At 61.9% G+C, this 55,706-nt stretch carries 49 protein-coding genes, 1 tRNA gene, 2 rRNA genes, 8 pseudogenes and 1 other annotated feature (1 of these 61 cut by a window edge); of the genes and pseudogenes, 33 read left to right on the top strand and 27 right to left on the bottom strand.

Annotated features, from left to right (window positions below; translation table 11 throughout):
• The first annotated feature begins 22 nt into the window (after window positions 1-22).
• The 4 genes from U0025_RS08305 to U0025_RS08320 all read left to right on the top strand — a co-directional run bounded on the left by U0025_RS08305 (window position 23) and on the right by U0025_RS08320 (window position 3,590).
• Window positions 23-2,815: ribosomal RNA gene (locus U0025_RS08305) — 23S ribosomal RNA — on the top strand.
• Window positions 2,816-2,984: 169 nt separating this feature from the next.
• Window positions 2,985-3,099 (top strand): 5S ribosomal RNA (gene rrf, locus U0025_RS08310).
• Window positions 3,100-3,209: 110 nt separating this feature from the next.
• Window positions 3,210-3,286: transfer RNA gene (locus U0025_RS08315), tRNA-Met, on the top strand.
• 64 nt (window positions 3,287-3,350) lie between these two features.
• The gene (locus U0025_RS08320) at window positions 3,351-3,590 is read left to right on the top strand and encodes a hypothetical protein (RefSeq protein WP_037491491.1); all 240 of its coding nucleotides are present in this window, start codon (window positions 3,351-3,353) and stop codon (window positions 3,588-3,590) included.
• A 294-nt stretch (window positions 3,591-3,884) separates the two neighbouring features.
• Here the strand turns inward: U0025_RS08320 and U0025_RS08325 are convergent.
• A pseudogene (locus U0025_RS08325) lies at window positions 3,885-4,937 on the bottom strand (recombinase family protein); the annotation flags it as partial.
• Window positions 4,938-5,192: 255 nt separating this feature from the next.
• Between U0025_RS08325 and U0025_RS08330 the strand changes: the two are divergent.
• A complete protein-coding gene (locus U0025_RS08330; RefSeq protein WP_004212606.1) occupies window positions 5,193-5,456 on the top strand; it encodes a DksA/TraR family C4-type zinc finger protein in 264 nt (87 codons plus the stop codon).
• Window positions 5,457-5,527: 71 nt separating this feature from the next.
• Here the strand turns inward: U0025_RS08330 and U0025_RS08335 are convergent.
• Window positions 5,528-5,764, bottom strand: a pseudogene (locus U0025_RS08335) (exodeoxyribonuclease III); the annotation flags it as partial.
• A gap of 54 nt (window positions 5,765-5,818) precedes the next feature.
• On the opposite strand from U0025_RS08335, the gene U0025_RS08340 reads away from it, so the two are divergent.
• Window positions 5,819-7,047 (top strand): IS3 family transposase gene (locus U0025_RS08340; protein WP_086012831.1). Its coding sequence is split into 2 segments (ribosomal slippage): window positions 5,819-6,107 and window positions 6,107-7,047, totalling 1,230 coding nucleotides; the frame shifts between segments, so codons are not numbered across the junction.
• Window positions 6,100-6,216, top strand: a sequence feature (AL1L pseudoknot). Its footprint overlaps the gene before it by 117 nt.
• 39 nt (window positions 7,048-7,086) lie before the next feature.
• On the opposite strand, the pseudogene U0025_RS08345 reads toward U0025_RS08340, so the two are convergent.
• The 3 genes and pseudogenes from U0025_RS08345 to U0025_RS08355 form a co-directional block, all read right to left on the bottom strand.
• A pseudogene (locus tag U0025_RS08345) lies at window positions 7,087-7,680 on the bottom strand (exodeoxyribonuclease III); the annotation flags it as partial.
• A complete protein-coding gene (gene ligD / locus U0025_RS08350) occupies window positions 7,677-10,196 on the bottom strand; it encodes a DNA ligase D (RefSeq protein ID WP_004212614.1) in 2,520 nt (839 codons plus the stop codon). The pseudogene U0025_RS08345 and the gene ligD, both read right to left, overlap by 4 nt.
• A 20-nt stretch (window positions 10,197-10,216) precedes the next feature.
• Window positions 10,217-11,158 carry a GNAT family N-acetyltransferase gene (locus U0025_RS08355; RefSeq protein ID WP_004212616.1) on the bottom strand — a complete coding sequence of 314 codons (942 nt, stop codon included), beginning with the start codon at window positions 11,156-11,158 and terminating at the stop codon, window positions 10,217-10,219.
• Between the two features lie 70 nt (window positions 11,159-11,228).
• On the opposite strand from U0025_RS08355, the gene U0025_RS08360 reads away from it, so the two are divergent.
• Window positions 11,229-11,519 (top strand): KTSC domain-containing protein, encoded by a 291-nt coding sequence (locus U0025_RS08360; protein ID WP_199909653.1) that lies wholly within the window; start codon window positions 11,229-11,231, stop codon window positions 11,517-11,519.
• 4 nt (window positions 11,520-11,523) lie between these two features.
• On the opposite strand, the gene U0025_RS08365 is transcribed toward U0025_RS08360, so the two are convergent.
• Together U0025_RS08365 and ku are read right to left on the bottom strand one after the other, a co-directional pair.
• Complete coding sequence (locus tag U0025_RS08365; protein ID WP_004212618.1) at window positions 11,524-11,781, bottom strand: hypothetical protein; 258 nt, start codon at window positions 11,779-11,781, stop codon at window positions 11,524-11,526.
• Window positions 11,782-11,784: 3 nt separating this feature from the next.
• Window positions 11,785-12,687, bottom strand: coding sequence for a non-homologous end joining protein Ku (ku, locus tag U0025_RS08370; protein ID WP_004212620.1), 903 nt, complete (start codon window positions 12,685-12,687; stop codon window positions 11,785-11,787).
• A gap of 462 nt (window positions 12,688-13,149) precedes the next feature.
• On the opposite strand from ku, the gene U0025_RS08375 reads away from it, so the two are divergent.
• The 3 genes from U0025_RS08375 to U0025_RS08385 all read left to right on the top strand — a co-directional run bounded on the left by U0025_RS08375 (window position 13,150) and on the right by U0025_RS08385 (window position 17,010).
• Complete coding sequence (locus tag U0025_RS08375; protein WP_004212621.1) at window positions 13,150-14,373, top strand: HEPN domain-containing protein; 1,224 nt, start codon at window positions 13,150-13,152, stop codon at window positions 14,371-14,373.
• Between the two features lie 265 nt (window positions 14,374-14,638).
• Window positions 14,639-15,640, top strand: a complete 1,002-nt coding sequence (locus U0025_RS08380; RefSeq protein ID WP_004212623.1) for an FUSC family protein — start codon at window positions 14,639-14,641, stop codon at window positions 15,638-15,640.
• A 938-nt stretch (window positions 15,641-16,578) separates the two neighbouring features.
• Window positions 16,579-17,010 (top strand): hypothetical protein, encoded by a 432-nt coding sequence (locus U0025_RS08385; protein ID WP_234415533.1) that lies wholly within the window; start codon window positions 16,579-16,581, stop codon window positions 17,008-17,010.
• A 547-nt stretch (window positions 17,011-17,557) separates the two neighbouring features.
• Here the strand turns inward: U0025_RS08385 and U0025_RS08390 are convergent.
• The 3 genes and pseudogenes from U0025_RS08390 to U0025_RS08400 all read right to left on the bottom strand — a co-directional run.
• Window positions 17,558-17,845: a hypothetical protein gene (locus U0025_RS08390; RefSeq protein ID WP_004212625.1), complete on the bottom strand. Its 288-nt coding sequence runs from the start codon at window positions 17,843-17,845 to the stop codon at window positions 17,558-17,560.
• Window positions 17,846-18,023: 178 nt separating this feature from the next.
• Entirely contained in the window at window positions 18,024-18,836 is an 813-nt protein-coding gene (locus tag U0025_RS08395; protein ID WP_004212626.1) for an IS5 family transposase, read from the bottom strand.
• Between the two features lie 124 nt (window positions 18,837-18,960).
• Window positions 18,961-19,080 (bottom strand): annotated as a pseudogene (locus U0025_RS08400) (DUF6766 family protein); the annotation flags it as partial.
• A 172-nt stretch (window positions 19,081-19,252) separates the two neighbouring features.
• Between U0025_RS08400 and U0025_RS08405 the strand changes: the two are divergent.
• A complete protein-coding gene (locus U0025_RS08405) occupies window positions 19,253-19,624 on the top strand; it encodes a PRC-barrel domain-containing protein (RefSeq protein ID WP_004212627.1) in 372 nt (123 codons plus the stop codon).
• Between the two features lie 45 nt (window positions 19,625-19,669).
• Here U0025_RS08405 and U0025_RS08410 read toward each other — a convergent pair whose 3' ends face one another.
• Together U0025_RS08410 and U0025_RS08415 are read right to left on the bottom strand one after the other, a co-directional pair.
• Entirely contained in the window at window positions 19,670-19,936 is a 267-nt protein-coding gene (locus U0025_RS08410; protein ID WP_004212628.1) for a DUF2171 domain-containing protein, read from the bottom strand.
• 112 nt (window positions 19,937-20,048) lie between these two features.
• Window positions 20,049-20,901 (bottom strand): annotated as a pseudogene (locus tag U0025_RS08415) (SDR family oxidoreductase).
• Window positions 20,902-21,007: 106 nt separating this feature from the next.
• On the opposite strand from U0025_RS08415, the gene U0025_RS08420 reads away from it, so the two are divergent.
• The 4 genes from U0025_RS08420 to U0025_RS08435 all read left to right on the top strand — a co-directional run bounded on the left by U0025_RS08420 (window position 21,008) and on the right by U0025_RS08435 (window position 23,533).
• Window positions 21,008-21,616, top strand: coding sequence for a flavodoxin family protein (locus tag U0025_RS08420; protein WP_004212632.1), 609 nt, complete (start codon window positions 21,008-21,010; stop codon window positions 21,614-21,616).
• A gap of 385 nt (window positions 21,617-22,001) precedes the next feature.
• Window positions 22,002-22,298 (top strand): hypothetical protein, encoded by a 297-nt coding sequence (locus tag U0025_RS08425; protein ID WP_004212633.1) that lies wholly within the window; start codon window positions 22,002-22,004, stop codon window positions 22,296-22,298.
• A gap of 106 nt (window positions 22,299-22,404) precedes the next feature.
• On the top strand, window positions 22,405-23,013 hold the full coding sequence (locus U0025_RS08430) for a DedA family protein (protein ID WP_004212634.1): 609 nt from the start codon (window positions 22,405-22,407) through the stop codon (window positions 23,011-23,013).
• Window positions 23,006-23,533, top strand: a complete 528-nt coding sequence (locus tag U0025_RS08435; RefSeq protein ID WP_037491505.1) for an MgtC/SapB family protein — start codon at window positions 23,006-23,008, stop codon at window positions 23,531-23,533. The genes U0025_RS08430 and U0025_RS08435 overlap by 8 nt, the downstream gene beginning before the upstream one ends.
• A 328-nt stretch (window positions 23,534-23,861) precedes the next feature.
• On the opposite strand, the gene U0025_RS08440 is transcribed toward U0025_RS08435, so the two are convergent.
• Window positions 23,862-25,064 carry a mechanosensitive ion channel family protein gene (locus tag U0025_RS08440; RefSeq protein ID WP_004212638.1) on the bottom strand — a complete coding sequence of 401 codons (1,203 nt, stop codon included), beginning with the start codon at window positions 25,062-25,064 and terminating at the stop codon, window positions 23,862-23,864.
• Window positions 25,065-25,653: 589 nt separating this feature from the next.
• Here U0025_RS08440 and U0025_RS08445 point away from each other — a divergent pair.
• The 3 genes from U0025_RS08445 to U0025_RS08455 are packed head-to-tail and all read left to right on the top strand — an operon-like array spanning window position 25,654 to window position 29,098.
• A complete protein-coding gene (locus U0025_RS08445) occupies window positions 25,654-27,531 on the top strand; it encodes a sensor histidine kinase (RefSeq protein ID WP_169331143.1) in 1,878 nt (625 codons plus the stop codon).
• Window positions 27,528-27,953, top strand: a complete 426-nt coding sequence (locus U0025_RS08450) for a response regulator (protein WP_004212641.1) — start codon at window positions 27,528-27,530, stop codon at window positions 27,951-27,953. Before U0025_RS08445 ends, U0025_RS08450 begins: the two co-directional genes overlap by 4 nt.
• 2 nt (window positions 27,954-27,955) lie before the next feature.
• Window positions 27,956-29,098, top strand: coding sequence for a hybrid sensor histidine kinase/response regulator (locus U0025_RS08455; RefSeq protein WP_004212643.1), 1,143 nt, complete (start codon window positions 27,956-27,958; stop codon window positions 29,096-29,098).
• A gap of 16 nt (window positions 29,099-29,114) precedes the next feature.
• On the opposite strand, the gene U0025_RS08460 is transcribed toward U0025_RS08455, so the two are convergent.
• Together U0025_RS08460 and U0025_RS08465 are read right to left on the bottom strand one after the other, a co-directional pair.
• Window positions 29,115-29,501 (bottom strand): response regulator, encoded by a 387-nt coding sequence (locus tag U0025_RS08460; protein WP_004212645.1) that lies wholly within the window; start codon window positions 29,499-29,501, stop codon window positions 29,115-29,117.
• A 479-nt stretch (window positions 29,502-29,980) separates the two neighbouring features.
• Window positions 29,981-30,991: pseudogene (locus U0025_RS08465) on the bottom strand (IS3 family transposase); the annotation flags it as partial.
• A 72-nt stretch (window positions 30,992-31,063) separates the two neighbouring features.
• Between U0025_RS08465 and U0025_RS08470 the strand changes: the two are divergent.
• A complete protein-coding gene (locus tag U0025_RS08470) occupies window positions 31,064-32,095 on the top strand; it encodes an IS110 family RNA-guided transposase (RefSeq protein ID WP_004207353.1) in 1,032 nt (343 codons plus the stop codon).
• Window positions 32,096-32,335: 240 nt separating this feature from the next.
• On the opposite strand, the pseudogene U0025_RS08475 reads toward U0025_RS08470, so the two are convergent.
• The 5 genes and pseudogenes from U0025_RS08475 to U0025_RS08495 form a co-directional block, all read right to left on the bottom strand.
• Window positions 32,336-32,701, bottom strand: a pseudogene (locus U0025_RS08475) (transposase); the annotation flags it as partial.
• Window positions 32,702-32,791: 90 nt separating this feature from the next.
• Entirely contained in the window at window positions 32,792-35,575 is a 2,784-nt protein-coding gene (locus tag U0025_RS08480; RefSeq protein WP_257011064.1) for a Tn3 family transposase, read from the bottom strand.
• Window positions 35,576-35,748: 173 nt separating this feature from the next.
• Window positions 35,749-36,561 (bottom strand): annotated as a pseudogene (locus U0025_RS08485) (TolC family protein); the annotation flags it as partial.
• A complete protein-coding gene (locus U0025_RS08490) occupies window positions 36,459-36,716 on the bottom strand; it encodes a hypothetical protein (RefSeq protein ID WP_004212651.1) in 258 nt (85 codons plus the stop codon). The pseudogene U0025_RS08485 and the gene U0025_RS08490, both read right to left, overlap by 103 nt.
• A 77-nt stretch (window positions 36,717-36,793) precedes the next feature.
• Window positions 36,794-37,156 (bottom strand): hypothetical protein, encoded by a 363-nt coding sequence (locus tag U0025_RS08495; RefSeq protein ID WP_007406428.1) that lies wholly within the window; start codon window positions 37,154-37,156, stop codon window positions 36,794-36,796.
• A 261-nt stretch (window positions 37,157-37,417) separates the two neighbouring features.
• Here U0025_RS08495 and U0025_RS08500 point away from each other — a divergent pair, with 261 nt between their 5' ends.
• The 9 genes from U0025_RS08500 to U0025_RS08540 all read left to right on the top strand — a co-directional run bounded on the left by U0025_RS08500 (window position 37,418) and on the right by U0025_RS08540 (window position 43,247).
• Window positions 37,418-37,756 (top strand): hypothetical protein, encoded by a 339-nt coding sequence (locus U0025_RS08500; RefSeq protein ID WP_007406371.1) that lies wholly within the window; start codon window positions 37,418-37,420, stop codon window positions 37,754-37,756.
• A 140-nt stretch (window positions 37,757-37,896) separates the two neighbouring features.
• A complete protein-coding gene (locus tag U0025_RS08505; protein WP_004212654.1) occupies window positions 37,897-38,376 on the top strand; it encodes a heavy metal-responsive transcriptional regulator in 480 nt (159 codons plus the stop codon).
• The gene (locus U0025_RS08510) at window positions 38,373-38,594 is read left to right on the top strand and encodes a hypothetical protein (protein WP_039335409.1); all 222 of its coding nucleotides are present in this window, start codon (window positions 38,373-38,375) and stop codon (window positions 38,592-38,594) included. The genes U0025_RS08505 and U0025_RS08510 overlap by 4 nt, the downstream gene beginning before the upstream one ends.
• A 60-nt stretch (window positions 38,595-38,654) precedes the next feature.
• On the top strand, window positions 38,655-38,975 hold the full coding sequence (locus U0025_RS08515; protein ID WP_009824017.1) for a hypothetical protein: 321 nt from the start codon (window positions 38,655-38,657) through the stop codon (window positions 38,973-38,975).
• A 23-nt stretch (window positions 38,976-38,998) separates the two neighbouring features.
• Complete coding sequence (locus tag U0025_RS08520; RefSeq protein ID WP_004212660.1) at window positions 38,999-40,915, top strand: 2Fe-2S iron-sulfur cluster-binding protein; 1,917 nt, start codon at window positions 38,999-39,001, stop codon at window positions 40,913-40,915.
• Complete coding sequence (locus tag U0025_RS08525) at window positions 40,915-41,643, top strand: hypothetical protein (RefSeq protein WP_323156761.1); 729 nt, start codon at window positions 40,915-40,917, stop codon at window positions 41,641-41,643. The genes U0025_RS08520 and U0025_RS08525 overlap by 1 nt, the downstream gene beginning before the upstream one ends.
• Window positions 41,640-42,362 (top strand): hypothetical protein, encoded by a 723-nt coding sequence (locus U0025_RS08530; RefSeq protein WP_004212662.1) that lies wholly within the window; start codon window positions 41,640-41,642, stop codon window positions 42,360-42,362. Before U0025_RS08525 ends, U0025_RS08530 begins: the two co-directional genes overlap by 4 nt.
• Window positions 42,349-42,792, top strand: coding sequence for a DUF1622 domain-containing protein (locus tag U0025_RS08535; RefSeq protein ID WP_004212663.1), 444 nt, complete (start codon window positions 42,349-42,351; stop codon window positions 42,790-42,792). The genes U0025_RS08530 and U0025_RS08535 overlap by 14 nt, the downstream gene beginning before the upstream one ends.
• Window positions 42,793-42,806: 14 nt before the next feature.
• The gene (locus U0025_RS08540; protein ID WP_323156772.1) at window positions 42,807-43,247 is read left to right on the top strand and encodes a four-helix bundle copper-binding protein; all 441 of its coding nucleotides are present in this window, start codon (window positions 42,807-42,809) and stop codon (window positions 43,245-43,247) included.
• A 146-nt stretch (window positions 43,248-43,393) separates the two neighbouring features.
• Here the strand turns inward: U0025_RS08540 and U0025_RS08545 are convergent, their stop codons facing one another.
• Window positions 43,394-44,140 (bottom strand): HAD-IIB family hydrolase, encoded by a 747-nt coding sequence (locus U0025_RS08545; protein WP_323156762.1) that lies wholly within the window; start codon window positions 44,138-44,140, stop codon window positions 43,394-43,396.
• A complete protein-coding gene (locus U0025_RS26100; protein ID WP_009824012.1) occupies window positions 44,137-44,259 on the bottom strand; it encodes an HAD hydrolase family protein in 123 nt (40 codons plus the stop codon). The genes U0025_RS08545 and U0025_RS26100 overlap by 4 nt, the downstream gene beginning before the upstream one ends.
• Before the next feature lie 253 nt (window positions 44,260-44,512).
• On the opposite strand from U0025_RS26100, the gene istA reads away from it, so the two are divergent.
• Together istA and istB are read left to right on the top strand one after the other, a co-directional pair.
• Complete coding sequence (gene istA / locus U0025_RS08550; protein ID WP_323156763.1) at window positions 44,513-46,042, top strand: IS21 family transposase; 1,530 nt, start codon at window positions 44,513-44,515, stop codon at window positions 46,040-46,042.
• 11 nt (window positions 46,043-46,053) lie between these two features.
• Entirely contained in the window at window positions 46,054-46,794 is a 741-nt protein-coding gene (gene istB, locus U0025_RS08555; protein WP_063142329.1) for an IS21-like element helper ATPase IstB, read from the top strand.
• Here the strand turns inward: istB and U0025_RS08560 are convergent.
• From U0025_RS08560 to U0025_RS08580, 5 genes are all read right to left on the bottom strand, one after another.
• A complete protein-coding gene (locus tag U0025_RS08560; RefSeq protein WP_323156764.1) occupies window positions 46,783-47,406 on the bottom strand; it encodes a hypothetical protein in 624 nt (207 codons plus the stop codon). The genes istB and U0025_RS08560 overlap by 12 nt on opposite strands.
• Window positions 47,407-47,408: 2 nt before the next feature.
• Window positions 47,409-48,419 (bottom strand): universal stress protein, encoded by a 1,011-nt coding sequence (locus U0025_RS08565; protein WP_323156765.1) that lies wholly within the window; start codon window positions 48,417-48,419, stop codon window positions 47,409-47,411.
• A 1,131-nt stretch (window positions 48,420-49,550) separates the two neighbouring features.
• Window positions 49,551-50,747 carry an IS256 family transposase gene (locus U0025_RS08570; RefSeq protein ID WP_004207098.1) on the bottom strand — a complete coding sequence of 399 codons (1,197 nt, stop codon included), beginning with the start codon at window positions 50,745-50,747 and terminating at the stop codon, window positions 49,551-49,553.
• 199 nt (window positions 50,748-50,946) lie between these two features.
• On the bottom strand, window positions 50,947-52,413 hold the full coding sequence (locus U0025_RS08575; RefSeq protein WP_323156766.1) for a multicopper oxidase family protein: 1,467 nt from the start codon (window positions 52,411-52,413) through the stop codon (window positions 50,947-50,949).
• Window positions 52,414-53,034: 621 nt separating this feature from the next.
• Window positions 53,035-53,256, bottom strand: coding sequence for a hypothetical protein (locus U0025_RS08580; protein ID WP_037479748.1), 222 nt, complete (start codon window positions 53,254-53,256; stop codon window positions 53,035-53,037).
• Window positions 53,257-53,654: 398 nt separating this feature from the next.
• Between U0025_RS08580 and U0025_RS08585 the strand changes: the two genes are divergently transcribed.
• The 3 genes from U0025_RS08585 to U0025_RS08595 form a co-directional block, all read left to right on the top strand.
• Complete coding sequence (locus tag U0025_RS08585; protein ID WP_323156767.1) at window positions 53,655-54,071, top strand: hypothetical protein; 417 nt, start codon at window positions 53,655-53,657, stop codon at window positions 54,069-54,071.
• Between the two features lie 151 nt (window positions 54,072-54,222).
• Entirely contained in the window at window positions 54,223-54,552 is a 330-nt protein-coding gene (locus tag U0025_RS08590) for a hypothetical protein (protein WP_323156768.1), read from the top strand.
• A 252-nt stretch (window positions 54,553-54,804) separates the two neighbouring features.
• A protein-coding gene (locus U0025_RS08595; RefSeq protein ID WP_004212675.1) for an aldehyde dehydrogenase family protein crosses the window boundary here: on the top strand, window positions 54,805-55,706 show its 5' portion. 619 nt of this gene lie beyond the right edge of the window; 902 of the gene's 1,521 nt are visible here — the first part of the coding sequence; its start codon is at window positions 54,805-54,807; its stop codon lies beyond the right edge, outside the window.

A 55,706-nucleotide genomic window follows, 5' to 3' on the forward strand; every position in this document is an offset into this window, starting at 1 on the left:
GTCGTTGGTGGTGTGGACTCTCAAGCGTGAGGTAAGGGCATCTGGTGAATGCCTTGGCATGTACAGGCGATGAAGGACGTGGCACGCTGCGATAAGCGTGGGGGAGCCGTGAGCAGGCTTTGATCCCGCGATTTCCGAATGGGACAACCCACCTTCACCATTTAATTCCGTTCTTGGTTTTCCAGGCGCGTAGTTAAATGGGAGAGGTATCACTAAGCTGAATAAAATAGGCTTTGGTGAAGCGAACCCGGAGAACTGAAACATCTCAGTACCCGGAGGAAAAGACATCAACCGAGATTCCGTTAGTAGTGGCGAGCGAACGCGGACCAGGCCAGTGCCTGATGTTTAATTAGCAGAACGATCTGGAAAGTTCGGCCATAGCGGGTGACAGCCCCGTATGCGAAAATGAAACATCAGGACTTGAGTAGGGCGGAGCACGTGAAACTCTGTCTGAACATGGGGGGACCACCCTCCAAGCCTAAATACTCGTACATGACCGATAGTGAACCAGTACCGTGAGGGAAAGGTGAAAAGCACCCCGATGAGGGGAGTGAAACAGTACCTGAAACCGGATGCCTACAAGCAGTGGGAGGGTCCTTGAGACCTGACCGCGTACCTCTTGCATAATGGGTCTGTGACTTAGTGTATCAAGCAAGCTTAAGCCGTTAGGTGTAGGCGCAGCGAAAGCGAGTCTGAATAGGGCGCCATAGTTTGATGCATTAGACCCGAAACCCGGCGATCTATGCATGACCAGGTTGAAGGTGCGGTAACACGCACTGGAGGACCGAACCGTTCAATGTTGAAAAATTGTCGGATGAGTTGTGCTTAGGGGTGAAAGGCCAATCAAGCCGGGAAATAGCTGGTTCTCCGCGAAATCTATTGAGGTAGAGCGTCGAATATTTGCCGTTGGGGGTAGAGCACTGGATGGATGCGGGGGTCGCGAGATCTACCAATTCTAACCAAACTCCGAATACCAACGAGTCTAGTTCGGCAGACAGACGGCGGGTGCTAAGGTCCGTCGTCAAAAGGGAAACAGCCCTAACCTACAGCTAAGGTCCCCAAGTCATCACTAAGTGGGAAAGCATGTGGGATTTCCAAAACAACCAGGAGGTTGGCTTAGAAGCAGCCATCCTTTAAAGAAAGCGTAACAGCTCACTGGTCTAAATAAGAGATCCTGCGGCGAAGATGTAACGGGGCTAAAGTGATGCACCGAAGCTTAGGGTTCAGTCTTATGACTGAGCGGTAGCGGAGCGTTCCGTAGGCCGTTGAAGCGGAAGGGTAACCGACCGTGGAGGTATCGGAAGTGCGAATGCAGACATGAGTAGCGATTAAGAGGGTGAGATGCCCTCTCGCCGAAATTCCAAGGGTTCCTGCTTAAAGCTAATCTGAGCAGGGTAAGCCGGCCCCTAAGACGAGCCCGAAGGGGGTAGTCGATGGGAACCACGTTAATATTCGTGGGCCTGGTGGTGTGTGACGGATGCCGTAAATTGTTCGGGCTTATTGGATTGCTCCGGGCAGTGAAGGGGTCCCAGGAAATAGCCCCACCGTATAGACCGTACCCTAAACCGACACAGGTGGAATGGTAGAGTATACCAAGGCGTTTGAGAGAAGTATCCTGAAGGAACTCGGCAAATTGCCTCCGTACCTTCGGAAGAAGGAGGCCCCATCTCAAGGCAACTTTTGATGGGGGGCACAGGCCAGGGGGTAGCGACTGTTTAGCAAAAACACAGGGCTCTGCTAAGTCGGCTTCAAGACGACGTATAGGGCCTGACGCCTGCCCGGTGCCTGAAGGTTAAGAGGAGGAGTGCAAGCTCTGAATTGAAGCCCAGGTAAACGGCGGCCGTAACTATAACGGTCCTAAGGTAGCGAAATTCCTTGTCGGGTAAGTTCCGACCTGCACGAATGGCGTAACGACTTCCCCACTGTCTCCAGGATATGCTCAGCGAAATTGAATTCTCCGTGAAGATGCGGAGTACCCGCGGTTAGACGGAAAGACCCCGTGCACCTTTACTGCAGCTTCAGAGTGGCATTAGGAAAGAACTGTGTAGCATAGGTGGGAGGCTTTGAAGCATTGACGCCAGTTGATGTGGAGCCATAGGTGAAATACCACCCTGTTGTTTTCTGATGTCTAACCTCGCACCGTTATCCGGTGCAGGGACCCTCTGTGGCGGGTAGTTTGACTGGGGCGGTCGCCTCCTAAAGAGTAACGGAGGCGCGCGATGGTGGGCTCAGGACGGTTGGAAACCGTCTGTTAGAGTGCAATGGCATAAGCCCGCCTGACTGCGAGACTGACAAGTCGAGCAGAGACGAAAGTCGGTCATAGTGATCCGGTGGTCCCTCGTGGAAGGGCCATCGCTCAACGGATAAAAGGTACGCCGGGGATAACAGGCTGATGATTCCCAAGAGCTCATATCGACGGAATCGTTTGGCACCTCGATGTCGGCTCATCACATCCTGGGGCTGGAGCAGGTCCCAAGGGTTTGGCTGTTCGCCAATTAAAGTGGTACGTGAGCTGGGTTCAGAACGTCGCGAGACAGTTTGGTCCCTATCTGCCGTGGGCGTCGAAATTTGAGAGGAGTTGACCCTAGTACGAGAGGACCGGGTTGAACATACCTCTGGTGTACCTGTCGTCACGCCAGTGGCGCAGCAGGGTAGCTATGTATGGACGGGATAACCGCTGAAAGCATCTAAGCGGGAAGCCTCCCTCAAGATAAGATTTCATCGAGCCGTCGTAGACCACGACGTTGATAGGCTGGATGTGGAAGTGCGGTAACGCATGGAGCTAACCAGTCCTAATTGCTCTGTTCGCGCTTAAGAGTCCCACCATCAACGACAGTTCTGGGAACTGTCCACGATGTGGTCGTTAAGCCAGCCCAGATATACGAACATACAAACTCCAAAGCTCTTGTTGTTCACTTTCCCAAGTGAAAGTGAATTGTGCACGGTATCGATTAAAAACCCGCAGTTATGCGCCTGCTTCATTGCTTGGTGACCATAGCGTCTGTGACCCACCCGATCCCATCCCGAACTCGGCCGTGAAACCAGTCTGCGCCGATGGTACTATTGCTCAAGCACTGGAAGAGTAGGGCGTCGCCAGGCATTGAAGCACGCGCATAGCAACGGATCAAAAACCCATCACAATGTTACAAAACAGGGCGGCCGACAAAGCCGCCCTTTTTGCGTGTCAGGGCACCCAAATCGCCCAGTGTCGCGGGATGGAGCAGCCCGGTAGCTCGTCAGGCTCATAACCTGAAGGTCGTAGGTTCAAATCCTACTCCCGCAACCACCGATACCGACATACCGGACACCTCCGACGCACCAGCGCCGGGGGCGGTATCGTTTTTGGCGGATTGCTGCCGCTCCAGCCAATCCAGGATGGTACCGAATTCACCATGCAGCATAGCGTTGACTTCGCCGCGCCTGGTGCCCGGCGTCAGGACGACGCGCTCGATGAGCCCGCGCAGGGCGTCGGCGGCCTCTTCGCGCTCTTCGGGACAGACCAGGGCGTCTGCCAGGCGCTCGACCTTGCCGCGATAAATCTCGGCGATGTTGGGATGGATATCCGGAACATCAGCCGGCGCGGCAGCTAGACGGGCGCGGATGGTGTCCTCCTGTGCTTCCAGATCGAGAAGGCGGTCGACGAGGGTGCGTGTTCCCTTGCCTTCTTCCACTATGTCCAGAACGCCCTTGATCGCTTTCAAAACCTTCTCGAGTTCAGCGCGATCTGCCGTGTCGGTTGCCCGGCGCTCGCGGTTCAGACGATTGGTCTCCTCTACGCAGGTGCGAATGGCCTTGGCGGCCACTTCGGGGCTCATCATCCGATCGCGGAGGCCATCGAGAACCCGCGCCTCCAGTTTCTCACGAGAGATGCTATGCCCGTTCGAACAGCTTCTCGTGTCGATATGGTTCGAACACGCAAACCGCCCCTGCCCGCGAAGGGTATAAGACCCGCCGCAGCATCCGCAGTAAACGAGGCCGGAGAGAAGGCTCCTCGGCCGACGGGTTCGGTTCAGTTTGTTGTGTGCCGCGCGCGTCGCTTCGATCACGCCGGCATACTGGACCGCTATATCTTCCTGTCTTGCCTTGGCTGCCTGCCACAGTTCCTCATCGACGATCCGTAGATCGGGGACGTCGGTGACGATCCATTCCGATTGCGGATTGATCCGTGACACGCGCTTGCCGGTCTGAGGATTCTTGAGATAGCGAAGCCGGTTCCAGACCAGCTTCCCGATATAGAGCTCGTTGTTAAGCAGACCGGTCCCACGCTTTGCGTGCCCCCGGATCGTCGTCGACGTCCAAAGTGTGCCGGTCGGCGCGGGTATGCCTGCTTCATTCAAGCGTCGCGCAATCGCCTGAGGGCTGAGTCCGTTGGCGAACTGCCGGAAGACCTGACGCACCACCTCGGCTTCGACGGCATTGATGCTGCGCTCGCCATGGACTGCCTCGCCTTCGCTGGAGAAGCGGCGAACAACGTCATAGCCGTAGCACAGGCCACCACCAGACTTGCCTTTCTCGACGCGTCCGCGCAGGCCACGATGGGTCTTCTTCGCAAGGTCCTTGAGGAACAGGGCATTCATGGTGCCCTTAAGGCCGACATGTAGCTCGGACACCTCGCCTTCAGCCAGCGTGACGATCTTCACGCCAGCGAATTGCAGGTGCTTGTAGAGCGTTGCAACGTCGGCTTGATCGCGGGATACGCGATCCAACGCCTCCGCGAGCAGAACATCGAACCGGCCCATCTGTGCGTCCTGAACGAGGGCCTGAATGCCGGGGCGCAGGATAACGCTGGCGCCGGAGATCGCAGCGTCCTTGTAGCTGCCTATAACATGCCAGCCTTCACGCTTCGCCTGCTCCCGGCATATTAGGAACTGATCCTCGATCGAGGCAGCACTCTGCTTGTCGTCGGAATAGCGGGCATAAAGGGCGACGCGGGTCATATCGTTCTCCTCGCGGAGAAATTAACATGATGCTCGTTACCTGCCAAATTGGGCGGCCCGCATTTAGGCAGTGGAGCATTCCTGCAGCTCACGAGGACAAGATAGCCTAGGCTTCAGAATGATCCATGGCGACGTTCCTCATTGGCGGACAAAGATTTCATAGGCGGGTACCGCTCGCATTCGAGTGCATCTTTGTAATCGCTTATGTCGCTCCCTATCTAGGGGGGTCGCAATTACTTGATCGAGGAATCCGACATGGCGAACGGATGGGCGCGCGATGGCGCCGTACAGGATCAGATCGATGATACGGTGACCGATGCTGTCTTGCGAGCCCGAGGCATGATGCCGACGGGCGAAGGTAGCGACGAATGCGACGATTGCGGCGAGGACATTCCGCAGGCTCGCCGCGCCGCCTTGCCGGGTACGCGGACCTGCGTTGCGTGCCAGGCGAAGCGGGATGCGAATATGCGCGCTGTCGGGATCAACCGGCGCGGGAGCAAGGACAGCCAGCTACGATAGACCTGTCGGTACGGTTCAAACCCGTCATTCAGCGCACTCGGGGAAAATCGTTCAGGGAAAAGCCTCTAATATCACGACATCGCATCGTTCTTCCTTGCCGATGCGGACTTCCGGCGGCGTACCGGCTTGCCGGCAATTTCGATCCAGACCGGTGCGTGGTCGCTGGTCTTTTCCCAGCCGCGCACGTGGCGGTCCACCTGCGCGTCGGTGAGCCGGTCGGTGAGCACCGGACTGAGCAGCAGATGATCGATCCGGAGACCGGCGTTGCGGGCGTAGGCGTTCCGAAAATAGTCCCAGAATGTGTAGATCTGAACCGCGCCGGGTTTGCCGGAGGTTCCAACTCCTGAGAAGGTGGAGCCTGTATGAGCAAGACGACGAACAAGTTTGCGCCGGAAGTCCGCGAGCGGGCCGTGCGGATGGTGGTCGATCACGAGCGCGATTATCCCTCCCGCTGGGCGGCGGTGGTGTCGATCGCGGAGAAGATCGGCTGCGTTCCGCAGACGCTGCATGAGTGGGTGAAGAAGGCGGAGGTCAACAGCGGCAAGCGGGCCGGTGTTCCGACCGAGGTTGCCGACAAGATGAAGGCGCTGGAGCGCGAGGTCCGCGAGCTGCGCCAGGCCAACGAGATTCTACGCAAGGCGTCAGCATATTTTGCTCAGGCGGAGCTCGACCGCCCGTTCCGGCGATGATCGCGTTTATCGACGATCACCGCGATGCCTATGGGGTCGAGCCGATCTGCCGCGTCCTGCCGATCGCCCCATCCACCTATCACGAGCGCGTCGCGCAGCGACAGGATCCAACACGCCTGTCGGCGCGAGCACGGCAGGATGCGGTCCTCAAGCCGGAGGTCGCGCGCGTGTTCGCCCAGAACTTTGCGGTCTACGGTGTGCGCAAGGTCTGGCGACAGATGATGCGGGAAGGCTTTCCGATCGCACGCTGTACGGTCGCTCGGCTGATGCGTGAGATGGGCTTGGCAGGTGTGATCCGGGGCAAGCCGGTGCGCACGACCATCAGCGACAAGGCGGCACCGTGCCCGCTCGATCACGTCAACCGCAGGTTCTACGCGCCAGCGCCAAACATGCTGTGGGTGTCGGACTTCACCTACGTCGCGACCTGGGCGGGGTTCGTCTACGTCGCCTTCGTCATCGATACCTATGCTCGGCGGATCGTTGGCTGGCGAGCCAGCCGGACGGCCCATGCCAGCTTCGTCCTCGATGCACTGGAACAGGCGCTTCACGATCGTCGGCCGCCCCACCGGGGCGGCCTCATCCATCATAGCGACCGCGGGTCACAATACGTGTCCATCAAGTACACCGAGCGCCTCGCCGAAGCCGGGATCGAGCCCTCGGTCGGCAGCGTCGGCGACAGCTATGACAATGCTTTGGCCGAGACGATCAACGGCCTTTACAAAGCCGAGGTGATCCACCGGCGCGGACCGTGGCGCAGCTTCGAAGCGGTTGAGTACGCCACGCTGGAATGGGTCGACTGGTTCAACCATCGCCGATTGCTGGAGCCCATCGGCAACATCCCGCCTGCCGAAGCCGAAGATCAATATTATGCTGCCGCAGACAACATCGATATGGCAGCGTGACTCACAACCCAACGCCTCCGGCAGACCCGGCGCGGTTCACAGCGCCTCGCCCGGGTGGAGGATGCGCAATGCGTCGGCCCAGCCCTGGTCGAGCAGCCGGAAATAAGCCGCGCGCACCTCGGGCGCGAACAGCGCGTCGTCGAGCCAGCGCTCGGGTTTGTAGACGTCCAGTTCGGTCGGCATGACGTTGAAATCCCCGGCGAGCATCACCGGCAGGCCGGTTTCAAGCAGCCCCGCAGCATGCGCGATCAGGCGCTCGAACCAACGGAGCTTATAGTCGAACTTGGGGCCGGGTCTGGGATTGCCGTTGGGTAGATAGAGGCCGCCGATCAGGATTCCGTTGACCGCCGCCTCGATATAGCGGATGTGACTGTCATCGGGATCGCCGGGCAAACCCCGGCGGGTTTCGTGAATCTCGCCGACACGGCTGAGGATGGCGACGCCGTTCCAGCTCTTTTGCCCGTGCCAGATCGCATCATAGCCAAGATCGCGGATCGCTCGCAGCGGGAATTTCTCCTGCGGCGCCTTCAATTCCTGCAGGACGACGATGTCGGGCTGGCGTTCGGCCAGCCAACGCAGCAGCACCGGCAAGCGGCCATTGACCCCATTCACATTGTAGGTCGCGATGATCACAGGTCGGGAAGGATCTGATCGGCGCGCCCCCAATGGGCAAGGTTCTTCGACGCCGCGCGCTTCACCATCTCCGCTCCATCGCCGATATGCCAGTGCGATGGCTTGTCGAGATCGCGCAGTTCCTCCCAGGTCAGCGGAACCGCGATCGGCGCATATTCGCGTGTCCGCGCGCTATAGGGCATGACTGCGGTCGCGCCGCGCTGATTGCGCAGATAGTCGATGAAGATTCTGCCCGTGCGCTTCGCCTTGGCCAACGCGGCGGTGAAGCGGCCCGGCTCGGCCTGGGCGAGCGCCAAAGCAAAGCGATGTGCGAAGTCCTTTACTACCGGCCATTCGGCCGAGGGCGTGAGCGGCGCGATGACATGGACGCCCTTGCCCCCGGTGACCATCGGGAAGGTCGTCAGACCCATCTGAGCGAGCACGTCCTGCACATGGAACGCCGCCGAGACGACATCCTGGAAATCCAGTCCCTCGTCGGGATCGAGATCGAAAACCAGGCGATCAGCCTTCTCGACATCCTCGATCCGCGCGCCCCAGCCATGAAACTCGATCGTGCCCATCTGGACGCAGGTGAGCAGGCCGGCGGGCGTATCGACGAACAGATAGGGTTCGTCATGGCCGTCCTTCTCGCGGATGCCGACTTGTTTGACGTCGTCGCCAAAGCTGCCGGCGTCATGTTTCTGGAAGAAGCATTTCTTCGATCGACCCTGCGGACAGCGTACGAGGCTGATCGGCCTGCTGCCGGCCCAAGGCAGCATGATCGGCGCGACGATCTCATAATAATCGGCGAGCTGGCCTTTGGTGAGCTTGCCTTCCGGAAAGATCACCCGCTCGCGATTGCTGATCTTGACGCTGCTGCGGGCCGGGGTGGTCGCGATGGCAACCGGTGTCTCGGTCTCCAGCACGACGGCTTCGGGCTTCTTGTCCTCGCGAAGCCCAAGATAGCTCGGATGACGCAGCACGCCTTCGTCGGTGAACTCGACAAAGGCGATCTCGGCCACAAGCCTGGGTTCGATCCAATGCGCGCCGCGAACAGCGGCGCGGGGCGCGTCGACGGTCGGGCCTTTGCGCGCGAGCGGCGCCATGATTTCCATGAGCCGCTCGATCTCATCGGCGGTAAAGCCGGTCCCGGCCTTGCCGGCATAGCGCAGCTTCCCATTCTCGTTGACGCCGAGCAGCAGCGAGCGGAACCCGCGCTGCTTATCCGAGGGCGTCCAGCCGACAATGACGAACTCCTGCCGGCGGATACACTTGGTCTTGAGCCAAGTGCCCGAGCGCGAGCCGCTGTATCGCGCGTCGGCGCGCTTCGAGATCACCCCTTCGAGGCCGGCGCCGCAGAAGCTGGCTAGCAGCTTCTCGCCATTGCCGACGATGTGATCGGAATAGCGGATGCGCCCTTTGGCTTCGCCGATCAGCGCCGCCAGCTTCTCCTTTCGCTCGATCAGCGGCGACCGGGTCAGATCCTCGCCGTCCAGTTCAAGCAGGTCGAAGGCGAAATAGTCGATCGCGTCAGGATCGCTTTTGAGCGCCGCCTGCAGGGCCTGAAAGCTGGTACGGCCGTCGGGAAGGGTCACCACCGCCTCGCCATCGATCAGCGCGCTGCCGACGTTCAGCTTCAACGCGTCGGTGATCAGCCCGGCGAACCGATCGGACCAGTCGAGACCCGAGCGCGTATAGGCGCGCCCTTCGCCGCCACCGATCGCGAGGAGCGTTCGATAGCCGTCATATTTGAGTTCGTGCAGCCAGCGATCGCCCGGTGGGACATGATCGACGAGCGCGGCCAGCTGCACCGGCTGAAACGGCGGCAATAGGCCAGATTTCTTGCGGCGGGCGGGCGCGGCGGCGGGCGTTCTGGAATTGCCGGCCGCCGCAGGTGACGCTTTGGCGCCCGCCTTGCGCTTGCGCACAGCCTTGCCCGCTGCAATCTCCTCCATCGTGCGCCCCGTATCGACGCTGGTAAGATGGGTGCCGATCAGATCGTCTGAGCCGCCGGCGAATTCATCCTGCACCTTTCGCAAAATCCAGTTCTCGCCCTTTTCCTTGCCGCGCGGCTTCAGACGAAAGAGGATCCACTCACCCTGCATCCGCCGGCCGTGAAGAATGAAGTGGAGGTGACCTTCGGGCAGCGTCTGGCGAGGATCCTTGCCGGGGATCGATTCCCAGGTGCCATTGTCCCACAGCATCACCGTGCCGCCGCCATATTCGCCTTTGGGGATCGTGCCTTCGAACCGGGCATAGTCGAGCGGGTGGTCCTCGGTGCGGACCGCGAGGCGCTTGTCGTCGGGATTGCTGCTCGGCCCGCGCGTGACCGCCCAGCTCACCAGCGTGCCGTCCAGTTCGAGGCGGAAATCATAGTGGAGGCGCGACGCCGCATGCTTCTGGACGACAAAGCCGTTGCCGGTGGTCGGCTCGGTTGCGCCCGACGGTTCGGCCGTGCGGTCAAAGTCGCGCTTCTCGCGATATTTTGCGAGGCGCTCGTCGGCCGAAGTGATGTTCGCTCTCGAGGCTTGTGCCATATCGATTTCCGATCAGCCTGTTAATTCGTGCGGTGGCGAACTCGTTCCCCACTCGCCCCTTCGCCGATCGTGCGGACGAAGCGATAGCTTGCCTGTTCGAACTTCAGCGAGCGGAAGAAATTATGGCTGTTGTCGATCGTGATGTCGCTCATCGCCTCGATTTGACGGCAGCCGGCCTTGGCCAGCGCGGTCTCGGCGGCCGCCAGCATCGCCGTTCCGATGCCTCGACGACGGTGGCTCTTGTCGACTATGAGCACTGTCACGCGCCCGATCGGGCCGCGATGGATAGTCCCTACAACCGCCCATCCGCAGCAGCCGACGATATCGCCCAGCTCGGCGACTACCATTCCGGCCTTCGCCTTTCGGCCGGCTGCGAGATTGTCGGCGACCTGCGTGCTATCGAGCGATACACCGCTGAGCAGGGCGAAAAGCGCCGCCAGGGAACCGGCATCGTTCGCGGTGACAGCGCGAATACGCAGCTCCGGTTCGGGTGCGGGCATAGGCTCGGGATCGGGCTGGGGCGCTGGCTCAGCTTTTGGGACGAGCCGGAGTGAAGGCTTTGAACGCGCCTTCTTGGAAGGTTTCCGTGCCGGACCTGGCTCTTCTCGTCTATGCGGCGCCGAACGATCTCGTAACACCGGTTTTGCCCGGCGGCGGATGGGTTCCTCGTCCTCCTCGGGCTTGGGCGGGCGGGGTTTCTCTCTGGGGGCAGGTCGATCGGGAGTCGCGTCGGCCGACTGCTTCCATGTGCTTTGCTCGCTGCTTCGCAGATAGTCCTGGATGTCGTCGGCGCTCGCGGTCAGGCCATCGTCGCCGATACCGAGCAGCGCCTTGCCACCCGCATCGGTCAGGCCATATTTCCCGAAGTCGCCGGTGCCGGGCTTGCGTCGCCGCGACTTGACCAGCCTCAGCCCCCGGTGCTGCGCCATCTCGCGGAGCTCGTCGTCGCTGACCTCTGCCATCTTACGACGAGCCTGCGATGCCAGTATTTGTCAGTGCGGCAGGGGCGCCTCGGCGTCTTATGGGTTCCAGATGGCGCGACGCCCGGAACGGCACCCGGTGATGCGCGGTTCTCCAGATATGCGCGCGCATCCCTTCTCCCAATCCTCGATGATCAGCCGCATCGGCTTCGACGACGATGCCGGTATCCTGTCGATCTCGTTTCGCGATACTGGCACATATCTCTATTACGACGTGCCGGCCGAGACCTTCGAGGCCTTCTGCCATGCGGCTTCTGCCGGAAGCTTCTTCAATGAGCTGATCAAGGACCGTTTTCGCTACGCACGCGATCCCGAACGACGGCGCTTCGGGCCGAACGCCTGATCGCTCAGGCTTCGCCAAGGGCACGGTAAACCGACATCAGATGCCGAGAAGCGATGGCCCGCGCGCGCGGCGACCTGATCGTCTCCTCATTGGTCTCATGAAGCATGGTGAGCATGTCGAGCACTTCCTGGCGGGGCGTGCCCGTTTCTCGCAAGTGCGTGCCGATCAACGTCAACAGATTGGCCCACAGCGTGATGGCGCCTTCGGCAAATGCTGCATCGTCGTCGACGGTCGCCGCTACCGGGTCGGATCTGTCCGCCACGGATCAGGCCCGCTTGCGCGCAGCCGGTTTCGTGGCTGGCTTGGCCGCAGCCTTCTTGGCGGCCGGTTTCGCGGCAGCCTTGCTGGTCTTCTTTGCCGTCGCCTTGGACGAGCCGCCACCCGATGAGCCGAGCGAGTTCTTGAGGGCGGCCATCAGGTCGACGACGTTGGAACCACGCGAATCGCTGCCCTTGTCATCGCTCTCGATGTTAAGCGTCTTGCCCTTCTTCTTGCGCTCGATCAGCTCCTTGAGCGCGTCGGCATAGCGATCGTGAAACTCCCTCGCATCGAACTTGCCGGTCTTCTTGTCGATCAAGGTGGTGGCGAGGTCGAGCAATTCCTCGTCCGGATCGGTATCACCGATCTCGCGGAAATAGCTCGTCGCCTTGTTTACCTCGTCGGCGTATCGCAGTGTCTCCATCACCATGCCGCGCCCGCAAGCCTTTATGCTGACGACATATTCCCGTCCGCGCATCGCAAGCTGGCCGAGGCCGATCTTGCGGGTGCGGCGGAGTGCCTCGCGCAGGACGATGAAAGCCTCCTCGGCGAGATCGTCGGCCGGCACGACATAATAGGGCTTCTCGAAATAGATCGCGTCGATGTCATGGCTATCGACGAACTGGGTCAACTCGAGCGTTTTCTTGCTCTCCAGTTTGACCCCCTCGATCTCGTCGTCGTCGAGCAGGACATACTCGCCCTTGGCATATTCGAAGCCCTTGACGATCTCATCGACGTCGACAGGGCCGATCCCCGGCACGATCTTTTCATACTTGATCCGTTGGCCCGATGGCTCATGGATCTGGTTGAACGCGATCGTGGCGCCGCTCCTCGTCGCCGAATAGATTTCAACGGGAATGGAGACCAGCGCCAGTCGGATCTGACCTTTCCAATAGGGACGTGCAGCCATCGATCCTCTCCTTCGCAGATTCTCCTAATCCCTAATGCCTTCGGCTCGTTCCCGCGCAATCTGCATCGCCGCGTAATCTACGTCGCCGCACCAGGCAAAGGTGTCGATGACCGGTGCATGGGGCTGTCGCTAGCCCGCGATCAGCGGCTCGCTGGTCGGGATAAGGAACGGCATCAGCAAACTTTGCTTCCCTATGGTTGAGTGCTAGAAGGCGAGGGCGCTGCGAAAAGGGCAGGGCCGGGACTGCTAATCCCGCAAATGGCCAAGGAAGCTCGGGAAACTCTGTTTTCCGGGATGCCGCCGTGCATGTCCAAACCTTCGGGTGAAAGACGGCGGCGCATGTCATTTGCGTGTTAGCAGTCCCGGCGGCTCCCGCGTCCAGTGCGCGGGAGTTCGGGATCGTCACCGCATCCGCCTCGGCACTTCCGCCTCATCCGCCATGGATGCGGGATGGAGATTCCCATGCACGAAAGCCGTGGAGACGATGCACCTTCCCTATCGGGCCGTACGGGCGATCACGTCACTGTCGAGGAATTCGAAAAGCTGCGACAGCGCGTTCCGCCGCGCGTCATGCATCTATGTCCCCACGACCGAATAGCGATCGAGCGCACGACGCGGATATTATGTGCCTGTCTCGATGACGGGCAGGAACGTGCGTTCGGGTACGGCTCGCTCTACTGGCTCATGCTCGTGGGCGACAACGCCGATCCGCAAAAGATCGACAAGCACCAACTTGAACTCTCCAAATTCGAACTCTGGGCATTCGTCGATCCCGAGTTCAATAAGGGAAGGGCACGCCATCTGGATGAGGCCCGACATATCATTAAAGCGGAAGTGGATCACCTGGCGACGATCACGTTGTCCATCTTCACCATCGATGAGCCCAAACGGTTCCGCGTTGAAGACAACCACTTCCTGACGGATCGCTATGACACGGGCATCGTTCTCTACGACCGCGCAATGGATGGACCGCGGGAGCCAAAGGCGCAGGCGCGTTTTGACAGGATTACGGCCGCTGCCATGAGGCTGCCCGAACCGCAGCATTCTGCCTTCGCCTGGTACCGGCGCCATGGGCTGGGCACGGTCAAGGGACTGGCGAAGTGCACACGCAGCTCAGCTAAAGAAGAGATGCACCTCGCTCAGGCCTTTGGGAAATTGCTCGGGTGCATCGGGGACGATGCCCTCCCGCATTCGCTTCGTCCCGGAGCGCGCAATCACCCATCCCGCAACCTCAACCTCTATCACCGCCCCCAGGACTTCGACCGGATTCTGGCGGTGTCTCATTACCGTCACGCCCTGTATTTCCTGGAGACAGCGGAGGAGACCCTGCCGAAATACGGGCTTGATGTCCTCGTCCGCCATGCCGCCTATTCTACCGAGTTTGGGCTCAAGGCGATCCTTTTGAAGGCAGGCTACCACGACCACTTGATCCGCCGGCAAATCGGCCTCGATCTCGAGCATGCCTTGCTGGACGCCTTGAGGAACGGGTTGCCCGAGCCCTCGCCAGATCTGATGCGGTTGATTGGCCCGCTCTCTCGCTATCACAGCCAGGGCAGAACCCCGGAGCTGGCGCGGGCCGTAGGGGCGGCGGTGCCGCCTGACGAGATTGTGGGGACGGTCTGCGCGTTGATCCGGTCCGTGGGGTTGGTGACAGGCTATGAAGGGTTACCCGCCGATACCGGTTGAGGAAGCGTTCTGCGAAAGGAAAGTCCCGGAGTGGACCGCGCGCCGCACTGCATTGAAATGCACCGCCCAAGGTCCCGAATTACCGAGGATGTGAAGGGCTCCTCGACGGGAGAACCCTGCTGGCAGCTTCGTGGCATGTCGCAAGCCGTAGCCGGCAGTGATGAAACGGCAATGCATGTCGCACATGCCGCTCTCGTCCGCATGCGCATGTGGCAAGCGCGAGATCATCACGATAGGAGTGTCCTGCAGGAGGGCGCCCCGATTGATGCCTCAGTTCAAAGATATATTTCGATTCAACACGCATAGTGCTTTGTTGGCGATGCCAGGGTTCGCCCTGTTGCTTGTGGGCGGTGTGAGTGCCGGCGCCGCGATGCCGGCCTCCATCGCAGCGGGTGCGGCGTTCTCGGTCGGCTTCGGGGCGACCAAGCGAGTGTTTCATAATCGATGGGCCGCGATGACGCTGGCTGGAATCGGCATGACACTTGTCGCCTTTATCGGCACGATCCTTGGCAACGATCCATATGTGACACTGGCGGCGACAGCCCTAATGGGAGGCCTTTGCGGTGCGTTGATCAGCCGCGACATCGATTTGTGGTGGGTCTGGCTCCAGATCATCATTGCCTTTCTGCTGGCGCTGCACTTCCCCGGAAGCGTGCTCGATGGTCTGCGCCGGGCTGTGTTGGTGGCGGGTGGGTCTGCGATCCAGATCGCAGCGGTCGGATTGATGGTGGGAGTGATCGGCGAGGGAAAAGAAATTCCGGCAGCGCGCAGCGATCGGGCGACCCGACAGGAAATGCTGCTCCACGCGCTTCGAGCGGCGCTGTGTATCACCATCGCAAAAGTCGCCGCGGACAAGGCAGGTGTCGAGCATGGCTACTGGGCTGCCCTGACCGCTATGGTCGTTCTCAAGCCGGGGCTACGCGATACCGGTGTACGTGGCATCGAGCGAATTGGCGGCACGGTCGCCGGCATTGTTCTTGCGACGATAGTGCTGCATCTGCTGGCTGCGGTACCGCTTCCGCTGGCGGGTGCTGCTGTGTTGTCCGCTGGTTGTGCGTTCGGGTTCCAGAAAGCGCGTTACGCGGTTCTGAGCGCGGCCATCACCATGAGCGTCATATTGATGATCGCGCTGGCGGGCGGAGAGATCAAAGGCGCGGAAACCGACCGATTGCTCGCAACGCTGATCGGTGGCGCTGTCGCCCTGGCCGGGGCAATGATCGCACCGCGCCGATTGCCGGGTCAGCGCAACGCCGATGACAACGAATGAATCTGCTGCAAATTCATGCGATCACCATTCGAGCGGGGCGGTCGCGCTCTGGCCATACCCGCTCCCATAAGGAAGGCCGCAGCGTTTAACCAAGAACGGCAAACCGCTGCAGTCTCAGGCTGACAGTGCCGGTCCTGGTGCGTCGGCGATACGGGACACTGCAACGAGCCCGCCATCGCAGAAATCGATCGCAGCCTCAGCTCCTTGCCAAGCGCAGTAAGGCCAGCCAGCTTACAGTCACGTCCAGAAGATTCTCCCTGGCGATCCTGTCGATGCCGGAAATGCCCAGCAGCGCGCGAACCTGATCGAGCGAGACCCAAGATCGCGGGCGCGCCGGAGGAAGGACAGCCGACCCATAGTTCGCCCATGGTGCCGAGTTGGACATAGGGCTTGCTTTGCGTCCTGTAGGGATTGCTGTGCAGAACTGCCGCCCGATATAGGTGGCATCGATTGCTAAGTGCCCACGTCCTTCATTCTCCCACATACCGACACAAGGTGCGCGCCTTGGAATGCCCGGTATGCCCAACCACAGCGTTGGGAAGCTGTACGGCTTCAGGATAGCGTTTCAACGCTCCTATCGACCGCAGTGGAGAGAATAACGGCTGTATCCTGCCAGGCGGCAGCCCCTCTTTCGGGGGCCTGGCAGGGCGTAACAACATCCATGACGCGGCTTGTGGCCCAAGATCGGCCGCCACGCACCGAAGCCGAAATGCCTCGGATCGGAACGAGAAAGACTGTAAGAACGGCCTTGTCGAGGCCCAGGAAAGAGATCGCCTGCTTTGAGCTGAAAGAGAACTTTCTTTCCGCCTTGCATAGGCTTGTGCCTCAAGGCATCCCATTAGGGGGATCAGGCTGAGGGCGGCGTACCCTGACAATGCTGCACAGCCCCCGCAGCGGTGATGAGAAAGGCTTCATCGCTAAAACGGACGGAAGGCAGGATGATGGATCAGCGTGTCACAGATCTTTGGAATCGCCTCATGGCTTACAATGAGGGCGACGCTATTCCGCTTGCCGCATTCCGTGACGAGGTTCTGCAGTTGCACGAGGCCATCACCGATGAGGAGAGCCGAATTGGCCTCATGCGGATCTTCAATCTTGTCTGTGACTTAGTGGCGGTGCATCTCGAAGAAACGGGGGGCGATCTCCACGCTTTTGCCGCTCATCGGCAAAGCCAGATTTGGATGTTCTTGCGGGCCGAAAGCCTTCTCGATGGCGTGCTGGACCGTAGCCGACTTCGTGATGTGACCGGGCGTGAGGTGCAGGCCGGTCGCATGACGCCGGACGATCCGCTGCGACTGTACGCCCTGGGCGATGATTCGGCTTTCGCCGAGTTCTTGGAAGCGCCGTCAGCGCAGCCGACGCGCCACTAGGACGGAACACCGGCCTGCGGGCTCGCAGCAAGAAACAGCGCAGCGAGCGGCGCAAAGCTGGCGCCGATAAACCACGACGCAGTCGCTTTTCTGCCTGCGCCGGTGTAACGATGCTTGGGTGAAAGCTGCTATTCACCGGCCTTGAGGACTGTCCGAAGGAAAGGCCGAGGAGGATGAATCCGAGGATTATGTAGATGCACTCACCTGCGCTGCCTTGGCTGAAAAGCTGGGGAGCAAATCCACTGCGCGCCGCAATCATCCCAGTCGAGCAGCCCAATCGGATGGACGCTGGACCCTCCTTGCGTTCCTTCTCGCCTGGGCGATCGTTGTGCTGACAATCGGTGGGGCGATCTGTATTATCTCAACGTCAATATGATGCCGATGCCCGCGAGCATATGAGCACCATGTTCGGGCATTGATGGAACCGATGGCGAGCAGCCGAAATAACGCCAGCAAAATACCTGTGGTGTCTAGTTGCTCCCCAACAGTAAGACGGTGCTCCCGATAAAACGATCGGGGCCATTTGGTCATCCTGTCGGTACCGGCATCAAGTATCTGCAGTGCTCTGCGACGCGGCGGTGCCGGAAATGCCTGCTTTTGCGAGATCTGGATTTTGCGCGACCTGTTGGTCGACGCCGTCCTGGGCGCCCTCTTTCGCCGCCTGCTTGACCGATTTTTCGAACATGCGCTTCAGCACCCAACCGACCGCGAAAGTCACCGTCGCGGTGACAACGGCGCGAGCTGCGGTATCCTCGAGCGAGCGAAAGAGCTGTTTGCGGCGCTGGCGTCCATTCTGACCGGCAATGAGGTCGGCTACTTTCTCTCGTTTGCGCATTCGATCACCTCCTGGTTTCGGTCGTAGTATGCGTAACGCACGAAAAGGGAGAAGGGTGGCCGAGATAAAAGAACAGCCGGCTGGCAGATGATCCGAGCGCCCTTCAGGGCGATGCCGGGGAAAATCCTGAGGACTACAGTCCGCCCGCGAAAATGGTTCTCAGAGCCTGTCTTGAATCTCATGCGTAACGAGCGATGCGCCTGATGAGGACGACGGCGGCAGCTGCATATAGAAGTGCAGTTGCGGATTTGATGGTTCGCTCGAAGTCCTTTGCCAAGCGTCGATTTCGATTGAGCCATGCGAAGGTTCGTTCAACCACCCATCGTCTGGGATGGACGACGAACCCGGTCTGGTCGGCGAATTTCCGAACGATCTCTATCGTGATGGATGTGGCTTCCCGGACGCGATCGCTGTTGTAGGCGCTGTCGGCATAGGCATGCTCGACCAAGGGGTGCCGCTGGCGTGACTGCCTGAGCAAAGGCACTGCGCCGTCTCGGTCCTGCACGTCAGCGCCATGGACCAGCAGTTCGAGTGCACGACCATCGGTATCGACCATGGCGTGGCGTTTACGGCCCATGATCTTTTTCCCTGCGTCATAGCCGCGCGGTCCACCCGCTTCAGTGGTCTTCACGCTCTGGCTGTCGATGGCCGCCGCTGACGGCATCGGTTCTCGCCCCGTTCGGACACGGTCGATCTGGACAAGATGGTGGTTGAGACTTTCGAATGTCCCATCGTCACGCAGAGCGCAGAACCAGCGATAGACCGTGCGCCATGGCGGAAAGCTGTCGGGCAAAAGCCGCCAAGGACAACCTGCCCGCAGCAAATAGAAAATGGCCTCGATAATCTCTCGCATCGGCCAACGCCGTCGCCGTCCGCATTGGCACGGCGCGGGCAAATACGGCTCAATTAAACGCCATTCTGCATCGGTAAGATCGCTTTCATAGCGAAGCTGTGCGCGGCTATGATGCGCGCGGGCGGTCGGGTTCCACATGATGGTTTCCAAAGTGGGTGTCGCAACCCCTCGGAATCATATCGAAACTCGGCCGTCCACCGTTACGTCAGCGTTCTGACACAGCCTCTCAGAGGCGTAGCAGGTTTTCAGCCGGCCAGCCTCGTCACTCGCCGGTTTGGGCATCTGGAGCGGCAATCTGCTTGGATACTGGTGCTTCACCTTGGCGGAAGAATAGGGAAAGTATGAGTAGGACCGCGGTCGAGAGAAATTCGCTCTCCCAGTTTTCGAAGACCCTTCGGCAAGCTTTTTACAGGCGACGCCAATTGACGAGGAAGTCTGGGAAGCGGTTGAGCAGCTTTTACGGGCAGTCCGACGATCAGGTATCACGAGGCGGGATACACCTTTCCCTCTGTCGCGTTCGCCTTGATCATTCATCCCATGGAAGGAGAGATGTCATGGCACAGACCGATATTGCCACGGACGAAACCAATCGGCTAATCGCCTCGAACAAGGTTGAGGGCACCACCGTCTACAACGCCCAGCGCGAAAAGCTCGGCTCTATCTACAATTTCATGGTCGAAAAGCGCTCGGGCAAGGTGGAATATGCCGTACTTCAGTTCGGCGGCCTGTTCGGGCTGGGGAGCGATTATTATCCGCTACCCTGGGACGTGCTGACCTATGATACCGATCAGGGAGGCTATGTCGTCAATCTCGACAAGAGCGTGCTGGAACAGGCGCCCCGCTATGCAGGCGACAGCGAGCCGGCTTTCGATCGCAACTACGGGCGAGAGGTATATGGCCATTACGGCGTCGACTACCCCTATTGATCGGACAGAAGTGGCCGGCCCGTAGGGCCGGCTACTTTTTCGCGCTTATGACGACTTGTCGCTGAGCGCCTCGCCACCTTCCTCCTCTTCCAGCAGAACGGCTGCCGATCCGGCTGCAGACAGACGTACCTGATTGCCTTCGACAGCGGCCACCAATCCTCCTGAAAAATAATGGTGATGATCGGAGTGCGAGCCGCTGTCGGCTTTCGTCATCTTGATCCGATCGCCCTCGACCTTGTCGACAGTGCCGATATGGACGCCATCTGCGCCGATGATCTCCATATGCTCCTTGATTTGGCTCAGGTCCGTCATCTCAGTTCCTTTCATCTGGTGAAATTTCTGTACCCATTTGCCAGGCCGGGCTCGATTTTCCCGTCGCCGGGCAGTTGGTTTGCGCTATGTCCCGTCGAGCGGCAGAAGCGATCTAGCCGTTCACAATGATCCCGCCATTTGGATGGAGCACCTGCCCGGACATGTAGCTGGAATCCTCGCAGGCGAGAAACAGGAAGGCCGGGGCGACTTCATTGGGCTGGCCCGGCCGACCCATGGGCGTGCTCTCGCCAAAATGCTCCAGCTTCTCAGGTTTTGCGCCGCCGCATGGGTTGAGCGGGGTCCAGATCGGTCCCCGGTGCGACCGCATTCACGCGAATGCCATCGCCGACCAGATTTTCCGACAATGACCGAGTAAAGGCCGTGATCGCACCCTTGGTCGAGCTATAGTCGAGCAGATCCTTGCTGCCCTGGTACATGGTGACGCTCGTGCAGTTGACGATCGCCGCGCCCGGCTTGAGGTGCGGGCGCGCGGCGTGCGTCAGGAAGAACATGCCAAAGATATTGGTCTGGAAGGTTCGGCGCAGCTGTTCCTCGGTTATGTCCGTGATGTCCTCATCGGGATGCTGCTCGCCGGCATTGTTGACGAGAATGTCGATCCTGCCGAATGCATCGAGCGTCTTGCGTACGATCTCCTCGCTGAAATCCTTCTCGCCGATATCGCCGCGGATGGTGATCGCCTTGCGTCCTTCGGCCTCGACGATCCGCTTCGTTTCGGCGGCATCGTCGTCCTCGAGCAGATAGACTATGGCGATGTCAGCGCCTTCACGGGCATAAAGTGCCGCCACGGCGCGCCCGATGCCACTGTCGGCGCCGGTGATGATCGCAACCTTGTCCTTGAGACGCTCAGCCCCCTTATAGCGAGGCTGCCACTCGGGCTTTGGCTCGAGTTTGCTTTCATGCCCGGGAAGCGCATCTTCGTGGATCATCTGGGCGGTCTCGGTCATTGCGGCATCTCCTTTGGAGACAGAACCCTTTTCTTGCCGATGAGTTCTCCTGTCAGTGAACGGATGATCGCACGCCTGCGTCAGTCGACACCAAAGGAGACGATTGATGGCACTCAAGGCCCTGGCTCTCAATTGCACCCTTAAGAGCAACGCGAAGGAAGCCAGCTCAACCGACACCATGATCGCGGTGTTGAAACAGGCATTTTCCGACTGTCAGGTTACGATTACCGAGACAGTGCGGGCGGCAGCGCTCGATATCAGAGCCGGAGTAACATCCGACGAAGGGGACGGCGATGCCTGGCCTGCGCTGCGCGAGAAAATACTGGCGCACGACATCCTCGTCTTCGGCGGCCCGATCTGGATGGGGCAGATATCCAGCGTCGCCAAGCGCGTGCTCGAACGGATGGACGCGTTTCTCTCGGAGACGGACGATCAGGGCCGCATGCCCAGCTATGGAAAAGTCGCGGTGGCGGCGATCGTTGGCAACGAGGACGGCGCGCATTTTTCATCCGCCCAGCTTTTCCAGGCCCTGAACGATGTAGGCTGGACCATTCCAGCGGTCGCGGCATGCTACTGGGTCGGCGAGGCGATGGGGTCCACGGATTTCAAGGATTTGGCGACGACGCCGGAAAAGGTGACGGAAACTGCAAAGATGGTGGCTGGCAACGCCGCCCATCTGGCCGGCTTGCTGCAGAAAAATCCCTATCCCGGCTGAGCCAAAATTCTCGTTCTGATCAGCTTCCAGGGAGAAAGCTTTCGTGAAAGATACAGGATGGATTGCCGCAGGGGAGTTCGTCCGGCATCCGTCAATGGTCGGCTCGGCCTTTCCCGCAAGCGCCCGAATGGTGCGCCGTATGCTGGCCCCGTTGAACTGGTCTAACATCGAGGTTCTCGTGGAATACGGGCCGGGCAGCGGCAGATTTACCTTCGAAATGCTCAGGCGCATGCATTCGAAGCGCGCGTCGATCTGGCGAAGATCGCGCCAAAGCGCGATTTCTGACCACCAAGAAATTGCGGCGAGCCGATCGAAACAGATCGGGACGAATTGGCTGCTGCCGCGTTCAAGGGATTGGCGGTGGCAACCGACAAGGAGAAGGATCATGCCTCGCGGAGACAAGTCGAGCTACACCGACAAGCAGAAGCGCAAGGCCGAGCATATCGAAGAGGGCTATGAGGATCGCGGCGTAGGCAAGGAGGAGGCAGAGAGGCGCGCCTGGGCGACGGTCAACAAGGAGTCCGGCGGCGGAAAGAAATCTGGCTCTGGCCGCGGCAAGAAAGAAAACCACGAAAGTTCGCGCAAAGGTGGCCGCAAGGGCGGATCGAGTCAGAGCGCGGAAAAGCGCTCTGCGGCCGCGAAAAAGGGCTGGGAAACCCGCCGACGCAAAGGAAATGCCTGATGTCGACCCACAAGATGATGGCGCTGCACACGAATGTGAGTGGCGTGCATGACGCTGGGGTGTCCTGGTGACGCACTGCAAATCTTAATTTTCGGGATAGGCGTGTATGACGGAATGGATCACAGATATTGTCGAGCGGATGGGGTACTGGGCCATCGGCCTGCTCATGCTGCTTGAGAATGTCTTTCCTCCCATACCCTCTGAAGTGATCATGCCCCTGGCCGGCTACACTGCCGCCGACGGCGGCCTCAACATCATACTTGTCATCATATGCGGCACGATAGGGACGGTCACTGGCGCCGCCTTCTGGTGGTGGCTGGCAGGAAAATGTGGTGAACGGCGATTGAAAAAGCTGGCTGACCGCCACGGACGCTGGCTTACCTTGTCGGCTAACGAAATCGACCACGTTGATGCTTGGTTTGATCGGCACGGTTCCTGGGCCATTCCCGTCGCTCACATCATTCCTGGTCTGCGCACGCTGATCTCGATTCCGGCTGGCGTGTTCGGCACTCCTTTTCCAAGGTTTCTCATCTTGACCACGCTGGGATCGGCTGTGTGGAACAGCCTTCTTGCAGGAGCCGGATACTTCCTCGGCCGACAATTTTCGGCCGTCGATCGTTATCTTGGGCCTGCTGGCCTCACGATCATGGCAGCAGTGCTGCTGTACTACGTTTATCGCGTCATCACCTTTAAGCCGAGTGTCGAAAATGCTTGAGGACGATCTCTCCGTCACCCTCATGAGGCTCGGGCTCGCGACGCTTCTGGGCCTCGTGCTGGGGTTCGAACGCGAACGCCACGGCCATGATGCAGGCCTGCGAACACATGGTCTAGTCGCGCTGAGCTCAGGGATGCTTACCTTGTCTGCCCTGGAACTCGTGGAACACCATGGGGAGGGCGACCCTGTTCGCGTCATACAAGGGCTTGCACAAGCTATCGGCTTTATCGCCGGAGGCTTGATCTTTGTGCGCGGGGGCGATGTACGAAACATGACAACGGCGGCCAGTCTCTGGATGGCTGCGGCTGTCGGCATAACCGCCGGTGCTGGGCAGTATATTCTTGTGCTGGCAGGTACGGCCCTCGCCGTCCTACTCCTGGTCGCTGCGACCTTCGTTGAACGCATGCTCCCAAAAAATGGCGGATCGCCAGATAGCCAGAAATCGGTGCAGATGCCGAACCGGCGTGGCTCTGTCGTTCCCTCTCCTCCACCCGGTCAGCTTGGCGAGGAGGAAAAGTAGAGCCGCCTTGAGGAGCACCATAGCACAAGGCTTCGAGCCCTGACTGGGTTTCGCCCCCTGGAATCCGACCTAATGCAGGTACATGGAATTGGTCATAACGCGAGCGATGCCACGGCAGCGTGCGCCACACGCGGCCCAGAACCCACCCATAAATCGGCCAGGACGGCAGGGCTAACGGCCAGCCCGTGCTGCCGGTTAAGAGGAGTCCTTAGGAGCAGACTGTGCAGTTCGGGCCCGCAGGGCCCGCTGCTATATGGCGGGAAAGCTACATTTCCGCCTCCATCTGGCCAATTTCCGCAGAAACGCATGCGGGGCTTCGACGAAGGGCCTACAGCGCCCTTGCGTCGTCGTCAGATGACGTGGGGCTCGGATAGGGCATGATCAGCTTTCCGTCAGGGGCGGCGGTGAACGTCGTTTGCGTGGGATAAGGAATGGAAATCCCCTCCTGGGCGAACCTTTGCACGACCGCCACCATCAGCCGGTCGCGCAGCGGATGCGCCACGCCCCAGTCCTTGCCCGGCACGTCGACCAGCAGGCTGAAATCGAGCGAACTAGCGCCGAAGCTCTCGAACCCGGCCCTTGCCGCCTTACCGCCTTCCGCCTCGACAAGTTCGGTCAGGATGCCGGGAATGCGCGCGAGCGTCTCGGGCGGGGTCTCGTAGGCGACGCCGATGGTGAACGGCAAACGGATATGATCACGCCCGCTGACGTTCAGGATTTCCTTGTCGAGCAGGTTCTTGTTGGAGATGATCCGCAGTTCGCCCGTATAGGCGCGGATGCGCGTGGACTTGAGACCGATCGCCTCGATCGTGCCCGACGAATTGTCGAAGCTGATCTGGTCGCCCTTGGAAAACGGTCGGTCGAAGATGATCGCCAGCGCGGCGAACAGGTCGGCGAAGATACCCTGCGCAGCCAGACCTATGGCGATACCGCCGACGCCCAGACCCGCGACGAGGCCGGTAACGTTTACGCCGATGTTGTCGAGCAGCACCACGGCCGCCACCGCGAAGACCACCACGCTGACCAACAGGCGGATGAGGCCCATGGCATTAATGATCGCCTCGCCCTTGAAATGCTCGGCCGAGGTCTTGTGCTCTATCGCGCCGAGGATGAACTCGCGCGCCCAGATCGCGCCTTGCATCACCGCAGCCAGGGTGAACAGGAACGTTACCAGCTTGTCGAGCATCGGAGGCGTCTGCGCGTATCCGTCCACCGCACGGATGGCGACCATGATGATGAAGTAGTTGGTGGTCTTGGTGATGGCCCGGCCGACGATGGTACGCCAGTCGCCCCGCCCGCGCTCCTTTCGGCACAGACGCGCGCCAAGCCCGCGCAGGGCGTAGAGCGCGGAGACGATGGCGACGGCGATGGCCAATGCGATGATGATCTGCAGCCAGTACGCCTGGAACCACGAAACCGTCGATCGCGACAGGTCGCGAATTTGCGTGGATACGTCCGGGATGGCGGTTCTTGCGAGAGCTGGGGAAGTTGCAGCGGGCGTGGCTGCGGCGATAATCTGGATTACGCTCATCGTATGCACATGATCCTGCGTCTGTGGCGCGGTTGCGGATGGCGACCCGAACCGGCGGATTGGCGACGCTTGCACGACAGGCGCGCAAAGTGTCGGCGCGGGCCTCTAAAATGGACTGACCCCGAGTTTGTTCCCGTATCGAGTGATGAAGTCCCTCACGCTTTCGGGAATGCGACCGTAGCGGCGGCGATTGGCCTAATCTTGAACATCGTCAGCGCCCTACCGCTATCATCACCACGGGCACACGAGCATCACGATCATGATCATGGGCACCGTGACCATCGTCATGGATGAGCGCAAACGACAACTACCTGCGTTCGGCCTATCTGCCTGTTCTGGGCGGCGCACTAACGTCGATGAGGGAGATCGTCACGCTGCTGGCGAGGCATTGCCGGGGCTCGACGGTCCTCAACCCGCTGATGAATGTAATCGATTCGGTGGTCGTCGCGCGCCGCCGACGGGGAGAAAAGCCCGCAATGCCGAGCGGGATCCCTGGAATCGTCACCGGCTCGTACTCAGAGTCTGGCGCCCAACCAAACCCTAAAAACTGTTGCTGTTATTTTCCCACAGGCTGGGTATGCGAAGGGCGATGCGAGAGAACACCTACAGTCTAAATCGAACTTTCGGTTTCGCAATCGCGATGATCGCCCTCATTGCGCTCGTCGGCAGCGGAGGCGTCCTTATCACCTTGTCCCAATTGCATTCTGCGACGGCGTCGCGCTTCCGCTCTTCGCAGATCATTGTCGGACTGAGCGCCATCAAGATCGAGATGCTCAACCAGGAGACCGGCGCGCGAGGCTATTTGCTGACCGGACGTCGGACAAGTCTGCAGCCCTATGAAGAGGGGCGACGCAACTTCGACCATAGTATCGCGGAGCTGAAGGTTCTGCTGGCCACGAACCAACCTCAGTTGGATGCGCTTGAAGAAGCCGAACAAGCGGCGCGAAACTGGCAGCGTCAGGTGGGCGCCGTCATCATCAGGGACATGGCCTATCCCACGGCGCGCGATCACGCCCGTTCGATCGAAGCAGACGGGCAGGGCAAGGCCATGTTCGACACCTTCCGCGCACGGCTCGCCACTATCGAACAGCGCGAACAGGATTCGCTGGTTGTCCAGACCCGCCTGGTTGCGCGCGCGGAAGAAACCGCGCGGTTCACCCTGTGGGCTTCGTTGGTCCTGACATTGTTGATCAGTCTGGGGGTCGCAGTAGCCCTCAGCCGGTACATAGCCCGTCCCCTTGTGGGTTTGGCGGAAACGATGCGGAGGCTTGTCGCGCGTGACACGTCGGTATCCATCCCAAGCCTCAACCACCGCAATGAGGTTGGCGCCATGGCGCGTGCCGTCGCGGTGTTCAAAGACAGCCTCATCGAACTCGACCGCACGTCGGTCCTGCGGGTGACCGCGGATACCATGCCGGCGATGATCGCTTATATCGAGGCGGACAGATCCATCGGCTTTCTGAATGAGGAGTTTGCGCGCCGCTTCAGCGTTACGGCGGAGGACGTAGCTCATGTTTCGGGCCGAAATCTGGATCAATTGTTTCCTCAAAAGACGTTCCCAGGCGCTGGCGACGAACTCCAGACGGCACTCAGCGGGGAGGAAGTTCGGTTTGCCTTCCAGCTGCCCGATGCCGCGTCGCCGAGGGATTTCGAGGGTTACTTCCGTCCCCACCGCGCCAATAGCGGCCGTATCCTTGGGGTCGTCGCGCTCTTTACCGATGTGACGGATCGAAAGGAAATCGACCAGAAGCTGCGGCATCAGGCTCATGATCTCCAGCGTTCCAATGCCGAGCTCGAGCAGTTCGCCTATGTCGCCTCACACGATCTCAAAGCGCCTCTTCGCGGGATCGAGAACCTGGCGAGCTGGATCGAGGAGGACCTGGGTGACAAGCTGGAGGGCGATACCCGAACGAACATGGATTTGCTGAAGAGCCGGGTACGTCGGCTCGAGAGTCTGCTTATTGATCTGCTCGCCTATTCGCGCGCCGGGCGCGACGACAATGTGATCCGGGAGGTTGATACGAGGGCGCTGGTCTCGGATCTTGCGGCCCTCATCAGCCCGCCGGAGGGCTTTCGGATCGAGGCGGACGCGAGTTTGCCTACGCTGGTAACCGCGCAAGCCGCGCTCACCCAGACGCTGCAGAACCTCATAGGAAACGCGGTAAAGCATCACCCGGATCCGGCCCATGGCCTTATCCAGGTTAAGGCGGCATCTGTGGGCAACATGTACGAGTTCACCGTCAGCGATAATGGGGCAGGGATACCCGAACAGTTCCGCGAACGGGTGTTCGGTATGTTCCAGACCCTCAAGCCAAGGGATGAAGTGGAAGGTAGCGGAATGGGGCTTGCGATTGTAAGGAAGCTCGTCGAACGGCAATCCGGACAGGTGTGGTTGAGCGAGAATGAGGCCCGCGGCCTCACCGTGCATTTCACCTGGCCCGCTATCTCCAAGGAATCTCGAGCATGAATCCAACCGTCAATCTGTTGCTCGTCGAAGATGACGAGGTCGATGTGCAAGGCCTAAAGCGCGCGTTCGCCAAAAGCCGGATCGCCAACCCGATCACAGTGGCTCGTGACGGCATCGAGGCACTGGAAGTGCTGCGGGGCGAAAACGGCCAGGAAAAGCTGCCCAAGCCTCACCTCATCCTGCTCGACCTCAACATGCCCCGGATGAACGGCATCGAATTCCTGGAAGCCATTCGGGCGGATGAGGAGCTGAAAGGCTCTGTGGTGTTCATGATCACCACCTCCAAGGCGGACGAGGACAAGGCGCGCGCCTATGGGCACAATGTCGCGGGCTACATCGTCAAGCAGGACCCGGCAAACACCTTTATGGAAGCCGTATCACTGCTTGAACATTATTGGAGAATCGTTGAGTTTCCGCGCTGACGATGCCGACCCAGACCCACATCCTCCTTATCGATGACGATGAAGTCGATCGCCAGGCCGTCCGGCGGGCGCTGTCGGCCTCTGACCTCACTTGGGTTCTGACGGAGGCAGCAAACGCTGCCGAAGGACTAGCGCTCGCAGGCGAGAAAGCCTTCGACTGCGTCCTGCTCGATTATCGCTTGCCCGATGCCGATGCCTTCGATGTGCTGGGGGCTTTGCTCGCTCCAAGGTGCGGTATCAATGCCGTTCTGATCCTTACCGGCGAGACCAACCCCGAGACGGCCCTCGATCTGATGCGAGCGGGGGCGCTCGATCATTTGAGCAAGGCGGAGCTCAACCCATCGGGCCTTGCGCGTGCAATCCGCTATGCCAAGGCAAGGCGCGCCTTTCTGGCGGAACTCGAGCAGGCGAAGCGGGAAGCCGAGGAAAAATCCCTCGCTCTCGATGCGCTCAATCGTCAGAAGGCCTTGCTGCTTTCGATCATCGCGCATGATCTGCGCAATCCCTTCCAGGCAATCATTGGTCTCTCGGACTCTTTGAGCCGGACCGCCGCGCAAAAGGATCCCGCGAAGGTTCAAATCCGTGCGCAGGCCGTGCAGGAGGCGGCAGTGCAGGCACACGCCCTGATGGAAAGCCTTTTCGACTGGGCACAGCTCCAGATGGATAGCGGCAATGTCGAACTCGAGATGGTCGATGTGGCTGCTATCGCACAGGAAGCGACGAGTGTGTGCCGCCACACGGCTGAAGAGAAGGGCGTATCGGTGTCATTCGATTGTGGCGGCGGGATGGTCCGTGCCCATCGCGACATGCTCGCGACGGTGCTGCGCAACCTGGTCGGCAATTCGATCAAGTTTACGCCAGCAGGGGGCGGCATCACCATCGCCTGCGAGAAAGGAACCGACGGGCGGTTCGTTATCCATGTTCGGGATTCCGGCGTAGGAATGTCGCAGCAGGCCATCGACAATCTCTTCCGCATCGATCGCCGCGTCACGACGCCAGGGACTGCGGGAGAGAAGGGGAGCGGGCTGGGACTACTGCTCTGCCGCGACCTTGTCGAACGGATGGGGGCAAGGATGGAAGTCGCCAGCAAAGTGGGCGAAGGAACCGCCTTTTCGCTAGTTTTCGAAGGCTTATCTAAGCAATAGCAGGAGCTTAGCCTCGTTACGCAGACAACATTTTGCTCACCGTGCGTAGCAAAACGGCGTGATCGACCGGTTTGGGCATGAAGATGGCGGACTGCGGCAGCGCGCCTCCATCAGGTGATATCGCGCCCGAGCACACGATTAGCGCGATTGGCGGATATGCATCATGGATATAGTTCGCGAGGCGCAGGCCGTCCATTGATCCGGGCATCTGAATGTCAGTCACGACAATGCGGATGGAAGGATGCGCTTTCAATAGTTCAAGTGCTTCGCCAGCATCGCCCGCTTCCTCCACCCGGAAGCCTGCATCCTCGAACAAATCCACCAAAACCATTCTGAGCAGCGGCTCATCATCAACGACCAGAATCTCCTCTCGGCAGATCGGATGGGCAGCGTCTTCCTTCATACCGCATAAAATCAAAATTCGGCGACATCGTTCCCGGTGGAAACAGAGTGTTAATCAGACAGTCGGCATTGCTCGAATAGTTCGCTGCGTGAAATAGTCACGCAAGGCTTTGCCGATCATGCGGCGAACCGGAATATCCCATGGCACGATCGCATAGTCCGCCGAGCGCCGGCAATCCTACTGGCACCTTCCTGCTTACCGGACATCTAACTTGCCTCTGCCCGACAGCATTTTGCAACGATTTCGCTTTGGTCGGGTTGGATGAGACATGCCCGGCGATTTTACCGACTCCAGGAACGGCAAATGAGTTTGCCCCCTCGTCAGTCGGGCCGCATCGCCGCCAGGGCCCATCACTCGCCCGCGGCTGCTATCCTTAGGAAGTTTGAACCGTTCTTCGTTATCGGCTGTCCGTCGTCGAAACATTTGGCACAGATGGGATCGTGGATTAGCGGAGAGCGGGCCTCGTCTGGGGCTTGATGTTAGGCGGCGAGCTTGCGGTGAAGCAAGCGGCGATGTTCGATGGTCTTTCGCTTGATGGTTTCGCGGCGCCTGATGATGGCGGGAGCCCTGCCGAAGTAGGCGTCTGCCGGGGTCACGTTGCTCAGGCTCTCGTGGTAGCGCTGGTGATTGTAGTGCTCCACGAACGCCTCGATCTGGGCCTCGAGGTCGCCGGGCAGGAAGTAATTCTCCAGCAGGATGCGGTTCTTCAAGGTCTGGTGCCAGCGCTCAATCTTGCCCTGAGTTTGCGGATGCAACGGGGCTCCGCGAACGTGGCTCATCTGCTGGGCCTCGATGTACTCGGCGAGTTCGCCCGCGATGTAGCCGGGGCCGTTGTCCGATAACAGCCGGGGCTTGTGCAGCACCGTGGCACTATCGCAACCCGAGGCCTTGAGAGCGAGGTCGAGCGTGTCGGTGACGTCCTCGGCGCGCATGTTGGTGCACAGCTTCCAGGCGATGATGTAGCGCGAATAGTCGTCGAGCACGGTCGAAAGGTACATCCAGCCCCACCCGATGATCTTGAAGTAGGTGAAGTCTGTCTGCCACATCTCGTTCGGCCGGGTGGTCTTCGTGTGGAACTGGTCGGCGGCCTTGATCACGGTATAGGCCGGACTGGTGATCAGGTCGTGCGCCTTCAACAGGCGGTAAACCGTGGCCTCCGACACGAAGTAGCGCTTCTCGTCGGTGAAGCGCACGGCCAGTTCGCGGGGGGAGAGTTCGGTCGCATCAAGCGCCATCTCGACGATCTGCTCGCGGACATCCTCGGAAATGCGGTTCCACACCCGGCCTGGCGCACAGGGGCGATCCTCCAGCGATTCGGGGCCGCCTTCGAGGAAGCGATCATACCAGCGGTAGAACGTCCGGCGGGGAATGCCGAGCTTATCCAGCGTGTGCTTGGCGGGCAGGTGCGACTGCTCGACGATCCTGATGATCTCCAGCTTTTCTGCGGCAGGGTACCTCATTCGTCGTCGCCCCCATCCGCGATCATGCTTTATGGGATGGCCCGCCCCTTTTCCCCGGCATCGGATATGATGCTGGTGCTTGAAGAGGAAAGGAGCGGACCGATGTCTATTGTGATCCTTGGCGTTGATTTGGGCAAGAATGCCTGCAGTGTGGTGGGCGTGGATGCGTCGGGAGCTGTCGTCGTACGCAGGTCGATGCGCCGCCAGACGCTGGTCGACTACGTTGCCAAGCTTCCTGTGTGCGTGGTCGCGATGGAGGCATGTTGCGGTGCCCATTATCTGGGGCGCCTGTTCGCCGCGCACGGACATGAGATCCGGCTGATGTCGCCGGAGTACGTACGGCCGTATGTCAAAGCACAGAAGAACGATGACCGCGACGCCGAGGGGATCGCCGAGGCCGCCTCGCGTCCAACGATGCGCTTCGTCGAACTCAAGACCCAGGAGCAGTTGGACATCCAGACGCTCCACCGGGTTCGCTCGCGCCTGGTGGCTGAGCGCAGGAGCCTGACCAACCAGTTGCGGGCGATCCTGCTGGAGCGCGGGACCATTTTCCCGGTTGGGCGGCGCAAGCTGGAACTCGGCATCGATGCCCTGCTGGCCGATGAGGATACGACCTTGTCACCGCGTCTGCGCCAGTTGGTGGCCGAACTGCGTGCCGAATGGCGCGAACTCGATACCAGGGTGGAAACGCTGAACGGCGAGTTTGTCGAGCTGGCGCGCAATGACGCGGCTGCCCGGCGGCTCACATCCATCCCCGGCGTCGGGGTGCTGAACGCAACTGCCCTGATTGCAGCCGTGGGCGATGCCAGCAGCTTTGCCAAAGCCCGAGACCTGGGTGCCTGGCTCGGTCTGGTGCCCCGTCAGCATACTACCGGCGGCAAGCCGCGGCTGCTCGGCATCTCCAAGCGAGGCAACACCTACTTGCGCACCTTGCTCATCCACGGTGCCCGAGCAGCATTGCCGTCGCTGGCGCGAAGCGAGACCCCGTTGGGGCGCTGGTTGACAGGAATGATCGAGCGAGGAGTCCACCGCAATGCTATCGTCGTCGCGCTGGCCAACAAGCTGGCGCGGATCGCATGGGCGGCCTTGCGCAAGGACGCGACGTTCGAACGCGGCTACCCAGTCGCGGCATAACCGGATCGGCCGCACGCATCTTCGTGCATAGGCCAACGATGTTTGCAGGAAGGATCGTGAAGATGGCCTGACAGTCGATCGGCGTCTGGAAAGCCCGGCCAAAAAAATGGCACTCGTTGCCGGCGTCTTTATTGTGGCTCCAGACGTGCGGATGTCCATCTTGGCCATGGGGTCACCCATGAGACCGCATACGTTGACGCAGACTGATCAGAACACTTCAAAATCCCCCTTGCAGACGGGGCGGGCCATACGTTTTTTGAGCAGACGGTTCTCGAGGGTCAGGTCGGCCACGCATTCCTTCAAAGCGCGGGCTTCGCGGCGCAGGTCCTGCACCTCGCCGCTGGTCGCGGCACGAGCCGTGTCACCCGCCAGGCGTCGCTTGCCCGCTTCCATGAACTCCTTCGACCAGGTGTAATACAGGCTCTGTGCAATGCCTTCCTTGCGGCATAGTTCGGCAATGCTGTCTTCGCCGCGCAGCCCATCGAGCACGATGCGTATCTTGTCTTCGGCCGAGAAGTGCCGCCGGGTCTGCCGCCGGATGTCCTTCACCACCCGCTCAGCAGGGGCCTTGGCAGGCGATTTTTTCAAGGAGTGTTGGGACTTCATGGGGTCACTACACGAAAGTGAGTTTTACGTACGCTAGGCGCGAACGGATGGCGAACGGCAAAAAGTGGTGATTCCTGCCCCCGGATTATATCACGCAGCGAGCAGTGACGGCGATGTGCGAAGCGGCCTTAGCTGATCCGGTGCCGGCCGGTCTTCCCGTTCCCAGCTATAGTCGCCGGTGAGCGCGATATGCTCCCATCCCAGCGGCGCGATATGGCGGGCAACTTCGTCCGGCGTTCCCATGGCGGTCAGTGCCTGTTCGAGATAGCGGGTGTTCCACAGGATGATCGCGGCGACCAATAGGTTAAGGCCGGACGCGCGGTAGGACTGGTTCTCAAACCGGCGGTCGCGCAGCTCGCCGAGCTGGTTGAAGAACAGCGCGCGGGCGAGCGCATTGCGCGCCTCGCCCTTGTTCAGCCCAGCTTGGGTGCGCCGACGCAGATCGATATCCTGCAACCAGTCGAGCATGAAGATCGAGCGTTCGAGCCGGCCAATCTCGCGCAGCGCCAGTGCCAGGCCATTCTGGCGCGGATAGGCGGACAGCTTGCGCAGCATCGCCGAGGCGGTGACGGTCCCGGTCCGGATCGAGGTGGCGAGCCGCAGCAATTCGTCCCAATGCGCTGCTGCATGGCCGTGCGCGATCGGATCGCCGACCATGCCGGTAAGCAACGGTCCCGCCTCCTGACCGGGTAGCAGATGCAGGCGGCGCTCCTTGATATCGCGCAGCCGGGGCGCGAAGCGGTAGCCAAAGAACGGCATCAATCCGAACACATGGTCGGACGCGCCACCCGTATCGGTATAATGCTCTTCGATCGACAACCCGGTATGGTGATACAGCAAGCCGTCGAGGACATAGGGGGCCTCGCCTGCGGTCGCGGCGATCACGCGCGAGCCGAACGGGTCATACTGGTCCGAGACATGGGTGTAGAAAGATACGCCAGGTTCGTTGCCGTTGCGCGCGTTGATGTCGCTGATCGCGGCACCCCGCCCGCCTGCGTGGAATTGCTGACCGTCGCTCGACGAGCTGATGCCGCGGCCCCATAATCCGGCAAGCGGCACTGCGCGATGCGCGTCGATCAATCGTCCCAGCGCCTCGCCATAGGCGGCCTCGCTGATATACCAGTCATGCAGATGGGCGAGCTGGCGCAGGCTGGCGCCACGGCAACTGTCCGCCATGCGGGTCAGGCCGAGATTGATGCCATCGGCGAGGATCACGGTCAGCAGCGCATTGCGGTCGTCGGCCGCTCGGCCCGAACGCCGGTGGGTGAAACAGTCACCGAACCCGGTCCACGCATCGACATCGAGCAGGATATCCGTGATCTTAACGCGAGGGAGCCGGTCATAGGCCGTACGACGCGCGGCCTCGGCTGCGGGCGGCGTGATCGCCTTCAGCGGCGAGATCATTAGGCCGTTTTCGTCGAGACGGACTTGAGGCAGTTCGCCCTGCCGGGCGAGCATCGTCACCCGCTCGATCGCGCTATCCAATCGCTCGCGACGATCCTCGATATGACGATCGAACCCGGTTTCAATCGCGAGCGGAAGCGGCCCCTTCTCACGCAGCGCCGCGAAGGTGGTGGGTGGAATGAGATAGCTGTCGAAATCCCGAAACTGTCGGCTCCCTGCCACCCAGATATCGCCGGCTCGCAACCGGTCGCGAAGCTGGGACAGTGCGCAGAGTTCATAGGCCGCGCGATCGACGACACCGTCACGGATTACGAACGGACGCCAGCCCGTTGGTACGAAGCGCAGCGGCACCTTGTCGGGCAGGCGTCGTTTTCCAGTAAGGTAAAGATCGGCGATGATCGCGAGCGCATCGAGAATTCCCTGCACCGGTCCCGCGCCGCGAAACGCAAACGCACTCAAGAATTGCCCGGCGAACAGCTTCACCGTGCGATGCCGCTCGATCAGTTCGGCCGTGCGGTCGATCGTCTCGGGACGGACGAGGACTTCCGCCTGGGCGACAGCGGAGCCGAACCGCTCCCAGTCGAACGGGCCAATACTCGCAAGGGACACGATACCCTTGGCGTGCGCATCGATCAGCACGCGGCAGCTGTTGGTCAGGGCGCGAAGATGGCCCTGCATCTCGCGCACCGTCCTGACCGCCTTGTCGCGCGTCCGGTTCTCCGCGCGGCGGGTCATGCTGCCGAGCAGCTTGTCGAACATGGTGAGCGTGGCGTCGGTGAGGCTTTCCTCGAGGCGGATGGTTGCGGCCGCCAATGTCGCATGACGGCGCAGTGGGCTGAGTTCGCCGAGGTGCTGCGGCGTGATCCGCACCGCCTGGTCGGCAAGCCTGTCGAATGTCGCCGATGGGATCATGGCGGCGCGCGCAGGATCGAGGCCGACCGTCCGGACATGATCGAGCCGTTCCAGCAGCCGCAAAATGTTGCGCGGTGCCGGTGATTGCGGCGCATTGCGCAGCCAAGCCAGCCAAGTCGTTCCTTGATCCGACCGCCGGGCCAGCAAGGTATCGAGTATCGTGAGCTTGTCAGGCTTAATGCCGCTGGTCAGGAGTTCATGGGTGAGTTGTTCGGCCTGCTGACGCGCGCGCCTGACGATCGCCTCGATGACCGCTGGCGGTGGCAGCAGTACCCGTCGCCGGCGCAGTTCATCGATCACAGTGCTGGCGAGCTGGAGAGGTTGGGCGACGGTCTGCGCAACCGGCATCGCGAACGCCACGATCGCGCGAAAGTGACTCCGGCCGAATGCGGCATAGCCGAACCGCTGCATGACATCGGCGAGATGCGCGCGGCGGGTTTCGTCGCGACGAGCATAATCGTCGAACGCTGTCGCCGGCACGTCGATCTGATCGGCGACGAAGGCGAGGATGGCACCCGGGGGTTCTCGCGCCGGCCATAGGTGACGCCGACCTTCCAGTCGGAGCGCTTGTCGGCGCGCGCGAGGCGCACGTCCGCTTCGGCGACTGCGATCCGCGCGTCCTGCGCGCGCACGGCGGGAAGCGCATCGATCCCGGCCCGCAGCCGGATCGGATCGACATCGAGTATCGGCGGGTCGCCCGTCGCCTGCGGGTCGGGGTCGCCGGTATAGCGCGCGAGCCGGGCCCGCGCCTGCGCCACCACCGCAGCCATCTCGGCGCGGCGATCGGCGATGGCGGCGCGGAGCTGGTCGGGCTCGAGCGCCTGGCTCGGGCGCGCGCTGCCCGACGCCAGGCGTGCGGTCACGGTCTTCTGCAGGTCGTCGAGACTGGCATCGAGCAGGTCGAGCTGCCGGAGCCGGCGTTCGCCATAATAGAGATCGATCCATGCGAGCGCGGTCTCGAGCCGCACGTTGCGGCCTTCGACCAGCTCGCCCGCCTCGGCGACACCGATATCGGCCGCGGCGCGCGCGGCGCGTGCATGGCGCTTGGCGAGATTGGGGAAGGCCTGGCTGAACCCGATCGTCGCCATGGTGAAATCGTCGCGCGTGAAGCTGCCGGCATTGGGGCCGCTCACCGGGAAGTTCTGCAGGCCCAGGTCGAGCGTCGGATCGGGCAGGCGATCGGCCGCGACCGCCGAGGAGCGGGCGCCAGCTGTCGCCGCCGCGCGCGCCTTGAGGCTTGGCGCATTGGCGGCAGCGAGCCTCAGTGCCTGCTCGTAGGTGAGCGGGCCGGCCGACACCGGCACGGCCCAGGCGCTCGCAAGCGTCGCACCGAGTGGGAGCAACAGGCGTCGCACAGCGCGCCTCGGCATCATGATCATGGATATCATCCCCTCATGACAGAGGCGGCGCGCCACCATGTGACGCGCCGCTCCGGAGTGGGTTAGCCCTTGTCCGACCTGACTGCGCCGCGCATGCAGTCGGCGGCGCTTGCCTGCATCATCGCGCAATCGCAGCTGGCCATGTCCCGGCTCTGGGGCACCCATATGCGGACACGCGCAGGGCCGGTCGCCCGCGGACCATATTGCGGCGCCGAGCGCCATTCCCAATGGCCCTGAGGCGTGCGGCTCGCGTCGGCTGCAAGCGCAGGCGCGGCGAGACCGAGGGCCGCCACAAGGGCGGCCGGAAGCATTTTGATCATCACGAAAACCTTTGACTGAAAAGAAGGAAACCGGGCGCGCACGCATCGATCGATGCGCGCAGCCCGTGCTCGTTCAATCAGGCAAGGCTGGTGGGAGGATCCGGCTCGGGCGCAACCGCCTTGCCGGTCAATATCGTGTCGGTCGTCCAGAAGCTGGGCGCGTCGTAGAGACGCGCAGGCGCAACGCCGCCTGCCAGGTCCGCTGCGACCAGCGGGATCACGCACCCCATCGCGGCGATGCAATCGAGCGTCAGGCCCTTGCAGGGCTTTTCGCTGGGCGCAGGCTGCTGCTTGGCCATCATCGCCATGCAGTCCGCATCCATGCCCTTGGCCAGCGGCGCGCCTGCCGCCTGCGGCACGCTGTGCGCGGCCGCCATCTGGGCTCCGAAGAGACCGGACAGCGCTCCGATGACGAGCAGGAGGGCGAGCAGGCGTTTCACGGGCCTCGATATCTAGCGGGTTTCGCGGGCGCAGCCAACCAAAGTCTCGCGCCGCGCGGATTTTGAAGTGCTGACGGCTGATTCCGTCAACTCCGCGTCAATAAAGATCCGGCCCGGGGAAGAAGATCGGCTGCGGCCTCTACGTATATCGAGGCTGGACCCGGGACCGTAGTCCCAAGCCTGAAGAGACGCTCTTCCCCTCGGCAAAGTCCGGGCGGTGGCTTACCATCCAAGGAGGTGAATATGGTCAGAAAAACTCTCATGGTCGCGCTTGCCGGCATTTCGATGCTTGCTGCCGTCCCCGCTATGGCCCAGGGCATCGGGCACAGCCTGTTCATGCGCGGCTCGATCGTCGACACGGGCAGCAACGGCACGGTCGTCTGCATCGGCAAGGCCGATGGCGCCGAGGTCGGCCAGAAACTCGAGGTCTATCGCGTCGTGACCCATCCGGGTCCGTCCAAGGGCGTGGCGCCGACCTATCACCGCCAGCTCGTCGGCCATGTGACGATCGACCATATCTTTGACGATCACTTCGCGCACGTGTCCGTCGCCGACGGCACGCCTGCCAGGCACGACATCGTCGAGCTTCGCAAGAACTGACAAGCCGGTGGCCCGGCGGCACGGGCTGCCCTGCGACGCGTCGGGGCAGCGGGCCGCCGGCGACGAGGAGACCGTTCGGAGTCAAAGCGAAACCGCTTGACCCTGGACCATGGTCCAACCGGCATGATCGAGCGGATGACATGGGCAATTTCAAGATCGGCGAACTGGCCGCGGCCGCAGGCGTGGGGCGGGATACGATCCGCTATTATGAGCGGATGGGCCTGCTGCGCGAGCCCGCGCGCACGGCAGCGGGCTACAGGCTCTACGACGCGACCGACCTCGAGCGCGTCAATTTCATCCGCTCGGCGCAGGAGCTTGGTTTCACACTCGAACAGGCCCGGCAGCTGCTGGCGCTCAGGGCGTCGGACACCGCGCATGCCCAGGCCGTGCTCGATATCACGCTTGCCAAGATCGCGGACGCCGAAGCCCGGCTCGAGCGCCTGTCGGATATCCGCGACATGCTGCGGATGCTCGCCGACGAATGCCCGGGCGAAGTGCCGGTCTCCGATTGCCCGATCCTCGCCTTCCTGACGGCGCGGCGGAAAGACCAGCAGCATAACAAGAAACATCAGGCAGCGCAGGACGAACGATCATCACTAGCGAAAGGGGTTTTGTCATGACGAAAATGCGTTTGATCGCCGTCCTCACGCCGGCGCTGCTTCTAGGCGCCTGTGTAACCACGCGGCCGACCTCGGCGCAGGTCGAGAGTTGCCGGGCGATGGAGGGCAATATGGGTCTCCAGACGCCGCATGATCATGGCGAGATGAAGGGGCAGGGGCGCAACCCGATGAACCTCTCGCACGACCGGTGCCTTCAGATCCTGCGCAGCGCGCAATGAGCCGGTCCGGGCGCCATCCCCGGCGCCCGGGACCACAGTTTTCAAGCCAAGGAGCAAGCTATGATCGACCATGCGAAAAAAGCCCTTCCGCTTGTCGGCGGAAGCCTGTTGCTGGCGCTCGCGCTTTCGGGCTGCGACCGCCAGGCCGACCAGACGGTGCCGCCCGCGGCGAACAGCGTCGCCGCCACCCCGGTCCTGACCGACAGCGGCAACGCTGCAGACGCGGCGTCGATGGACGCGATGAGCAACCAGGCCGAGATGGAGCGGCATCACCGTCAGGCGATGGACCATGACGCGATGCGCGCCGGGGCCGGCAACCAGACCGCGCCGGCACCCGATCCCGCGCCGGGCAATTCGGCGATGCCGATGAAGGATATGTAAGCGCGCTGAAAAAGGGGATGAGGATGTCCAGGCGGATCAGCCTTCGACGCTTGAGCCTCGGCTGCGCAATCGCTCTCAGCCTGTCCGCGGGCGCGGGCGCGGGCGCGCAGGAGGGCGAGGATCATGCCGCGCATCATGGCGCAGGCATGCCGGCCGGCGGGGGCATGTCCGCACCGGCATCGTCGGGGTCGTCGGACATGGCGAAGATGATGAACCCCATGATGGATCGCATGATCAATGGGGAAGGGGAGAATGAGCACGGCCACGAATCGCGCCGGACCGGCTTCATCTCGCAACTGCTCGCCTTTCCCGCGCTCGACGAAGCGGCAAGGCAGCGGGTCGCTGCGCAGGCTGGCGAACGGGTAAGCACGGGCCTAGCGATGATCAACGCCGCCTCGGCCGACGGCGCGCGTGCAACCACGGTCTCGGCCCGGCTCGATGCGGCGCGCCGCCTGCGCGAGGGAACCGACCTGTTCCGGTCCGGCACCGCCGCGCAGGGCGCGATCGGCGGCTTGCAGCCGCCCCGGGAGGTCGGGCTTGCCTGGCTGCGCGATCAGCTCGACATCGACCAGGCCGCGCCCGGCCATGCCGACCACTGGTTCGGCATCTCGCCCTCACACCTCCTTCTCATGCTCTTCCTGGGGCTGGTGAGCGCCACGCTGATCGCGCTGCAGATCTTCCGCCTCCGGCGGATCGGGGCGATCGCCGGCGGTGTCGCCACCGCCAAGACCTCGGAAAAGCCGGAGCCGAAGGCTGTCCCGCCCGCTGCGAAGTTCGCGCCCGCACCTGCCCCCGTTGCCGGCAGCGCCGGGCTCGCCTCGAGCAATGCGGCCGCGCCCGCGGGAGCTTCGCTGCGCAAGCCCAAAAGCTGGGCGGGGCAGCTGCGCGTGGTCCAGATCGTGCGAGAGACGCCGAGCGTGCTGACCTTCCGGCTCGCGGACCCGGCCGCCGACCGGCTGCCGTTCGACTTCCTGCCGGGCCAGTTCCTGCAGGTCGAGGTAGAGCCCGAAGCGGGCAAGACCGCGCGCCGTTCCTACACGATCGCCTCTTCGCCGACCCAGCGGGCCTATGTCGAACTGACGGTCAAGCGCGAGGAGCAGGGCGTGGTCTCGCGATACCTGCACGACAAGGTCGTCGCCGACGATCTGCTGAAGGTCAGCGGACCGTTCGGCGCCTTCACCTTCACGGGAACGGATGCGCAGAGCATCGTGCTGATCGCGGGCGGGGTCGGCATCACCCCGATGATGTCGGTGCTGCGCTATCTCACCGACACCGCGTGGAAGGGCGATATCTTCTTCTTCTACGGCGCTCGGTCGACCGAGGAATTCGTGTTCCGCGACGAGCTCGAGCGGCTCGAACGCCGTTTTCCCAACCTCCATGTCGTCGCCGCGATGCAGCGCGCGCCCGGCACCGTCTGGATGGGCCCCGAAGGGCCGATCACCCGCGAGATGATCCTGGCCGCGGTGCCGGAGATCGCGAGCCGGCGGATCCATATGTGCGGCCCGCCGGCGATGATGGGCGCGATGCGCGGCGTGCTGGCGGAACTTGGCGTCCCCGAAGCGCAGCTGCACACCGAGGCGTTCGGTCCGGCCTCGCTGCCGGCCGACCACGAGGATCTCGAGGTCAAACCCGCGCCCGCGCCAGCGGATAAGCCGGCCCCGAGCGCCGAGGTGGCGCCGAGCACGGTGACCTTCTCCGTGTCGGGGGTGTCGGCGGCCTTGCCCGCGGACGAGACCGTGCTCGAGGCGGCCGAGGGCGCGGGCGTCGAGATCTCCTATGCCTGCCGTGCGGGCACATGCGGCGCCTGCGTGGTCAAGCTGCTGCAGGGCGAGGTAACGATGGAGGTCGAGTCCGGCCTCGCGCCCGCCGACAAGGCGCAGGGCTATGTGCTCGCGTGCCAGGCGAAGGGCACGGGCACGCCGCTCGTGGTCGAAGCCTGATGCGCGAACGCAGCGACATCGCCGTCGGCCTGCTGGTCGCATTCCTGCTGCTGTTCCCGTTCGGCTACCTCGTGCATGTGTCACCGCGCTTTCCGGGCAGCCTCGCTGGCGGGATCATCGGGATCGCAGCGCTCGTGCTGATACTGCTGACGCTTCCCTATGTCGCGGCCAAGCATATCGCCTGGGTCGACAAGGCGCTCTCCCGGCTCGTCAGCAAGCCGACCCTGCTCGCCATCCACATCTATGCCGGCGTGCTGGCGCCGATCCTGGGTCTGGTCCACGCCGCGCACAAGCTCGAAAGCCCGGTCGGACTGCTTCTGACCGTCCTCCTGCTGATGACGGTCATCACCGGCTTCATCGGCCGCTACCTGCTTGCCCAGCTTGGTCGGGCGCTGCGCGGACGCAGGTCGGAACTGGCCTCGCTTCGCGCCGCCTTCCTTGAGGAGCCGGCGGCGCCGGCGCAGGCCGATACCGCAGCCGCGCCGCTGTCGGGCTGGAGGCGCTATCTGTTCGTCGCCGGGGATGCGCCCGCGGGCCAGCACCCCCAGAACAGGGCGGGGATCGCCGCGGCGCTGGCCGATACCGAATTCGCGATCCGCGCCGAAGAGGCGACCAACACCCTGTTCGCGCGATGGCGGTTCCTGCACATCCTGCTGGGCTGTCTCATCTTCGCGCTGCTCGCGCTCCACGTCGGCGCGGCGATCTATTACGGGCTGCGCTGGCTATGAGCTGGCAGCGTCTTTCCTATGCCGTCTTCATCGCAGCCCTGCTGGTGATGGTCGCCGCGGTCGCGATCCGGATGCGATCGGACGCGCCGAGGGATGCCGGCCTGGTGGCGCAGCTCGTAGCGCCCGGCCCGCTCTCGAGCGCCCACCAGTCCTTCGCCGGCCAATGCACGGCCTGCCACACGCCGGGCAAGGGCGTCGAAACCCGGACCTGTCTCACCTGCCATGCGGGCACGGATTTCGGGACGAAGCAGTCGACGCAGTTCCACGCGAAAGCGACGCAGTGCACCTCCTGCCACGTCGAACATGAGGGAGAGCGCGGCATCATCCGCATGGATCACGCCGCCTTGCTCGACATGGCAAAGTGGCGGCAGCCTTTGGCGGGCATGTCGACAAACACTCGAAGCCTGACCCCCGAGACCGCGCTCAATTGCGCGAGCTGCCATGCGTTCCGCGATCCGCACCAGGGCCTGTTCGGCACCGACTGCGCGAGCTGTCACAAGACCGACAGCTGGAAGATCGCCAATTACCGCCATCCATCGGTCAATTCGACGCAGTGCGCCGAGTGCCACAAGGCGCCGCCCAGTCACTTCATGGAGCATTTCAGCATGGTCTCGCAGCGCGCAGCCGGGTCGAAGGCGCGCGTCGACCAATGCTATGCCTGTCACGCTACCGACAGCTTCAACAATATCCGCAAGCGAGGCTGGTATGATCACCATTGAGGCCGACTGGCTGAGCGCCTTCTTCCGGCTCGCGGTGATCGGCCTGGAACTGGCGGGCACGCTGACCATCCTGGTCGGCGCGGGGCTCGCAACCTTTCTGTTTGCGCGGCGGGCGAGGGCGGGCGACCGAACCGAGGCCTATAGCGCGTTCCGATCGGCGCTCGGCCGCAGCATCCTGCTCGGCCTGGAATTTCTGGTCGCCGGCGACATCGTCAAGTCGCTGGTGATCAACCCGACGCTCGACGATCTCATCGTGCTGGCCGGGCTTGTGCTGGTGCGGACCTTCCTGAGCATCTCGCTCGGGGTCGAGATCAACGGCCACTGGCCCTGGGAGGAAACCCGGATGGCGCGGGAGAAGGCGCGTGCGGCGTCGGATGGGTCGCCGGCTACGGCTGAGGCCGCCGGATGCGGCACAGCGCTCAAGCGATAGCAGATGGAAGGCGCATCATGATCGAGAGACGCGAATTGCTGATGGCGGGCGCCGGCCTTGCCGCCGCCGGAACGCTGGCTGCGCCGGCGGCGGCGCAGCAGCATCGAATGGAAGGGATGGCGATGTCGATGACGGACTGCATCGACGATTGCGTGGCTTCGCACCGCATGTGCCTGGAGACCGCCGCCTGGCTGACGAAGCAAGGCGGCGCGTCAGCCACGGCGTCGCTGATCGCCATGCTGAACGACTGTGCGGAACTGTGCCAGGCGACCGCCAACTCGATGCTGCGCGAATCCTCCCTCCATACCATCCTGTGTCGCGCCTGCGCTGACGGCTGCGAACGATGTGCGCGGGAATGCCTGAGCCACGTCGTGGGCGAGCGGATCAAGCGTTGCTCGGCTACCTGCAAGGATTGCGCCGCCAGCTGTCGGATGATGGCGGACATGGCCAGCTGAGTGTCCTAGAACGCGCCCAGGCGTAGTGGGGTCAAGCAGCTCCGGCACGATTGAAGCGATCCGCCGGCTCCACAATGTGGGACCGCTGCGAAGCTGGGTCGTACGGGCGCGAAAGCGGGACTGGTTAGGTATCGGCGGTAGCGCATCTAGACCAGCCAGGCAGCGATCGCGCCAACCACCGACTTGGTTTCGGCAACGTCGCGGACTCGAACGGTATCCAGCCCGAGGTGCTTGGCCGGATAATCATTTCCGCCCGGGAAGATCGCGTCACCGAAGAAGATCATCTCGTCGAGCGCGACGCCGGTCTGCTCGGAAAGGCGCTTAAGGCCATAGGCCTTGTCTATCCCTTCGCGCGTGATGTCGATCGATGTCGCCCCGCCGATATTGATGGCAAAGCCTGGCAGCAACGGCTGGAGCAGGGCCTGCAATTTCTTGCGCTTGGCGTGATCCGGATCCCACGTGTCCTTGGCCTCGAGCGGCGCCTCCTGACCGAGCGCGGAGAATGTGATCTGGCTGCCGCGTTCCTCGATCTGCTCGCCCCAGATGTTCTCGTTTGGATAGCCCGCCTGCTCGACCGCCTTGGTCAGTGCTTCGCGGATGCGCTGGCTTTCGTCGCCGGTGAACAGATCGGCATAGATACGCGTCCATTGGCCGTCGGCGTGACGATAGAGCTTGGTGCCCGTGGTCGGCTGGATGATGAAATTGTCGAGCCGCGCCCGGGCAGGCATTCGTGACACCACCTGTTTCTCGAATTGCGGCCAGTCGCCTCCGGAGATGATCGCTACCATCGTCACGTCGAGCAGGCGGGTAAGCAGATCCGCCATTTCATCGTCGAGCGGCTGCTTGCTGAGCGCGAGCGTTCCGTCGAGGTCGAAAGCGGCCAGTCGCTTCATGATGATCCTCCCACAAGCGGCAGCAGAAATGCGTCGATGGCATCGGCGATGCCATCTTTGTCGTTGCTGGTTGAAATGTAGTGCGCTGCGCTACGGATCTCCTCAGGCGCCTTGCCCATGGCGTTCGTTAGTGCAAAAGGGGGAGCGACTTGAGGAAAAAGTTGGGTGAAACCCGTAATGCTGATTCCGAGGGAAGCCGCCCCCTCATTCCGAAATGATGCCGCCCCCCTGTTCCGAGAATTACTCGCCCCCTGATTCCGAGATGATGTCGCCCCCTTGGCGGGGATGACGATGAAGGTCCGCTGCTGGGATTAGGTTTGCTTCCTTTGGGTTGTCCGAGGGAGGGAGCCGATGTCGGCGGAGCGATTGAGTATGCGACGGGTTCGCGAGATTTTACGGTACCGGTTTGAGCAGGGGCTGGGTCACAAGGCGATTTCGTATCGGGTGGGCGCCGCGCCCTCGACGGTGCGCGAGACGCTGAGGCGGGCAGCGGTCGCGGGTCTGGCTTGGCCGCTGGGCGCGGATGTCAGCGATGCCGTTCTGGAGGCGGCGCTTTACCGCGCGGCTGGCACCAAGACCGGCCATCGCCGCTGCCCCGAACCGGACTGGGCAGCGATCCATCGCGAGTTGAAGCGCAAGCATGTGACGCTGCAGATCGTGTGGGACGAATATATCGCGCAGCATCCGGAAGGTTATCGCTACAGCCGGTTCTGCGATCTCTATCGTGGCTGGGCGGCGAAGCTGCCGGTCACGATGCGGCAGACCCACGCCGCCGGCGAGAAGCTGTTCGTCGACTATGCGGGCGACAAGGTGGCTGTCGTGGTCGACCGGCTGACCGGCGAAATCCGCGACGCGCACATCTTCGTGGCGGTGTTGGGTGCATCGAGCCTGTCCTATGCCGAGGCGAGCTGGACCGAGACGCTGCCCGACTGGATCGCGGCGCACGTGCGGGCGCTGGAAGCCTTCGGCGGCGCGCCTGCCCTGTTCGTGCCGGACAATGCCAAGGTCGCGGTGATCAAGGCCTGCCTTTACGATCCACAGGTCAACCGCAGCTATGCCGAGATGGCGGCACATTACGACAGCGCGGTGCTGCCGACCCGTCCGCGCCGCCCACGCGACAAGGCCAAGGTGGAGGCCTGCGTGCTGATCGTCGAGCGCTGGCTGTTCGGGCGCCTTCGGCATCGGATCTTCTATAGCCTGGCCGAACTCAACGCCGCGATCGGCGACCTGCTCGCCGACCTCAATGACCGCCGTATCATGCGCCGCGTGGGCCAGACCCGGCGCCAGCTGTTCGAGGCCATCGACAGGCCTGCGCTGAAAGCTCTGCCGCTGGAACCCTATGTCTTCGCCGAATGGCGGCGGCGGCGCGCTGGTCTCGATTATCATGTCGAGATCGAGCGCCATTATTACTCGGTCCCGTATCGCTTCGCGCGCGAGCCGGTCGAGGCGCGGATCACCGCGCGTACGATCGAACTGTTCCACAAGGGTGAACGGATCGCCGCCCATATGCGCGGCTCCGGCAATGGCCGGCACACGACGATATCCGAGCATATGCCGTCATCGCACCGGCGCTTCGCCGACTGGACGATCGAACGCATCGCCACCGAGGCTGCCGCGATCGGCCCCTGTGCCGCCCTGCTGTGCGAGAAAATCCTGACCGATCGCCCGCATCCCGAGCAGGGCTTCCGGGCCTGCCTGGGCATCGTGCGCCTGGTGAAGGGCTTCGGCCGCGAACGGGTCGAAGCGGCGTGCAGCCGGGCGCTCGATATCGGCGCACGCACCTATGGATCGGTCCGATCGATCCTCGACAACCGGCTCGATCAGGCGCCCGCGCCCCGGCAGGCGCGCGACGATCGGACGATCGCCCACCCGAATATCCGGGGTTCCCGCTACTATCACTGAAGGAGATCATGATGCTTCAACATCCCACTCTCGACCGGCTGAACGCAATGGGGCTGGCTGGCATGGCCAGGGCGTTCGACGAACTGGCCGCCAATGCCGAAGCCGAGCGGCTCACCCATCCCGAATGGCTGGCGCTGCTGCTCGACCGCGAATGGAGCTTCCGCCACGACCGCAAGCTGGCCGCCCGGCTGCGGTTCGCCAAGCTGCGCCATCAGGCAACCCCCGAGGATGTCGATTATCGCAGCCATCGAGGTCTCGACCGGGGGCTGTTCCTCAAGCTCGTCGCTGGTGACTGGATCGCCGCTCGCGACAATCTCGTCATCTGCGGCCCGACTGGCGTCGGGAAATCATGGCTGGCCTGCGCGCTAGGCCATAAGGCCTGCCGCGACGACCGTTCGGTGCTGTATCAGCGGGTGCCCAAGCTGTTCGCCAGCCTGGCGTTGGCACGCGGCGACGGACGCTACGCCCGCATCCTGGCCAAGCTCGGCAGCGTTCAGCTCCTGATTCTTGATGACTGGGGGCTTGAGCCACTCGATGCTCATGCCCGCCACGACCTCCTCGAAATCCTAGAAGAGCGTTATGGCCGTCGCTCGACGATCGTCACCAGCCAGCTGCCGATCGCGGCGTGGCACGAGGTGATCGGCGATCCGACCTATGCCGACGCCATCCTCGACCGGCTCGTCCACAACGCCCACCGCCTGGACCTCGACGGTGACAGCATGCGCCGGGTCAAATCCCCTTCAGAGGCTTGACGACCGGCACGAACGAAATAACAACAGACGTAGCCAGCACGGCCCTGTCTCCGGGGGGGGCGACATCATCTCGGAACGAAGGGGCGCAATCATCTCGGAAACGAGGGGCGGCTTCATCGGAATCGGCACCGTAACGATCATTTCAAGACAAACGATACGTAGCATCGTAGGAATCGCCCAGGTTTCAGCTATGCTGAGCGGCATCTTATTCTGATATCGAACGACGAATTCGACAGCCGAGGACAGTGAGACTTGCAGGTGAGACGCCAGAAGCAGAGACTGCGCGACTTGATGGGCGCGCGGTCGCCTGAGGCCGTCTTCAGCAAGACCGGGAAGTTTCGCGTAGAAATCCTTCGGAAGACCCTCACCAATTTGCAGGATCGCGCGCTGGATCTGATAGTCGTTGTCGAGTAGCCATTCGGCTGCGGCGCTGCCTCGTTGGTCGGCTTGCGTGGCTGCCTGGCGGGCTCGAGCCAGCCAGTCCTTCATGGCGTCGAGATGCGCCCAGATGGGAAGAGGCGCTGAGCGACCGATCAATCCTGTCAGCTGATGTCGTGTGGCGGTCTCGTCGGCCGCCCCCGAAACAGGGTCGGTCCCCTCAATATCGGCCATGATCAGGCTTGGGCGGCGAGGGGTAGCCGTAGGCAATTATGCCCTACGGCGATCTGCGCTTTTCCGGAGCGAATTGTCGCAGGCGTTACGAGCATTGGTACATTGCAATGCGTCATCAGGTAGGAGGCGACCGTTCCATAGGGTACGTCGGAAACATGCCGATGGCTGTGGCCGCGCGCGGACAGGACGGCAATATCGGCCCTCTCGCGCTGAATAAGATCGCACAGCGCCTCGCGTACATCCTCGCCACGGATCGAAATCGTACGCATTCGTACACCGGACGCCGAGAGGTTGGATTTCGTTCGTTCGAGGTAGCTGCGTGCTGCTTGCTCATTTCGCTCTATAAGGGCTTGTTGAAGCTTCTTGTCCTCGACTTCCAAGGGCCGTGCCTCGATCATCTCGGGCGTAGGGACGACATGGACGAGCAGGAGTTCCGCTTCCGAGGCCTTCGCAAGACGCACAGCTAGGGGTAGCACGCTCTCAGCCCAGCGAGAGCCGTCAAGCGGCACCACAACCCTTCTGTAGGGCGCTACCGGAAGCGGGGCCTCTACCGGTACGAGCAGGACCGGGGCTGGCGTCTGCATGAGCACCTTGTGCACGGTTGCCCCCATGCCCGGGCGACCGGCCTCTTGCCTGCCTCGTCTTCCCAGCACGACCATGCCGTCGTCGCACTCTCGGACAAAGCGGCAAATTTCCTCCGCGGTTTGGCCTTCGGCCAATTCGATGGAGGTTTTGGTTGGAGGTGCGCTGGTCGCGGCGGCGCATCGATCGAGGGCGCGCAGGGCTTCGCGCCGCCGGAGGTTACATTCAATCGGGTCCGGACGAGAGCGCGTCGAGCCCTCGCCGTCAAGTACTTGTAGCAGGGTAATAGGGACGTCGAGCGTTGTCGCGAGCGCACGAGCGTGTGAGTAGATCCACGCATCATGATCGGAGCAATCGATACAGGCGACAATCCCGGACTGCGGTCGGGGGGACGCCTGCGCCAGAGCTGGAAATGCTGAAGCGGCTGACATCAAATGCTCCTCTTGCCTTGGATCTCCATCGAATTTGTGGCGGCTAGGACAGCGGGAACAACCGGCATTTCGGCCTGGCGTCCCCTCCACGACTCGAACCTGCTCTGACCCTATCTGGGGCGAACGACCCGCGAAATTGTGATATATACGAATGGCGATCGGTCGGTTGACTGGGGCGCAAGAGCATCAGAACCGAAAACCGGTCGCTTGCGATTAGTACATCGGGCGGGCCTATATGCCTCCGCCTCGGCACCCGGCTTGAGCGTCCAAACCAACATGTCGGGATAGAATGAAGGTCACCTGGTCACCTTTTCCTCGTCCGGAAGCGAACTCGTCACCCCCGTTACCGCTCATGTGGTTGCTCGCTTGCACTGCGCATGAGACGATCACCGTCATCCCAAGTTCTGCGCCGGCTGCCTTGTCCTGGGCGATCTGCGATCAGATGCCATCGCAGGCGTCTCTTCTGTCTAGCGACAAATACGCATTACCACCGGCAGATGGTCGGCATAGTCTGCCCAGGGCAACCAACGAAGCTCGCAGCGGAGTGAGTGTGGATCGGAAGGGAACAGTATGACGATCGCGCTTAACGGGTTATATCGATGCCGGCTGCTCACTTTCACACGGTGGTCGTGTTCCATCTGGGCGATTTTCGCCGCGTTCACTGTGCCAACGCTACCTTCGCCGGCCAGGGTCGCTCCCGCAAGGGAAGATACCTCGACCACCAAGCTCGCGGGTGTCTGGTCATTTGATGGCCGATCCGGCTGTAAGTCGGGGATGGCCTGGGTTCTTAATCGCAACGGATCTTACAGCGAAATCCGATTGCCTGACCAGACGCCGCTTGGCGGAGGAAAGTGGTATGAACGCGGCGATACCATCTATTACTCATTGCCGCGAGTACTGACAGCGGCCGCGGGACGGCCCGACAAGCGTATGGTCATTATAGAGCGCGGCCCGCGGCGCCTGGTGGCCGTGACGAACCGCAGGGTTCGTCATGTGATGCACAAGTGTCCGGGATGATCGAATGCCTTCGATCGAGATGTGCGAAACGTTCTGGCCCAAGCCCGAAAAGGGAAGGTCGTGTCCCACGGGGTGGTGTAGGAACCGTCGATCCGCAGTAGGATCAGGTTCGGGTCAGGCAGCCAGAGCTGGCAGGCTGACAATGGGGTTATGGCTTACCGAGCCGAGGGTTTCCAGCGTCATGTAACGGCGTGACACCGCCCACTCATCATTCTGTTCCAGCATGAGTGCTCCGACGAGGCGGACGACGGCGGCGTCATTCGGAAAGATGCCGATGACATCGGCCCTTCGCTTGATCTCCTTGTTCACCCTTTCCAGCGGGTTGGTCGACGCGATCTGCGCCCAGTGCTCCTTCGGGAAGGTCATGTAGGCAAGCACGTCCTCGCGCGATCCGGCCATCATGTCGGCCAGCTTCGGGAACTTCTCGCGCAGGGCATCGGCGACCTGTTCCCATTGCTGGTGAGCCGCTTCAGCCGTTTCCTGCGCAAAGATCGTCTTGATCATGGCGATGACTGCCGGTCGCTGCTTGGGCGCGGCATGTGCCAGCGCATTGCGCATCCAGTGGACCCGGCAGCGTTGCTGGCTCGCGGCGAACACCTTGCTGGCGGCGGCGCGCAACCCCTTGTGGTCGTCCGCGATGACCAGCTTTACCCCGCGAAGTCCCCGGTCGGCGAGCGAGCGCAGGAAGGCTTTCCAGAAGGGTTCCGCTTCTGAAGGGCCGGTGGCAACGCCCAGAACCTCGCGCCGACCATCGGTGTTGACGCCGACGGCGATTATCGCCGCCGTCGAGACGATCCGCCCGCCCTCGCGGACCTTGAGGTAGGTGGCGTCGATCCACAGGTAGGGCCACTCGCCCTCGATCGGCCGCTGCAGGAAGGCGTTCACCCGTTCGTCGATCTCGGCCACCAGACGGCTCACCTGGCTCTTCGAGACGCCGCTGGCGCCCATCGCCTTGACCAGATCGTCGACCGAGCGAGTCGAGACACCGTGGACGTAGGCTTCCTGGATCACCGCCGCCAACGCCTTCTCAGCCGTGCGGCGTGGCTCAAGGAAGCTCGGGAAGTAACTGCCCTTCCTGAGCTTGGGGATCGCCAGCTCGATCCGGCCGGCCCGAGTGTCCCAGCCCCGTTCGCGATAGCCGTTGCGGTGGTTGAGCCGCGCCGGGCTGCGACTGCCCGCAGCCGCACCCGTTCTGGCCTCAATCTCCAGATCCATCATGCGCTCGGCGGCAAATGCCAGCATATCGCGCACCAAATCGCTGTCTGCCCCTTGCTCAATCAGCTCAACAAGGGCCATTCTGTCGTCGGTCATCGTCTTCTTCTCCAGGTTCGAGTTCGCATCCGAACCCTACCAGAAGATCGACGGTGGCCACCCTCTCAGAGAAACCTTCCTACACCACCCCGTGGGACACGACCAAAGGGAACAAAAACGAGAGTGGAGTTCGAAGTCACACGTCGAGCATTGCCCCCTTATTGGCATATGCAGGATTTCGCTTCTTGAGTTGTTCCCACTACGTCACGGAAAACTGACCCATCATGCCTTCGTCCTCGTGCTCCAGGATATGGCAATGGAACAGGAAGGGCGCTTTTGAAGCAGGCTGGTCGAAGCGGATTAATAACTCGACCGGTTCGTCCACGACGATGGTGTCACGTGGCCCCTGATCAAGAAGATCTGGTTCCTCGCCATCGCGACGTAGCACGTCGAAGTGCACTCCATGAATGTGGAAGGGATGGGCCATTTTCTGCCCGGAGACTTTCCATATCTCGACGGCGCCAAGCTCGACTTCCTCATCGATGCGATCAATATCGAATCGCCTGTGGTTGATCGTTAGCGGCTCTTCGTCGCTATCCATCATACCTCCCAGCCTCATGTTGAGCACCAGACGTCGCCGTGCGACGACCGTCGCCGGATCTGGCACCGCGCGGGACGCCAGGAGGAGCGGAAGCGTGGTGCTACCTCGCTTACTCGATGCCAAGCGCGGTGAAAATGTGAGGACAGTTTCATCCCCTGCGTTGTTTTCGCTAGCCTCGTGCCGATGCATCATGCCCATGCCATGCATCCTGAGGGTGCTTTGGTCCGGAGCCGATACCAACGAGACCGGTTTGCCATCGCTGAAGTCCACCAAGATCTCAGCCCGCTGACCGGAGGCCAGAGTGAGGGACTGCAATTCAACGGACTTTTCCAAAAGGCCGCCCTCGGTGCCGATCCAATAAAAGGCTCGTCCGTCGCTGAACGAAAGATCGTAAGTCCGGGCATTCGAACCATTTACGAGCCGCAGCCGCACTAAGCTTCTGGGAACGTCTGCTCGCGGGTTGTACGCGCCGTTTACGAGAATAACGTTGCCCCGCCTCCCGTCCAGCGCCACCATCATGCCCGCCGGTAACACCAGACGGCCATCCACGAACTGCCGATCCTGGATCAAGATTGGTAGATCGTCGACGCCGTAATCCGAAGGCAAACCGAGACCTTGCTCTTCCTCGTCGGTGACGAAGAGCAATCCCGCTAGGCCTGCATAGACCTGCTCCGCCGTTCGGCCGTGTGCATGCGAATGATAAAAGAGAGTGGCCGCCGGCTGACGGATCGGCAGCGTCGGACGCCAAGTCTCGCCTGGACTAATGGTCTGGTGGGGGCTGCCGTCCAGCTCTCCCGGTACGAGCAGCCCGTGCCAGTGAACCGTGGTATCAGCAGACAGATTGTTGCTGACAGTCACCGTCACGTCGTCCCCGCGATGTACCCGCAGAGTCGGGCCGAGATAGCTTCCGTTGTATCCCATGGTGGCGCTCCGCCGCCCTGGGAAGAAAGTGGTTTCCCCTTCCTGCGCCCTCAGTCCAATTCTATGCCCATGGTCGCGTGCATCTAACAGGCGAGGAATGGGCAGCGTGCCTGCTTGGTCCGGCGTCGCAAATCTGCGCGTGCATGCCGCCCCCAGCAGGAGGCCTCCGCCCGCCAAGACAGTTCGCCGGCTCAGAAAAGTCATTTCGAAGCCCCTCCTGAGCAATCGTGAAACTGACGCAAACGCGCTTTTCTCGATCCGATGAGATCCACCGAGGCGAAGCGCCGCTCTTCCCTTAAAGGGCGCGCGGGAGGGCAATATCCGTAATACCCGAACCGATCGCTTTTGTGCCCGCCCCCTCTGGGAAGACAAAATTGCCCTTCTAAGCTGGTTGCGGCCCTCGCCAGTTGATCAATAATCAGCCAGGCGAGCGTTCAATCACTGCGGCACCGATCCGAGCGAGCGTCTATTCCGACAATTTAGCCTGGGCCAGTCCGAGTGGCTGGTTCGGCGGTGGGCCTTGCCACGATCGCGCCGAAGCAAAAGCGGCGTGCGATTTACGTTTCGCTGTTCGCCACTGCAGCAGGCGGCGTCGCTTTCCAGTGCTCGGGCTAGGCGGAGGCTTTGATGGCCGCCGTCTTCGGTCATCCGCGCCCAGCTTTTGCTAGTAGCCGAACTAAAGCGGACATTGCAGGCTGACCGCCAGCTTCGCAAATTACGTATACTGCCACCTCCAGGCCGATACCATCTCAACGGCAAGCTCCCTGGGGAGCGAGAATCGACCGGGCATGTGTCCGGTCGCACTGAGACTCAGACTTGAAGGAATCATATTTGCGCAAGAAAGCAGCGATTATCGCTTCGCTCGCAGCCTTTGGCGTCCTTGCCGTCGGCGCCGGGCCAGTTCTCGCCGATGGGATGCCGCCGGGCATGCCCGACCTTGAACAGACGCTCAAGGCGAAGCCGGCGCCGGCTCGGTCCGACACGGCCCAGATGCAAGGCATGCGACACCGCGAAGTGCGGATGCCCGGTGAGATGATGCAGGACCATCGGATCGCTACGCGGGAGATGGGGACCCAGGACGGAGCCTCCCGCATGTTGCATAGGTCGCGGGGCGGTTGCTGACCCTGCAATTAAGCCAGCTCCGACCACGAGGCGGGGTGGCCAACGACCGTGGCCTGGTTCAACCGCAGCTTTGGCCCGCCGTTCTCCCACGGCGGGCCAATTGGTTTTTGCACTTCGCTGCCGGCCGCCATCAAGCGGGATCATGAATTGGCTTGACCTTGGACCATGGTCCACCCCGCACGATCCCGCGCATGCTTGTCGCGATCAAAAGCGGATTCGTAAGTTACGTATACAGACTGCGTCTCGCTAGCAGCATTGAAGCTTTGGAATTGCCGGGATCGGAACGTCGATCGGGCAACAGGACGAACACTCGGAGACCCTCAATGCGACAGACGACATTTCGCGCGGCGACCATCAGCCTCTTCGTGACGCTAACCTTCGCCGCCGGCACCGCTCTCGCCCAGTCGACGCCCGCGCCCGCGCAGACTGCGCCGGCCCATGCCCACCAGCAGGGCATGGATCATGGCGGGCAGCAGATGCACGATCAGATGATGAAGGATCATCAGGCCGGCGCGCAGAAGCAGCAGGGGAAACCGGCCCAGCAGGATCAACAGGGCATGTCGGGGATGGCCGGCATGTCCGGCGGGTCGCCTGCATCGAACGGCTCGGGCATGGCCGGTAAGGCGAAGAGTGGCTGCTGCAAGATGCCGATGAAGAAGGCCAAGCCGGCCGCGAAGAAGAAGACCGCCAAGCCCATGGCCGCCAAGCCCATGGCCGACAAGCCGATGAGCGACATGTGACGTTTCCAGCCCCGATAAAACACCCCCCCCGGGGCTGAGGGCCCGCCGCCGCCCCCGCGGCGGGCCAGTTCTTTGACGATGCCCAGCGTCGCCCCGTGCTCCCGGCCTTCAAAGCCGGGTCCGAGCGTCTGACGTGACAGAGGAAACAGTGATGCGAAAGCATCTTGGCGTCGGTGCTGCCGTTGGCTTTCTGCTCTTTGGCAGCACGCCGCTCCTCGCACAGGGTATCGGCCATCGCTTGTTCATGCGCGGCAAGATCGTCCGTATGGATGCGGGCGGCACAGTGGCCTGCCTGGGCAAAGCCGATGGCGCACACATCGGGCAGATACTCGACGTCTATCACGCAACGCCGCGCCACCGCCGCCTTGTCGGTCATGTCGAAGTCGACCAGATTTTCGACGACCATTACGCTCATTTCCGCGTGAGGGACGGGACGCTTCAGAAAGGCGATTGGGTGAGCCTAAAGCGCATCCGGGCGTAATGCCAGAATTGGAATGCCAAGCGCCGCCCTCACCTAAACAAGAATCGGCCGAGTAAGCGTGTCTCGGCATAATTCCGATCAGGCGTGCGCGAATAGGTTCGGGAGTCGATGAATAGTCATCGGCTCCGTTGGCGTGTCTGACCCTCAAAGCCCGCGACACCGATGCCAGACTAACTTCTACGGAACTTACTTATAGGCCGCCCAGGCAAAGAGATTACTCCGTCAGGCCATCGATAGAGATGGAGTCAGGTTATGTTCGAGAAGGCGATCGGGACCATTAACGCGGCGGCCTCCTTCCGACACCGCTATGATAATTTCATCGGTGGTCGATGGAGCGCTCCTGCGAGCGGCGAGTATTTCGCGGACACGAGCCCGATCAATGGCGCCCAGATCGCCGAGTTCGCGCTGTCGACGCCGGAAGATGTCGAGCGCGCGCTCGATGCGGCGCACGCCGCCAAGGATCAATGGGCAAGGATCGCGCCCGCCGAACGCGCCAGGATTCTCAATCGCGTCGCCGACCGGCTCGAAGACAATCTGGAGTTGCTGGCACTTGCCGAGACGATCGACAATGGCAAGCCGATCCGCGAGACGCGCGCTGCCGACGTGCCGCTCGCGATCGACCATTTCCGCTACTTCGCCGGCTGCATCCGGGCGGAGGAAGGCGGCATCTCGACGATCGATGCGGACACCATCGCCTATCATTTCCGCGAGCCGCTCGGCGTCGTCGGCCAGATCATCCCGTGGAACTTCCCGCTGCTGATGGCGGCGTGGAAGATCGCCCCGGCGCTGGCGGCGGGCAACTGCACCGTCATCAAACCCGCATCCCAGACGCCGCTCACCTTGCTGATGTTCGCCGAGCTCACCGCCGACATCCTGCCGCCCGGCGTGCTCAATGTCGTTACCGGCCCGGGACGGACCGTTGGCCAGGCGATCGCCGCCAATCCGCGCATCGCCAAGGTCTCGTTCACCGGCGAGACCGTCACCGGCAAGCAGATCATGCACGCCGCGGCGGACCATCTGATCCCCCAGACGATGGAGCTTGGCGGCAAGTCGCCCAACATCTTCATGGCGGACGTGCTCGACGAGGACGATGCCTTCTTCGACAAGGCGCTCGAAGGCTTTACTTTGTTCGCCTTCAACAAGGGCGAGGTCTG

This window comes from Sphingobium yanoikuyae (assembly GCF_034424525.1).
Classification (GTDB): domain Bacteria; phylum Pseudomonadota; class Alphaproteobacteria; order Sphingomonadales; family Sphingomonadaceae; genus Sphingobium; species Sphingobium yanoikuyae.

Bases quoted from the DNA above. Each gene is read 5' to 3' on its own strand.
- U0025_RS08330 (WP_004212606.1), top strand. From the start codon at position 5,193: ATGGCGAACGGATGGGCGCGCGATGGCGCCGTACAGGATCAGATCGAT.
- ligD (WP_004212614.1), bottom strand. From the start codon at position 10,196: ATGGCACAAGCCTCGAGAGCGAACATCACTTCGGCCGACGAGCGCCTC.
- U0025_RS08355 (WP_004212616.1), bottom strand. From the start codon at position 11,158: ATGGCAGAGGTCAGCGACGACGAGCTCCGCGAGATGGCGCAGCACCGG.
- U0025_RS08360 (WP_199909653.1), top strand. From the start codon at position 11,229: ATGGCGCGACGCCCGGAACGGCACCCGGTGATGCGCGGTTCTCCAGAT.
- ku (WP_004212620.1), bottom strand. From the start codon at position 12,687: ATGGCTGCACGTCCCTATTGGAAAGGTCAGATCCGACTGGCGCTGGTC.
- U0025_RS08375 (WP_004212621.1), top strand. From the start codon at position 13,150: ATGCACGAAAGCCGTGGAGACGATGCACCTTCCCTATCGGGCCGTACG.
- U0025_RS08380 (WP_004212623.1), top strand. From the start codon at position 14,639: ATGCCTCAGTTCAAAGATATATTTCGATTCAACACGCATAGTGCTTTG.
- U0025_RS08385 (WP_234415533.1), top strand. From the start codon at position 16,579: ATGATGGATCAGCGTGTCACAGATCTTTGGAATCGCCTCATGGCTTAC.
- U0025_RS08390 (WP_004212625.1), bottom strand. From the start codon at position 17,845: ATGCGCAAACGAGAGAAAGTAGCCGACCTCATTGCCGGTCAGAATGGA.
- U0025_RS08395 (WP_004212626.1), bottom strand. From the start codon at position 18,836: ATGTGGAACCCGACCGCCCGCGCGCATCATAGCCGCGCACAGCTTCGC.
- U0025_RS08405 (WP_004212627.1), top strand. From the start codon at position 19,253: ATGGCACAGACCGATATTGCCACGGACGAAACCAATCGGCTAATCGCC.
- U0025_RS08410 (WP_004212628.1), bottom strand. From the start codon at position 19,936: ATGACGGACCTGAGCCAAATCAAGGAGCATATGGAGATCATCGGCGCA.
- U0025_RS08420 (WP_004212632.1), top strand. From the start codon at position 21,008: ATGGCACTCAAGGCCCTGGCTCTCAATTGCACCCTTAAGAGCAACGCG.
- U0025_RS08425 (WP_004212633.1), top strand. From the start codon at position 22,002: ATGCCTCGCGGAGACAAGTCGAGCTACACCGACAAGCAGAAGCGCAAG.
- U0025_RS08430 (WP_004212634.1), top strand. From the start codon at position 22,405: ATGACGGAATGGATCACAGATATTGTCGAGCGGATGGGGTACTGGGCC.
- U0025_RS08435 (WP_037491505.1), top strand. From the start codon at position 23,006: ATGCTTGAGGACGATCTCTCCGTCACCCTCATGAGGCTCGGGCTCGCG.
- U0025_RS08440 (WP_004212638.1), bottom strand. From the start codon at position 25,064: ATGAGCGTAATCCAGATTATCGCCGCAGCCACGCCCGCTGCAACTTCC.
- U0025_RS08445 (WP_169331143.1), top strand. From the start codon at position 25,654: ATGCGAGAGAACACCTACAGTCTAAATCGAACTTTCGGTTTCGCAATC.
- U0025_RS08450 (WP_004212641.1), top strand. From the start codon at position 27,528: ATGAATCCAACCGTCAATCTGTTGCTCGTCGAAGATGACGAGGTCGAT.
- U0025_RS08455 (WP_004212643.1), top strand. From the start codon at position 27,956: ATGCCGACCCAGACCCACATCCTCCTTATCGATGACGATGAAGTCGAT.
- U0025_RS08460 (WP_004212645.1), bottom strand. From the start codon at position 29,501: ATGAAGGAAGACGCTGCCCATCCGATCTGCCGAGAGGAGATTCTGGTC.
- U0025_RS08470 (WP_004207353.1), top strand. From the start codon at position 31,064: ATGTCTATTGTGATCCTTGGCGTTGATTTGGGCAAGAATGCCTGCAGT.
- U0025_RS08490 (WP_004212651.1), bottom strand. From the start codon at position 36,716: ATGATCAAAATGCTTCCGGCCGCCCTTGTGGCGGCCCTCGGTCTCGCC.
- U0025_RS08500 (WP_007406371.1), top strand. From the start codon at position 37,418: ATGGTCGCGCTTGCCGGCATTTCGATGCTTGCTGCCGTCCCCGCTATG.
- U0025_RS08505 (WP_004212654.1), top strand. From the start codon at position 37,897: ATGGGCAATTTCAAGATCGGCGAACTGGCCGCGGCCGCAGGCGTGGGG.
- U0025_RS08510 (WP_039335409.1), top strand. From the start codon at position 38,373: ATGACGAAAATGCGTTTGATCGCCGTCCTCACGCCGGCGCTGCTTCTA.
- U0025_RS08515 (WP_009824017.1), top strand. From the start codon at position 38,655: ATGATCGACCATGCGAAAAAAGCCCTTCCGCTTGTCGGCGGAAGCCTG.
- U0025_RS08520 (WP_004212660.1), top strand. From the start codon at position 38,999: ATGTCCAGGCGGATCAGCCTTCGACGCTTGAGCCTCGGCTGCGCAATC.
- U0025_RS08525 (WP_323156761.1), top strand. From the start codon at position 40,915: ATGCGCGAACGCAGCGACATCGCCGTCGGCCTGCTGGTCGCATTCCTG.
- U0025_RS08530 (WP_004212662.1), top strand. From the start codon at position 41,640: ATGAGCTGGCAGCGTCTTTCCTATGCCGTCTTCATCGCAGCCCTGCTG.
- U0025_RS08535 (WP_004212663.1), top strand. From the start codon at position 42,349: ATGATCACCATTGAGGCCGACTGGCTGAGCGCCTTCTTCCGGCTCGCG.
- U0025_RS08545 (WP_323156762.1), bottom strand. From the start codon at position 44,140: ATGAAGCGACTGGCCGCTTTCGACCTCGACGGAACGCTCGCGCTCAGC.
- U0025_RS26100 (WP_009824012.1), bottom strand. From the start codon at position 44,259: ATGGGCAAGGCGCCTGAGGAGATCCGTAGCGCAGCGCACTACATTTCA.
- istA (WP_323156763.1), top strand. From the start codon at position 44,513: ATGCGACGGGTTCGCGAGATTTTACGGTACCGGTTTGAGCAGGGGCTG.
- istB (WP_063142329.1), top strand. From the start codon at position 46,054: ATGCTTCAACATCCCACTCTCGACCGGCTGAACGCAATGGGGCTGGCT.
- U0025_RS08560 (WP_323156764.1), bottom strand. From the start codon at position 47,406: ATGGCCGATATTGAGGGGACCGACCCTGTTTCGGGGGCGGCCGACGAG.
- U0025_RS08565 (WP_323156765.1), bottom strand. From the start codon at position 48,419: ATGTCAGCCGCTTCAGCATTTCCAGCTCTGGCGCAGGCGTCCCCCCGA.
- U0025_RS08570 (WP_004207098.1), bottom strand. From the start codon at position 50,747: ATGACCGACGACAGAATGGCCCTTGTTGAGCTGATTGAGCAAGGGGCA.
- U0025_RS08575 (WP_323156766.1), bottom strand. From the start codon at position 52,413: ATGACTTTTCTGAGCCGGCGAACTGTCTTGGCGGGCGGAGGCCTCCTG.
- U0025_RS08580 (WP_037479748.1), bottom strand. From the start codon at position 53,256: ATGGTCCTGCATCATCTCACCGGGCATCCGCACTTCGCGGTGTCGCAT.
- U0025_RS08585 (WP_323156767.1), top strand. From the start codon at position 53,655: ATGCGACAGACGACATTTCGCGCGGCGACCATCAGCCTCTTCGTGACG.
- U0025_RS08590 (WP_323156768.1), top strand. From the start codon at position 54,223: ATGCGAAAGCATCTTGGCGTCGGTGCTGCCGTTGGCTTTCTGCTCTTT.